The organism is Acinetobacter oleivorans DR1 (genome assembly GCF_000196795.1).
GTDB lineage: Bacteria > Pseudomonadota > Gammaproteobacteria > Pseudomonadales > Moraxellaceae > Acinetobacter > Acinetobacter oleivorans.
This window is the reverse complement of record NC_014259.1, coordinates 3400766-3458436: the sequence shown is the minus strand read 5'-3', so window position 1 is coordinate 3458436 and position 57671 is coordinate 3400766. Positions and strand designations below refer to the sequence as shown.

The 57671-nt window shown below is 38.9% G+C and carries 59 protein-coding genes and 4 tRNA genes (2 of these 63 running past the window's edge); 41 read left to right on the top strand and 22 right to left on the bottom strand.

The features are described from left to right. Positions 1 to 146 carry the start of an NUDIX hydrolase gene (locus tag AOLE_RS16270; RefSeq protein ID WP_013198899.1) on the bottom strand. Its footprint begins 403 nt before the window's first position, so 146 of the gene's 549 nt are visible here — the first part of the coding sequence; the start codon lies at positions 144 to 146; its stop codon lies beyond the left edge, outside the window. A 114-nt stretch (positions 147 to 260) separates the two neighbouring features. On the opposite strand from AOLE_RS16270, the gene AOLE_RS16265 reads away from it, so the two are divergent. The 6 genes from AOLE_RS16265 to fghA all read left to right on the top strand — a co-directional run bounded on the left by AOLE_RS16265 (position 261) and on the right by fghA (position 5440). Beyond that, on the top strand, positions 261 to 890 hold the full coding sequence (locus AOLE_RS16265) for a CoA pyrophosphatase (RefSeq protein WP_085942204.1): 630 nt from the start codon (positions 261 to 263) through the stop codon (positions 888 to 890). Between the two features lie 19 nt (positions 891 to 909). Next, on the top strand, positions 910 to 1437 hold the full coding sequence (locus AOLE_RS16260) for a gamma carbonic anhydrase family protein (RefSeq protein ID WP_080632626.1): 528 nt from the start codon (positions 910 to 912) through the stop codon (positions 1435 to 1437). Positions 1438 to 1571: 134 nt separating this feature from the next. After that, entirely contained in the window at positions 1572 to 2237 is a 666-nt protein-coding gene (gene tsaB, locus AOLE_RS16255) for a tRNA (adenosine(37)-N6)-threonylcarbamoyltransferase complex dimerization subunit type 1 TsaB (protein WP_013198898.1), read from the top strand. 9 nt (positions 2238 to 2246) lie between these two features. Further along, a complete protein-coding gene (locus AOLE_RS16250) occupies positions 2247 to 3038 on the top strand; it encodes a class I SAM-dependent methyltransferase (RefSeq protein ID WP_013198897.1) in 792 nt (263 codons plus the stop codon). A 136-nt stretch (positions 3039 to 3174) separates the two neighbouring features. After that, complete coding sequence (locus AOLE_RS16245) at positions 3175 to 4626, top strand: C13 family peptidase (RefSeq protein ID WP_005302864.1); 1452 nt, start codon at positions 3175 to 3177, stop codon at positions 4624 to 4626. Beyond that, complete coding sequence (gene fghA / locus AOLE_RS16240; RefSeq protein ID WP_013198896.1) at positions 4595 to 5440, top strand: S-formylglutathione hydrolase; 846 nt, start codon at positions 4595 to 4597, stop codon at positions 5438 to 5440. The genes AOLE_RS16245 and fghA overlap by 32 nt, the downstream gene beginning before the upstream one ends. Here fghA and AOLE_RS16235 read toward each other — a convergent pair whose 3' ends face one another. Continuing rightward, on the bottom strand, positions 5441 to 5713 hold the full coding sequence (locus AOLE_RS16235; RefSeq protein WP_013198895.1) for a DUF2218 domain-containing protein: 273 nt from the start codon (positions 5711 to 5713) through the stop codon (positions 5441 to 5443). Positions 5714 to 5897: 184 nt separating this feature from the next. Here AOLE_RS16235 and rpe point away from each other — a divergent pair, with 184 nt between their 5' ends. The 14 genes from rpe (at position 5898) to AOLE_RS16165 (ending at position 16117) form a co-directional block, all read left to right on the top strand. Further along, complete coding sequence (gene rpe, locus AOLE_RS16230; RefSeq protein ID WP_013198894.1) at positions 5898 to 6584, top strand: ribulose-phosphate 3-epimerase; 687 nt, start codon at positions 5898 to 5900, stop codon at positions 6582 to 6584. Positions 6585 to 6941: 357 nt separating this feature from the next. After that, positions 6942 to 7763 (top strand): Cof-type HAD-IIB family hydrolase, encoded by an 822-nt coding sequence (locus tag AOLE_RS16225; RefSeq protein WP_013198893.1) that lies wholly within the window; start codon positions 6942 to 6944, stop codon positions 7761 to 7763. A 103-nt stretch (positions 7764 to 7866) separates the two neighbouring features. After that, positions 7867 to 8262: a hypothetical protein gene (locus AOLE_RS16220; RefSeq protein ID WP_013198892.1), complete on the top strand. Its 396-nt coding sequence runs from the start codon at positions 7867 to 7869 to the stop codon at positions 8260 to 8262. A 40-nt stretch (positions 8263 to 8302) separates the two neighbouring features. After that, positions 8303 to 10285: a multicopper oxidase domain-containing protein gene (locus AOLE_RS16215; protein WP_013198891.1), complete on the top strand. Its 1983-nt coding sequence runs from the start codon at positions 8303 to 8305 to the stop codon at positions 10283 to 10285. Next, positions 10272 to 11027: a copper resistance protein B gene (locus AOLE_RS16210; protein ID WP_013198890.1), complete on the top strand. Its 756-nt coding sequence runs from the start codon at positions 10272 to 10274 to the stop codon at positions 11025 to 11027. The genes AOLE_RS16215 and AOLE_RS16210 overlap by 14 nt, the downstream gene beginning before the upstream one ends. A 28-nt stretch (positions 11028 to 11055) precedes the next feature. Continuing rightward, on the top strand, positions 11056 to 12051 hold the full coding sequence (locus AOLE_RS16205; RefSeq protein WP_013198889.1) for a cation transporter: 996 nt from the start codon (positions 11056 to 11058) through the stop codon (positions 12049 to 12051). A gap of 149 nt (positions 12052 to 12200) precedes the next feature. Beyond that, positions 12201 to 12521: a DMT family transporter gene (locus tag AOLE_RS16200; RefSeq protein ID WP_013198888.1), complete on the top strand. Its 321-nt coding sequence runs from the start codon at positions 12201 to 12203 to the stop codon at positions 12519 to 12521. 12 nt (positions 12522 to 12533) lie between these two features. Next, entirely contained in the window at positions 12534 to 13013 is a 480-nt protein-coding gene (locus tag AOLE_RS16195; protein ID WP_013198887.1) for a methylated-DNA--[protein]-cysteine S-methyltransferase, read from the top strand. 133 nt (positions 13014 to 13146) lie between these two features. Next, on the top strand, positions 13147 to 14367 hold the full coding sequence (gene argJ, locus AOLE_RS16190) for a bifunctional glutamate N-acetyltransferase/amino-acid acetyltransferase ArgJ (protein WP_013198886.1): 1221 nt from the start codon (positions 13147 to 13149) through the stop codon (positions 14365 to 14367). A 144-nt stretch (positions 14368 to 14511) separates the two neighbouring features. Further along, complete coding sequence (nadA, locus tag AOLE_RS16185; RefSeq protein WP_013198885.1) at positions 14512 to 15576, top strand: quinolinate synthase NadA; 1065 nt, start codon at positions 14512 to 14514, stop codon at positions 15574 to 15576. A 142-nt stretch (positions 15577 to 15718) separates the two neighbouring features. Further along, positions 15719 to 15795: transfer RNA gene (locus AOLE_RS16180), tRNA-Pro, on the top strand. Between the two features lie 56 nt (positions 15796 to 15851). Continuing rightward, a tRNA-Arg gene (locus tag AOLE_RS16175) sits at positions 15852 to 15928 on the top strand. 32 nt (positions 15929 to 15960) lie between these two features. After that, positions 15961 to 16036: transfer RNA gene (locus tag AOLE_RS16170), tRNA-His, on the top strand. Between the two features lie 4 nt (positions 16037 to 16040). Continuing rightward, positions 16041 to 16117, top strand: a tRNA-Pro gene (locus AOLE_RS16165). Between the two features lie 315 nt (positions 16118 to 16432). Here the strand turns inward: AOLE_RS16165 and add are convergent. Continuing rightward, positions 16433 to 17428, bottom strand: a complete 996-nt coding sequence (add, locus tag AOLE_RS16160; RefSeq protein WP_013198884.1) for an adenosine deaminase — start codon at positions 17426 to 17428, stop codon at positions 16433 to 16435. Between the two features lie 401 nt (positions 17429 to 17829). On the opposite strand from add, the gene AOLE_RS16155 reads away from it, so the two are divergent. After that, a complete protein-coding gene (locus AOLE_RS16155; RefSeq protein ID WP_013198883.1) occupies positions 17830 to 19005 on the top strand; it encodes a zinc-binding dehydrogenase in 1176 nt (391 codons plus the stop codon). A gap of 103 nt (positions 19006 to 19108) precedes the next feature. Here AOLE_RS16155 and AOLE_RS16150 read toward each other — a convergent pair whose 3' ends face one another. After that, complete coding sequence (locus tag AOLE_RS16150) at positions 19109 to 20056, bottom strand: LysR substrate-binding domain-containing protein (protein WP_013198882.1); 948 nt, start codon at positions 20054 to 20056, stop codon at positions 19109 to 19111. Between the two features lie 246 nt (positions 20057 to 20302). Between AOLE_RS16150 and AOLE_RS16145 the strand changes: the two genes are divergently transcribed. The 3 genes from AOLE_RS16145 (at position 20303) to AOLE_RS16135 (ending at position 24355) form a co-directional block, all read left to right on the top strand. Beyond that, the gene (locus tag AOLE_RS16145) at positions 20303 to 21523 is read left to right on the top strand and encodes an acyl-CoA dehydrogenase (RefSeq protein WP_023274314.1); all 1221 of its coding nucleotides are present in this window, start codon (positions 20303 to 20305) and stop codon (positions 21521 to 21523) included. A gap of 227 nt (positions 21524 to 21750) precedes the next feature. After that, the gene (locus AOLE_RS16140) at positions 21751 to 23073 is read left to right on the top strand and encodes an MFS transporter (RefSeq protein ID WP_013198880.1); all 1323 of its coding nucleotides are present in this window, start codon (positions 21751 to 21753) and stop codon (positions 23071 to 23073) included. A gap of 52 nt (positions 23074 to 23125) precedes the next feature. Further along, positions 23126 to 24355, top strand: coding sequence for a CaiB/BaiF CoA transferase family protein (locus AOLE_RS16135; protein ID WP_013198879.1), 1230 nt, complete (start codon positions 23126 to 23128; stop codon positions 24353 to 24355). A gap of 87 nt (positions 24356 to 24442) precedes the next feature. Here the strand turns inward: AOLE_RS16135 and AOLE_RS16130 are convergent, their stop codons facing one another. Both AOLE_RS16130 and AOLE_RS16125 read right to left on the bottom strand, forming a co-directional pair. Continuing rightward, positions 24443 to 25102, bottom strand: coding sequence for a VOC family protein (locus AOLE_RS16130; RefSeq protein WP_013198878.1), 660 nt, complete (start codon positions 25100 to 25102; stop codon positions 24443 to 24445). Between the two features lie 14 nt (positions 25103 to 25116). After that, positions 25117 to 25665 (bottom strand): TetR/AcrR family transcriptional regulator, encoded by a 549-nt coding sequence (locus AOLE_RS16125; RefSeq protein ID WP_013198877.1) that lies wholly within the window; start codon positions 25663 to 25665, stop codon positions 25117 to 25119. A 96-nt stretch (positions 25666 to 25761) separates the two neighbouring features. On the opposite strand from AOLE_RS16125, the gene AOLE_RS16120 reads away from it, so the two are divergent. Then, positions 25762 to 26295, top strand: a complete 534-nt coding sequence (locus AOLE_RS16120; RefSeq protein ID WP_013198876.1) for an HPP family protein — start codon at positions 25762 to 25764, stop codon at positions 26293 to 26295. 77 nt (positions 26296 to 26372) lie between these two features. On the opposite strand, the gene tcuB is transcribed toward AOLE_RS16120, so the two are convergent. The 6 genes from tcuB to AOLE_RS16090 form a co-directional block, all read right to left on the bottom strand. Continuing rightward, entirely contained in the window at positions 26373 to 27506 is a 1134-nt protein-coding gene (gene tcuB / locus AOLE_RS16115) for a tricarballylate utilization 4Fe-4S protein TcuB (RefSeq protein WP_013198875.1), read from the bottom strand. Beyond that, on the bottom strand, positions 27496 to 28902 hold the full coding sequence (gene tcuA, locus AOLE_RS16110) for an FAD-dependent tricarballylate dehydrogenase TcuA (protein WP_013198874.1): 1407 nt from the start codon (positions 28900 to 28902) through the stop codon (positions 27496 to 27498). Before tcuA ends, tcuB begins: the two co-directional genes overlap by 11 nt. 103 nt (positions 28903 to 29005) lie before the next feature. Continuing rightward, the gene (locus AOLE_RS16105) at positions 29006 to 29935 is read right to left on the bottom strand and encodes a LysR family transcriptional regulator (protein ID WP_013198873.1); all 930 of its coding nucleotides are present in this window, start codon (positions 29933 to 29935) and stop codon (positions 29006 to 29008) included. Positions 29936 to 30066: 131 nt separating this feature from the next. Next, positions 30067 to 30861, bottom strand: coding sequence for a substrate-binding domain-containing protein (locus AOLE_RS16100; RefSeq protein WP_013198872.1), 795 nt, complete (start codon positions 30859 to 30861; stop codon positions 30067 to 30069). Positions 30862 to 30950: 89 nt separating this feature from the next. Further along, on the bottom strand, positions 30951 to 32261 hold the full coding sequence (gene tcuC, locus AOLE_RS16095; RefSeq protein ID WP_009390595.1) for an MFS transporter: 1311 nt from the start codon (positions 32259 to 32261) through the stop codon (positions 30951 to 30953). A gap of 279 nt (positions 32262 to 32540) precedes the next feature. After that, on the bottom strand, positions 32541 to 33470 hold the full coding sequence (locus AOLE_RS16090) for a LysR family transcriptional regulator (RefSeq protein WP_005302915.1): 930 nt from the start codon (positions 33468 to 33470) through the stop codon (positions 32541 to 32543). A gap of 297 nt (positions 33471 to 33767) precedes the next feature. On the opposite strand from AOLE_RS16090, the gene AOLE_RS16085 reads away from it, so the two are divergent. Together AOLE_RS16085 and AOLE_RS16080 are read left to right on the top strand one after the other, a co-directional pair. Then, a complete protein-coding gene (locus tag AOLE_RS16085; RefSeq protein WP_013198871.1) occupies positions 33768 to 35153 on the top strand; it encodes a long-chain fatty acid transporter in 1386 nt (461 codons plus the stop codon). A gap of 33 nt (positions 35154 to 35186) precedes the next feature. Further along, positions 35187 to 36554, top strand: coding sequence for an amidohydrolase (locus tag AOLE_RS16080; protein WP_013198870.1), 1368 nt, complete (start codon positions 35187 to 35189; stop codon positions 36552 to 36554). Positions 36555 to 36614: 60 nt separating this feature from the next. On the opposite strand, the gene AOLE_RS16075 is transcribed toward AOLE_RS16080, so the two are convergent. Further along, the gene (locus AOLE_RS16075) at positions 36615 to 37622 is read right to left on the bottom strand and encodes an AraC family transcriptional regulator (RefSeq protein WP_013198869.1); all 1008 of its coding nucleotides are present in this window, start codon (positions 37620 to 37622) and stop codon (positions 36615 to 36617) included. A gap of 216 nt (positions 37623 to 37838) precedes the next feature. Here AOLE_RS16075 and AOLE_RS16070 point away from each other — a divergent pair, with 216 nt between their 5' ends. Beyond that, positions 37839 to 38864, top strand: coding sequence for a fatty acid desaturase (locus AOLE_RS16070; protein WP_081399370.1), 1026 nt, complete (start codon positions 37839 to 37841; stop codon positions 38862 to 38864). 87 nt (positions 38865 to 38951) lie between these two features. Here the strand turns inward: AOLE_RS16070 and AOLE_RS16065 are convergent, their stop codons facing one another. Then, positions 38952 to 39560, bottom strand: a complete 609-nt coding sequence (locus AOLE_RS16065; RefSeq protein ID WP_013198867.1) for a LysE family translocator — start codon at positions 39558 to 39560, stop codon at positions 38952 to 38954. 255 nt (positions 39561 to 39815) lie between these two features. Here AOLE_RS16065 and AOLE_RS16060 point away from each other — a divergent pair, with 255 nt between their 5' ends. The 6 genes from AOLE_RS16060 (at position 39816) to AOLE_RS16035 (ending at position 45707) form a co-directional block, all read left to right on the top strand. Then, positions 39816 to 40688 (top strand): LysR family transcriptional regulator, encoded by an 873-nt coding sequence (locus tag AOLE_RS16060; protein WP_013198866.1) that lies wholly within the window; start codon positions 39816 to 39818, stop codon positions 40686 to 40688. A 366-nt stretch (positions 40689 to 41054) separates the two neighbouring features. Then, positions 41055 to 42041, top strand: a complete 987-nt coding sequence (locus AOLE_RS16055; protein ID WP_005302940.1) for a DUF1852 domain-containing protein — start codon at positions 41055 to 41057, stop codon at positions 42039 to 42041. Positions 42042 to 42062: 21 nt separating this feature from the next. Further along, the gene (locus tag AOLE_RS16050) at positions 42063 to 43106 is read left to right on the top strand and encodes a methionine synthase (protein ID WP_004703605.1); all 1044 of its coding nucleotides are present in this window, start codon (positions 42063 to 42065) and stop codon (positions 43104 to 43106) included. A gap of 187 nt (positions 43107 to 43293) precedes the next feature. Next, complete coding sequence (locus AOLE_RS16045; protein ID WP_004794389.1) at positions 43294 to 43785, top strand: flavin reductase; 492 nt, start codon at positions 43294 to 43296, stop codon at positions 43783 to 43785. Between the two features lie 685 nt (positions 43786 to 44470). After that, positions 44471 to 45028, top strand: a complete 558-nt coding sequence (locus AOLE_RS16040; RefSeq protein WP_013198865.1) for a TetR/AcrR family transcriptional regulator — start codon at positions 44471 to 44473, stop codon at positions 45026 to 45028. A 151-nt stretch (positions 45029 to 45179) separates the two neighbouring features. Continuing rightward, on the top strand, positions 45180 to 45707 hold the full coding sequence (locus AOLE_RS16035; protein ID WP_013198864.1) for a hypothetical protein: 528 nt from the start codon (positions 45180 to 45182) through the stop codon (positions 45705 to 45707). 11 nt (positions 45708 to 45718) lie between these two features. Here AOLE_RS16035 and AOLE_RS16030 read toward each other — a convergent pair whose 3' ends face one another. From AOLE_RS16030 to AOLE_RS16020, 3 genes are read right to left on the bottom strand one after another with little or no spacing between them, the layout of a single operon-like run. Continuing rightward, positions 45719 to 46498 carry a tetratricopeptide repeat protein gene (locus AOLE_RS16030; RefSeq protein WP_013198863.1) on the bottom strand — a complete coding sequence of 260 codons (780 nt, stop codon included), beginning with the start codon at positions 46496 to 46498 and terminating at the stop codon, positions 45719 to 45721. A 17-nt stretch (positions 46499 to 46515) separates the two neighbouring features. Next, the gene (locus AOLE_RS16025) at positions 46516 to 47295 is read right to left on the bottom strand and encodes a hypothetical protein (RefSeq protein WP_013198862.1); all 780 of its coding nucleotides are present in this window, start codon (positions 47293 to 47295) and stop codon (positions 46516 to 46518) included. A 33-nt stretch (positions 47296 to 47328) separates the two neighbouring features. Continuing rightward, the gene (locus AOLE_RS16020; protein WP_013198861.1) at positions 47329 to 48015 is read right to left on the bottom strand and encodes a type IV secretion protein Rhs; all 687 of its coding nucleotides are present in this window, start codon (positions 48013 to 48015) and stop codon (positions 47329 to 47331) included. A 97-nt stretch (positions 48016 to 48112) separates the two neighbouring features. Between AOLE_RS16020 and AOLE_RS16015 the strand changes: the two genes are divergently transcribed. Then, positions 48113 to 48814 (top strand): hypothetical protein, encoded by a 702-nt coding sequence (locus AOLE_RS16015; RefSeq protein WP_013198860.1) that lies wholly within the window; start codon positions 48113 to 48115, stop codon positions 48812 to 48814. Between the two features lie 124 nt (positions 48815 to 48938). Here AOLE_RS16015 and AOLE_RS16010 read toward each other — a convergent pair whose 3' ends face one another. After that, the gene (locus tag AOLE_RS16010) at positions 48939 to 49259 is read right to left on the bottom strand and encodes a darcynin family protein (protein WP_013198859.1); all 321 of its coding nucleotides are present in this window, start codon (positions 49257 to 49259) and stop codon (positions 48939 to 48941) included. Between the two features lie 122 nt (positions 49260 to 49381). Between AOLE_RS16010 and AOLE_RS16005 the strand changes: the two genes are divergently transcribed. The 3 genes from AOLE_RS16005 to AOLE_RS15995 all read left to right on the top strand — a co-directional run bounded on the left by AOLE_RS16005 (position 49382) and on the right by AOLE_RS15995 (position 50924). Next, the gene (locus AOLE_RS16005; protein ID WP_013198858.1) at positions 49382 to 49981 is read left to right on the top strand and encodes a TetR/AcrR family transcriptional regulator; all 600 of its coding nucleotides are present in this window, start codon (positions 49382 to 49384) and stop codon (positions 49979 to 49981) included. Positions 49982 to 50052: 71 nt separating this feature from the next. Then, a complete protein-coding gene (locus AOLE_RS16000) occupies positions 50053 to 50337 on the top strand; it encodes a hypothetical protein (RefSeq protein WP_013198857.1) in 285 nt (94 codons plus the stop codon). A gap of 11 nt (positions 50338 to 50348) precedes the next feature. Next, positions 50349 to 50924, top strand: a complete 576-nt coding sequence (locus AOLE_RS15995) for a hypothetical protein (RefSeq protein ID WP_013198856.1) — start codon at positions 50349 to 50351, stop codon at positions 50922 to 50924. A 6-nt stretch (positions 50925 to 50930) separates the two neighbouring features. Here the strand turns inward: AOLE_RS15995 and AOLE_RS15990 are convergent, their stop codons facing one another. Then, a complete protein-coding gene (locus tag AOLE_RS15990) occupies positions 50931 to 51794 on the bottom strand; it encodes a LysR family transcriptional regulator (RefSeq protein ID WP_013198855.1) in 864 nt (287 codons plus the stop codon). A 224-nt stretch (positions 51795 to 52018) separates the two neighbouring features. Here AOLE_RS15990 and AOLE_RS15985 point away from each other — a divergent pair, with 224 nt between their 5' ends. The 3 genes from AOLE_RS15985 (at position 52019) to zapE (ending at position 55205) form a co-directional block, all read left to right on the top strand. Beyond that, positions 52019 to 52912 carry a PhzF family isomerase gene (locus AOLE_RS15985; protein ID WP_013198854.1) on the top strand — a complete coding sequence of 298 codons (894 nt, stop codon included), beginning with the start codon at positions 52019 to 52021 and terminating at the stop codon, positions 52910 to 52912. 318 nt (positions 52913 to 53230) lie between these two features. Further along, a complete protein-coding gene (locus tag AOLE_RS15980) occupies positions 53231 to 54130 on the top strand; it encodes an ArgP/LysG family DNA-binding transcriptional regulator (protein ID WP_013198853.1) in 900 nt (299 codons plus the stop codon). Next, positions 54123 to 55205 (top strand): cell division protein ZapE, encoded by a 1083-nt coding sequence (gene zapE / locus AOLE_RS15975; protein ID WP_013198852.1) that lies wholly within the window; start codon positions 54123 to 54125, stop codon positions 55203 to 55205. The genes AOLE_RS15980 and zapE overlap by 8 nt, the downstream gene beginning before the upstream one ends. Before the next feature lie 39 nt (positions 55206 to 55244). On the opposite strand, the gene AOLE_RS15970 is transcribed toward zapE, so the two are convergent. The 3 genes in view from AOLE_RS15970 to AOLE_RS15960 are tightly spaced (at most 49 nt apart) and all read right to left on the bottom strand, a layout consistent with a single transcriptional unit that may run on beyond the window. Further along, positions 55245 to 55772, bottom strand: a complete 528-nt coding sequence (locus tag AOLE_RS15970) for a cupin domain-containing protein (RefSeq protein WP_013198851.1) — start codon at positions 55770 to 55772, stop codon at positions 55245 to 55247. Positions 55773 to 55791: 19 nt separating this feature from the next. After that, the gene (locus AOLE_RS15965; RefSeq protein ID WP_013198850.1) at positions 55792 to 57504 is read right to left on the bottom strand and encodes an FAD/NAD(P)-binding protein; all 1713 of its coding nucleotides are present in this window, start codon (positions 57502 to 57504) and stop codon (positions 55792 to 55794) included. A gap of 49 nt (positions 57505 to 57553) precedes the next feature. Then, a protein-coding gene (locus AOLE_RS15960) for a pyridoxal phosphate-dependent aminotransferase (RefSeq protein WP_013198849.1) crosses the window boundary here: on the bottom strand, positions 57554 to 57671 show its end. Its footprint extends 1163 nt past the window's final position; 118 of the gene's 1281 nt are visible here — the last part of the coding sequence; its start codon lies beyond the right edge, outside the window; its stop codon occupies positions 57554 to 57556.

Genomic DNA, 57671 nt, shown 5'->3' with positions numbered 1-57671 from the left:
TCTTCCCATAACGCTAAGGCACCGCAGATTACTTTGGGGTTTTCATAGTGAATATTTCCACAATGAGTACAAACACGGCGTACTTTATGATCACCTAAAGGAATTTTTTGTTCGGTTTTATGCCCACACGCTACACAGAAACTCATAATTATCATCGAGTATAGAGATGACTCAGCATAACTGAATTTTTAGACTTACGCATCAACTCTATTCCCTAAGTTTGATTTTCAGATATGATGCAAAGAGAGATAGAATAATAGGTGAATGGTATGGAAGAGCACTTGCTAACACAAAAGTTACAGCAAAGATTGCGCTTTTCCACCCGCATACAAGAAGCACAAGCAGCAGTACTGATTGCAATTACTAATGAAAATGATCCAAAGGTACTGCTTACACGCCGTTCAATACATATGAACAACCATGCGGGGGAAGTTTCTTTTCCGGGTGGAAAGCGTGATCCTAGTGATACCAGCAATATTGTTGTAGCGTTAAGAGAAGCTCAGGAAGAGACAGCTTTAAACCCTTTTGATGTGCAGCTGTTAGGTGATTTGCCGATGCAGCGTGCAAGAAGTGGTTTGTCTGTAAAACCGATCGTTGGACTTATTCCTCCAGAGGTGACTTTAATCCCTCAACCTACCGAAATTGACCGAATTTTCTTTGTCCCGTTACAACAACTGATCGAGACGCGCCCGACACCCTATGAAGTTCGATATGCCCATCAGTCTTTATATTTTCCAAGCTTACAGATTGATAATGAAATTATTTGGGGGTTAACTGCTCGTATGTTAGTTGCTCTGTTTAAATATGGATTGGGTTATCAAAAAGATTGGCCATTTTTACTCAACTCGCCAACCTTTGGAATGCCAAAGTTTTCTCATAAGAATAAATGATCAGGATTGATAAATTATGATGTATAGCTATCAAGGACAGCACCCAAAAGCCTTACATGAACCATGGGATGGTTGGGTTGCTCCAACAGCAACACTCATTGGACAAGTAGAGTTAGGGCGTCAAGTCAGCATTTGGTTTGGAGCTGTAGTACGTGCCGATAACTGTGTAGTTCGAATTGGTGATTTCTCTAATATTCAAGAAAATTCTGTACTACATACCGATGCTGGACTTGAATTAAATATTGGTGAGTATGTCACAGTCGGGCATAAAGTCATGCTGCATGGTTGTACGATTGGTGATAATAGTTTGATTGGTATGAACGCCGTAATTTTAAATCGGGCTGTGATTGGTAAAAACTGTATTATTGGTGCGAATGCCTTAATTCCTGAAGGGAAGGTGATTCCAGATAATTCAGTGGTGATGGGGTCACCTGGCAAAATTGTCAAAACTTTAGATGAAGATGGCGCTGCAAAAATACGTTTGAGTGCATTACATTATGCTGAGCATTTTAAGAACTATGCAGATTTAAAGGAATTCCACTTTTAAAATTTTTAATAAGTTATTTTATATGCCAAGCACAAGCTTGGCATTTTTATTTAGAAAGAGAACAACTCGCCTATCAGAGCCGAGTGGGGTATCATAACCCTCGTTTTTAATCTGATTTAATACTAAGGTTGTGCATGAAATTGCTGGCGTTGGAAACTGCAAATGAGCAGTGTTCTATTTCATTAGTCGATGAAACCCAAGAACTGTTTTTTCAACTCGATACGCGGGCGAAAGCACAAACCCAGACCATTTTGCCCATGATTGAGCAGGGGCTACAGCAAACAGGTCTTGAGGTTGCTGGTCTAGATGCGATTGCCTTTAGCCGTGGGCCGGGTTCTTTTAGTGGTGTTCGCATTAATGCAGCTGTGACTCAGGCGTTGGCATGGTCACAAGATTTACCTGTTATTCCTGTTTCGAGTTTGCAAGCTTTAGCTCAAGCGGCATACCGACTTGAAGGTTTGAAACAAGTCACAGCGGTTCTCGATGCGCGTATGAACGAAGTTTACATTGCAAGTTATGTTCTAGATGAGCATAGAATTATGCAGTGTATTGATGAAGAAAAATTAATGGGCTACGAGCTAGCAGCTGCTTACGCAAAATATTGCTTAATTGGTTCGGGCGCAAAGTTACTTCAAGCTGATGCAGATCATCAAACAATCACGGCAACTGCGCAAGACATTGCTTCTATTGCACGTGTTTATGCGGCGCAAAAGCAGTGGGTTGATGCTGAACATGCTTTACCAGTTTATTTACGTGATGATGCATGGAAAAAAATAGCAGATCAGGGTAAAGCAAAATAAAGGCGAATCATGCACATATATTTTGAAGTAGATTTTCAACAACAAGCACAGCACTACCAAGCTGTGCTTTGTTCTAGAGGTGTGACTGTAGATTTGCAGTTAGTTGAAAAACTGAATGCACGTTTTCTGCGTTTAAATCCTGAGTTGGCACTTTGTGTGGATGAAAATGGGCTATGGTTATCTGCAAATGGCATGAAAATGCAGCCCGACTGGAAAGCCGAAATTTCCCGTTTAAAACGTGCAAGTCTTAAATCAGAAATGATTGCTCGGGCTTGTCAGTTAGGTGAAAAACCAATACTGGTTGATGCTACAGCAGGCTTAGGCCACGATAGTTTACTCATGGCTTATTTAGGCGCACAAATACAATTGGTTGAGCGCCATCCAATTTTATTTACCTTACTTGAAGATGCAAAAGCACAAGCTGAACAAGACAGCTTTTTAAGCCAGTTTATGGATCGGATTCAACTGATCTTTGCTGACTCTGCAAGTTATTTACAACAGTTACAGCAAACAGCTCAACTAGTTGATGTGGTTTATCTAGATCCGATGTTTCCACAGCGTGACCAGAATCATCAAGCCATCAAAAAACAAGCTCAAGTTAAAAAACAGATGCAGCTTTTACACCTACTTTTACCCGAAGATGGTGAGATGGATTTGGGGGATAATTTGCTGGTTTTGGCACAGAAAGTTGCTAAACGTGTAATCGTTAAACGACCGCGCCATGCTATTTTCTTGGCGAATCAAGAGCCAGCTCATCAATGGCAAGGAGATGCTTGTCGTTTTGATGCGTATTTTCAGTAGGCTTATGTAAGGTTAGGTTTTATTGCTTGAATAATGCACAAATATATGTGATATAGTTCAAAAGCATGATTGCTAAAATTCTTAGCAGGCATACACTTAAGATGCCTGACAAAAACGAAATTTTTGAAAACCTTTTATGATTGATCTTAAACCCTCCATTAACTTTTGGCATGATTTTAAAAGCAACCAAATTGCCGGAATGTGGCTGTTTTTGGGATCAAGACGTTCTCTACAAATTGTACATCCATCTATTCTTCAGCTTATTGTTTGGGGAATTTTAGGGGGATGTACTAACTCTCTGTATAGTTGGCTTGTCGCTGGTCAAATCGGTGATTTCAATTCTCAAGGTTTAATTGGTTATGCACTTTGGCCATTTATTGCCTTAATTGTCGGTATTTTCTTATCTCAGCGCACCAACCAACCTCGTTTAATGCTAGTACCTGCTTTACTGTGGTTGGTTCTAGATACAAATATCTTATTAATTCAATGTTTAATTCAGTATTTGGGTTCTAATGGTTATCTCAACTTTATTCCCGATGCTATTTATAACGGAATTTTACCGAGCTTATTTGTAGCTTTGTTTGTGTGGCAAAGTTTAGCGGTGATTTGGGTTTTCTCACGCGAACTTAAGTGGCCTTGGTGGGAACGTGCACTCGTCATGGTTGCGACTATTGCGACAATGGTAGTGTGGCAACTTTCTGTAAAAGATCAACCGATTTGGAAGGTAGAAGATTCGGCTCCAACATTTGCTGAAGATGCTTTTTACGCACAAAGTAAATTGCTGAGTGATTCTTTAGAGCAAGTCCAATATGGCGAGCAGGCAAAAAGTCATTGGTATTTTTTAGGTGTTGCTGGCGATAGTTACCAAGATGTTTTTAAATCGGAAGTGGTCCGTATTAAAGAACAGTTTGATACACGTTTTGGAACGATTGGTCGTTCGATGATGTTGGTCAATAATCCAGACACCCGTACAGAAATTCCGATTGCCTCTAAAACCAGTATCGAGTTAGCTCTACGCCGTATGGGACAGCAAATGAACCGTGATAGCGATGTCCTATTTCTATATATGACTTCACACGGTGAACAGAATCACTTCGAAATTGAAAATGCACCATTAGATTTAGGGCAAGTAGACCCGAAATGGTTGCGTGAAACACTTGATAAATCTGGTATTCGCTGGCGCGTGATTGTTATCTCAGCCTGTTATTCAGGAAGCTTTATTCCTGCTTTACAGTCTCCTGATACTTTAATTATTACCGCATCTGCCGCTGATAAAACTTCTTTTGGATGTAATAACGAAGCTGACTATACCTATTTTGGACGAGCTTTCTTTGATTTGGCTATGCGAGAGCAATCGTCGATGAAAGACTCATTTAACACAGCTAAGCAAACAGTAACCAAATGGGAAGTGGCTCAAGGTGTTGAACCTTCAGAGCCTCAGTGGATGATTGGTAAAAATATGGAACTTATGCTACCTCAATTGGAAAAGTATCTATTTCCTCAGCAAAATACAGGTAGTGTAGATATTGCTCAAACAAAAACAGAGGCTAAAAACGATGCAACTCCTGCAAAAAAACCGCTGCTTTGAGGGCGAGCAGCGTATATACCAATTTGAATCTTCTTATTTAAAAGGACCAGCGAAGTTTGGTGTTTATTTACCACCAGTAGCTCTAGAAGGTAAAGCTTGCTCAACTTTGTTTTACTTAGCTGGGTTAACGTGTACTGAAGAAACCTTTGCCATTAAAGCACATGCACAGCATATGGCCGCACAGCTGAGCCTAATATTGATTACCCCAGACACTTCTCCTCGTGGAGAACAAGTCGCAGTAGGGGATCATTGGGATATTGGACAAGGCGCGGGCTTTTATATTAATGCTACACAAGCACCATGGTCTGAGCATTATCAAATGGAAAGCTATTTAATTGATGAGTTATATCCACTCATTTTAAAAAGCTTTCCTGTAAACGCTCAACAAGTTGGTATCTTTGGGCACTCAATGGGTGGACACGGGGCATTAACTTTAGCTTTTAAATATCCAGAGAAATTTAAGTCGGTATCTGCTTTTGCTCCAATCTGTGCACCAACAGAGTGTGCATGGGGAGACAAAGCCTTTAGTCATTATTTAGGTGCAGATCGCGATAGCTGGTTGGCTCATGATGCCACAGCTTTAGTATCAAAAAATGGTGCAGTATTTGACGAAATTCTGGTTGATCAGGGATTAGATGACCAATTTTATGAACAACTTCACCCTGAAAAGTTTAAGCAAGCATGTTTAAAAGCAGGACAGCCTTTAACTTTAAGACAACATCCTGGCTATGATCATGGTTATTACTTTATTCAAACCTTTATGGATGAGCATTTACAGTTCCATGCAATTCAATTAGAAAAGGTCGCTGGCTAATTAGTGTTGCCACTCAACCTGAAATTCTTGTTGAGCCATACGGTTTAGATGATCAAGGACAACTTTTTCTAAGTGGTTGTGGTCATCTAACTGGCTATCAATTACAACGTTTAACTGCTCTGTTTCTGGTGCAAGTGTAATCGTTGCTGTAGGCATTAAGATTTTAAAATCTTGTTCAGTTTCTTGTACTTCAAACTTGTGCTTCCAATGATTAACTAGACGTTTTGCAATGCGTTTTCCATCGTTTGTTAATAGATGAGTTGTGCTTTTCATTATCAATCCTCACATTGGTTTAATGTACCTTAACAAATTCGTTTCGCCGTTAGCATTCTATTGTTGCAACGTTACGTTGCAAGTTTGAAATGTTGTCATTTAAGCAAGGAAGAGCAGGCCAATTAGGTTCTTTTTTGTTATAATTTTCAGCCTCTCCTTAAATTTTTAGCCAGGTCATCCACCTATGTCCAAGCCTTACTTGATTGCTCCTTCTATTTTATCTGCCGATTTTGCTCGTTTAGGTGAAGATGTAGACAAAGTGTTAGCCGCAGGTGCCGATGTAGTACATTTTGATGTGATGGATAATCACTATGTTCCAAATTTAACTTTTGGTGCTGGTGTATGTAAGGCTTTAAAAAATTATGGGATTACAGCTCCTGTTGACGTGCATCTAATGGTATCTCCAGTTGATCGAATTATTGGAGACTTTTTGGAAGCTGGTGCAGATATTATCACTTTCCATCCAGAAGCATCGCACCACATTGATCGTTCATTACAGTTGATTAAGTCAGGTGGTGCAAAAGCAGGTTTAGTCTTTAACCCTGCAACGCCGTTGCACTATTTAGATTACGTGCTTGATAAAGTTGATCAAATTTTAATAATGAGCGTAAACCCAGGTTTTGGTGGACAAAAGTTCATTCCAATGACTTTAGAAAAATTGCGTGAAGCTCGTAAAATTATTGATGCAAGTGGCCGCGATATTCGTTTAGAAGTTGATGGTGGTGTTGGCCCTGCAAATATTCGTGAAATTGCAGAAGCAGGTGCAGATATGTTTGTTGCTGGTTCAGCTATTTTTGGTCAACCAGATTATAAAGTTGTGATTGATCAAATGCGTGCAGAGCTTGCGAAAGTGGGCAGTGTAGAAGCTTAAAAAAGTATATTGAACTGAGAATAAGCTTGTGGATAACTTTGTTTATAACTATATGGATAACTGTGTTGATAACCGTATGGATAAGATGTTGGTAAAATAAACAAAATTAGATCAACCGTTTATTCTCTAAGCGAAATGTATGAAAAAAGAACGTTTTGGCGTTCTTTTTTTATGCGTGTTGAATATTTTATTATCTGATTTTTTATTAAGCTTTGCTAAAAAATAACCTGTGCAAAAAACGATACGGCTCTGTGTGAAATTTTTTTAGAGATAGATAAGTATAAAACTGTAAAAGTGTCATGAAAAATAAAGCTAAATTTGCTTTAATAAGATTTTAGTAAGAGATTTAGATAATTAATGACGATAAAAATTTTAGCGGTAGATATGGATGGGACTTTTCTTAATTCTAAGAAGCAGTACAACAAAGCACGTTTTTTAAAACAGTACGAACAACTTAAACAAAATAATATTCATTTCGTGGTTGCCAGTGGTAACCAACTCGCAAAGCTGATTACCTATTTTCCAGAAATTAGTCATGAAATTGCTTTTATTGCAGAAAATGGCGCGCATGTTGTAGATGCAGGGCAAGAAATAGCTTTTGCTCATTTAAGTCAGCAACAATATATTGAGATTCTGAAAGCGATTGACCCTACATACACCTCAACCATGGTGATCTGCGGAAAACAGAGTGCTTATGTGCATAACAGCATGAACGCAGAGGACTATGCCAAAGTCGCTCGATACTTTGAAAAGCTAACAGTTATTGATGATTTTTATGCACTAGATGACTTGGTATGTAAAATTACTTTTACTGCTCAGGAAAACGAAAGCTTTGCGATTTTTGAACATTTTCAGAATAAAAGTTTTGTTGCAGATAAAGTATTAGTTCCTGTTTCAAGTGGTTTTGGTTTTATCGATTTGATTCTTCCAGACCAGCATAAAGCACATGGTTTGAAGCTATTGCTACAAAAATGGCAGGTTGAATCTGATCAAGTGGTTGCGATTGGTGATAACAATAATGATATCCAGATGATCAAAGCTGTCGGTTATGGATTTGCGGTTGAAAATGCAGTTGAAGCTTTGAAAGCAGTAGCCCCTTATACAACTGTAAGTAATGAACAAGAGGGTGCACTAGATGTGATTGATTTAGTCCTTCAGCATCAACCACCATTTGCTTAATTACTTTAAAACAAACAGTTAAGATTGAAAATTGTATCTGTTTGAAAACTTGGTTATGCTAATGGAATTAAGATTACTCATCGGTTCTAGGTGATAAACCACAATGGCTCTACGACACTTACGCAAGTATGCTTGGTTTGTGTTCCTAATGACTTTGGTCATTGGGTGGAGTGGTGTGTCTGTTGCTCAGACGCCTATGCAGCATGATCTTCATACGATGCCGTGTCATAGTGAAAAAACTTCGCATAAGAATATGCATGTTCAAACAGATGATCAGACAGTATGTCATCAAAATATGACACAGGCTGTTCACTCGCATGGTGAGCATTGTCAGGACTGTAACCCAGTTCATTGTCAAATTGTGAATTTGGCATTACAGCAAGCTGTACCAGATATTGACTCGCAATTCATTCCAATTTCGTCTCAATTTAGCAGTATTTATCAGGCTCAGCATTTAGCCGGATACTGGCAAGAAATTTTACGTCCTCCAAAAGCTTAATCCTTTCTTACTTATTTTTTTAGTTCAAAGGATTACAGCAATGTCTCATAAAACAATTAGCAGCCTCGTCGCTGTATTTGGTCTATTGGTTTCACCATGGACCCTCGCGGCAATTAAGGAATATCACCTTAATATTAATGAACAACAGGTCAATGTTACGGGTCAGCCGCTCAAACGAATTACCGTAAATGGAAAATTTACAGCCCCACTTCTTGAGTTTGAAGAAGGAGATGAGGCTGTTATTCATGTTCATAACCAATTAAAGAATCAAGACACGTCTTTGCACTGGCATGGGTTATTACTGCCAGGGTTAATGGATGGTGTACCGGGTTTCAATGGTTTTAAAGGAATCGCGCCAAACGGAGATTTTGTTTACCGCTTTAAGGTGAAACAAAACGGCACTTATTGGTATCACGCCCATAGCAAAGGCCAAGAGCAAGATGGTTTATATGGGCCACTTGTGATTTACCCGAAAGGGAAAATACCCGTAGCTGCACATGAAAAAACGGATCGTGATTATGTGGTGATGCTTTCAGATTTTCATCATTCTTCTAGCGATAGCATTATGAAGAATTTGAAGAAATCTGCTGAGTATTATCAAAACCGCCGTGAAACCGTATCTGATGTTTTGAAGCAAGTTAAAACACAAGGCTTAAAAGCAACTTGGCAAGATCGTTCGATGTGGAATCAGATGCGGATGTTAAAAACCGATATGTCTGATGTGACGGGTTATACCTTCTTGGTTAATGGCAAGACACCTCAGCAAAACTGGACAGGTAATTTTAAAGCTGGCGATAAGGTTCGATTACGATTTATTAACGCATCGGCAATGTCATTTTTTGATGTCAGAATTCCAAATTTGAAAATGACAGTTGTAAGTGCAGATGGGCAGCCAGTTAAACCAGTTGCAATTGACGAGTTTCGTATTGGTACAGCTGAAACCTACGATGTTATTGTAGAGCCTAAACAAGCAAATTATCAGATTGAAGCAGAGTCTATTGACCGCAGTGGTTTTGCCATCGGGACTTTGCACAATGAAAATACGCAAGCTGTAGAGCCAGTTCAAATGCCGCAACCACGTCCACGTTCTTTGCTAACTATGGACGATATGGGCATGAGTCATGGCAATGGAGCGAGTGATGAACATGCTGGCCATCAAATGAACATGCAACACGACATGTCTGCTATGTCTGAAATCAAAAAAGAAGAGAGCCAGACTAATCATGATCATACGATGATGAACATGGATCATGACATGAAAAATATGTCATCTGAAGAACATGGTCATTCTATGATGCAAATGAAGCATGACATGTCAGCGATGCCTGAAATGAAAAAAGAAGAGAGCCAGACTAATCATGATCATACGATGATGAACATGGATCATGACATGAAAAGTATGTCATCTGAAAAACATGATCATTCTATGATGAATATGAAACATGAGATGCCTGCGCAATCTGAGAATAAAACTAAAAAGGATAAGCCCGTTTATGGCTGGGCAAATGCTTCGACACCAGCGGGTATGAAAGCACTGCAATATAGTGATTTGCAATCTTTAACACCTCAGCCAGACACGCGTGCGCCAGAACGAGAGCTTGTTATTCGTTTAGGTGGCAACATGGAGCGTTATATCTGGACCATTAATGGCAAGAAATTTAGCGAAGCTGAGCCATTGCAAGTTAAGTATGGCGAACGTATTCGCTTGAAGTTCGTGAATGACAGCATGATGGCTCATCCAATGCATTTACATGGCATGTTCATGCAATTGGAAAATGGTCAGCAAGCTGAAAACTTGCCAAATAAACATACCGTTATTGTTCCACCAGGAAAGACAGTTACTGCGTTATTAACAGCCGATGCTTTAGGAGAATGGGCGATTCATTGCCATCTGCTTTATCACATGAGTGCAGGGATGATGAATAAGTTGATTGTAGCTCAAGTGAATGATGGGGCAAAACCAGCATCTCAAGCACCTGTTCAATCTGAAAATGAGAAAGGAGCTAGTCATGCGCATCACTAAGTTATTTTCTCAAATGATATGTTGCGGTGCTTTCTCGGGTATATCTATATTTGCTTTTGCTCAAGAACCTTTAACTCATGATCATTTACGTGAACATGGTGGACAGATCTATCAAGCAACAAAAATTGATTCTGGTTGGACTCAAAATGAAGAAGGAGAAGGACGTTTTTCTTCTGAATTGGAAAGCTGGGTGGGAACTGATGAAAACAAACTATTCATCAAAACCCATGTTGAAAAAGCCGAGTCAGAAGATGCTAATTACGGCGGTTCAGTACTTTACAGTCGAAATGTAGCTGACTATTGGGATGTACAGGCTGGGGTAAACTACGAGCGTTTACAACGGGAAGATGAAAAGCAAGATCGCTGGGCAGGTGTAGTCGGTTTGCATGGCATGGCACCTTACTTTTTTGAAACCGATGCATATCTTTATGCAGGTGAAGACCAGCTATGGAAGCTAAGTTTAGAAACGGAAAGAGACTTACTCTTTACCCAAAAGTTAATTGGTAAACCTTATTTAAAAGCAGATGTTGTTTTGCAAGATGAATCTCACTATGCAAGTAAATCAGGGTTATCTAGTTTACAAGCTGGTTTTCAAACCCGTTATGAAATCAACAAAAAGGTCATGCCATTTGTTGATGTGGGTTACGGCTATGAAAAAGGTTTAAAACAAACCGCTTGGCAAACTGGAACTGACTCTGAACATGGTTGGTATTATGGAGCAGGGTTAACACTTAAGTTCTAATTGCCGAACAAAAATTAAGCTTAATGACATGCCATTGGTTTATACTGATGGCATTGTTTTTTGTGTCAGTTATGGTGCACAGATGGCTTTAGAAAAACAAGAGAATCAAATACATTTAAATAAAACCAGCTCTAGCTGCGGGTGCTCAAGCATGCCGTCTCAGGAGTATTCTACACCTAGTGAAGCTATGCCTAGAAAGAGCCAATGGGTGAGTTATTATCATATTCCTCACATGGATTGTGTAGCTGAAGAGCAAATGGTGAGGATGGCTTTGGCCTCTTACGCTGACGATATTCAAGAGCTTCATTTTGATTTACCAGCACGGCATTTGGCGATTTATCACAGTGTTCAAGCTGAAAAGATCACCCAAAGCCTGCAACGTTTAGGACTAGGAGCAGAATTACAACAAACGCAGCCACATTATGAACCTGTTGAAAAACCTAAAAAGGTTCGAGCTAGCTCTTCAACCAATGCCTCACAAAAGCAAGTTTTACAATGGCTGTTACTCATTAATGGCATCATGTTTGTCATTGAGTTTATGGCAGGCATCATTGCTTCATCGACAGGATTAATCGCTGATTCGCTTGATATGTTTGCTGATGCTGCAATTTATGGCATTGCTTTATTTGTGGTAGGTAAAAATCTAAATGCACAATTAAAGGCTGCGCATCTTTCAGGATGGTTTCAGTTTGGCTTAGCCATGATTGTGTTAATTGATGTGTTGCGTCGTTTTATTTACGGCAGTGAACCTGTTTCAATTCTCATGATTTTAATTGGTGGATTGGCTCTTGCAGCCAATATTAGTTGCCTTTATTTAATGAGAGACCATAAAGAGAGTGGGGCACATATGAAGGCGAGTTATATCTTTTCTGCAAATGATGTCATCGTAAACTTGGGTGTCATTGTCGCAGGAATATTGGTTGCCATTACAGGTTCTCCTTATCCTGATTTAATGATTGGATTAATTATTGTCTTGTTTGTTTTAAATGGCGCACGAAAAATTTTACAGTTAAAAAACGAATAGTATTTTCTAAGACAGGCAAGCTTTAGATAAGGTTTGCCTTCATTTTTTATTTTAAAGTAAACTGAGTCCTCTCATAAAGGAGGAACGACCTCCCCCATATTGGGTAATCATGTCGGGACGACCTGACACTATAAAAATTAGTGAATGTTATGGCTTGGGCTATTTTAATTTTAGCAGGTGTATTTGAAATCATTTGGGCATATTCTATGAAAATGTCCGAAGGTTTTACACGTTTAACCCCTAGTGTTATTACCGTAGTTTTTATGATTTTGAGTGTAATTCTGCTTTCAATGTCAATGAAAACGTTACCCCTTGGTACTGCCTATACGGTTTGGACAGGAATTGGCGCAATCGGGTCATTTCTAGTCGGTATTTTCTTTCTTCATGAGCCTGTTGGCGCTATGCGAATGATTGCCGCTGTATTGATTGTGTCAGGTTTGGTTTTAATGAAAATTTCATCGCCGTCCTAAGAGAACAAAACTATGTTGCTGTCTTATAAGTATATCAATTCGCCTGTTGGGCAATTAAAGCTGGTTGCGAATGAAAATGCTTTGGTGGCAATACTCTGGGACAATGAAAATCCAAAACGTGTTCGACTGGCCGAGCTAGTCGAACAACTTGAGCATCCAGTTTTACTAAAGACCGAACAACAATTAAAAGAATATTTTGAAGGTAAACGCCGTGAGTTTATATTGCCACTCGATTTCGAAGGAACCGTATTTCAAAAGCAGGTCTGGTCTGCTTTACTGACCATCCCTTATGGTGAAACAAGAAGTTATAAAGATATTGCTGTTCAGATTGGCAATGAAAAAGCGGTGCGAGCAGTGGGCGCTGCAAATGGCAAAAACCCGATTTCAATTATTGCACCTTGTCACCGAGTCATTGGTGCGGGCGGTGCTTTAGTTGGTTTTGCTGGTGGGCTTGATAAGAAAGATATTTTATTAAAACTAGAGCAACAATGAGCCGTTTTTGCGCTCGATTTTTTTAGACTTTTCTACTAAGCTGTCCACTATGATATTTCATGAAGAAAGTGCTTCATGGCATCGCTTTTTTTGAAATATTGATCTTATTCAACAAACTTTGGATGTTCTAAAAATGGCTGTCGGTGACGTAACAATGCCACAAATGCATGTGGTAAAAGGTGTAAAAATTGGCTCAACAGAAGCATATGTACGTTACCAAAACCGACGAGATTTAGTCATTTTTGAGTTTGCAGAAGGTTCAAATGTTGCTGGTGTATTTACTCAAAATGCATTTTGTGCAGCACCTGTTCATGTCTCTAAAGCTCATCTTGCCGAAGGTAATCCTCGTTATTTAGTGATTAATACAGGTAATGCCAATGCAGGAACTGGACCTACAGGTTTGAAAAATGCTCAGGATACTTGTGCAAAATTGGCGGAGATTGCTGGGGTAAACAGTTTTGAAGTTCTTCCGTTTTCTACGGGGGTGATTGGTGAGCAACTTCCGATGGAACGTTTACTTGCTGGTCTTCAACCTGCATTAAATAGCGTACAAGAAGCAGCTTGGAATGATGCTGCATCTGGCATTATGACCACAGACACAGTACCTAAAGGTGCATCTGAACAATTTGAGCTAGATGGCATTACTTATACCATGACAGGTATTAGTAAAGGCGCCGGAATGATTCGCCCGAACATGGCAACCATGTTGAGCTTTGTGGCAACAGATGCACCTATTAGCCGCGATTTAGTACAAAAGCTACTAAAAACGACAGTTGAGCATTCATTTAACCGTATTACGATTGATGGCGATACCTCAACAAATGACTCTTGTATTTTTGTAGCAACAGGTCAGGCTGGTGGCGCTGAAATTACATCGGACAGTGATGCACGCTACACTAAAGTGTTAGAAGTACTTGCGCGTGTAATGAATCGTTTAGCACAGTTAATTGTTCGTGATGGTGAAGGCGCGACGAAGTTTATTACTGTGGCTGTAGAGGGTGGCGGTAACATTCAGGAGTGTTGTGACATTGCTTATAGCATTGCGCATTCACCACTTGTCAAAACTGCGCTTTTTGCATCGGACCCGAACTGGGGACGTATTTTAGCTGCAATTGGCTATGCAGGAGTCAAAGACTTAGACGTGTCTAAAATTCAAGTGTGGTTAGACGACGTACAAATCTGTAAAGATGGCGGCGCAGCTGAAGACTATACCGAAGAAGCAGGCGCGCGTGTTATGGCTCAAACCGAAATTACCATTCGTGTTGATTTAGGACGTGGTCAGGCCAAAGACACGGTATATACCTGTGACTTATCTTACGACTATGTCAAAATTAATGCTGATTACCGTTCTTAAATATCAGTTATAATCAAGCCTCGACAAAGAGGCTTTTTTATTAGCCCCAACTTTTGATATTAAATGATTCAATCCGTAAATCATTTAAGCAGTAACGTTATATGCGAGCAGGTATGCCAGCATGAAGGATAGAGAAGACGTTTTATGAGTGATGCGACTTTAATTGCCAACGATGCAAAAAACATTGTACAAGCGCATTTAGACCGTTTAGGTGAGCCAAAAGACAATCGCTTAAGTGAAGAAGCAAAACAACAAAAGTTTGCACAGATCGAAGCAGAGCTCAAAAAACGTGATGCTGTCCTTGTTGCTCATTACTATTGCGACCCTGAAGTACAGGAGCTTGCCGAAAAAACAGGTGGATGCGTTTCTGACTCTTTAGAAATGGCCCGTTTCGGACGAGATCATGCTGCCTCAACACTCGTTGTGGCTGGTGTCAAATTTATGGGAGAAACAGCAAAAATTCTGTCTCCTGAAAAAACAATTTTAATGCCGACACTTGAGGCAACCTGTTCACTCGACTTGGGCTGTCCTGTCGATGAGTTCACAGCATTTTGTGATCAGCACCCTGACCACACCGTAGTTGTTTATGCCAACACATCGGCTGCTGTTAAAGCACGTGCAGATTGGGTGGTGACTTCAAGCTGTGCTGTAGAAATTATTGAACACCTAGATAGCTTGGGCGAAAAAATTATTTGGGCACCAGATCAGCACTTAGGTCGCTATATTCAAAAGAAAACTGGTGCAGATATGTTGCTTTGGGATGGCGCATGTATTGTGCATGAAGAATTCCGTGCACGTGGCATTGCCAACATGAAAGCACTGTACCCAGATGCGGCTGTATTGGTACATCCAGAATCGCCTGAATCAGTTGTAGACATTGCCGATGCGGTAGGTAGTACCTCTCAACTGATTAAAGCTGCGCAGACTTTGCCAAATGAAAGACTCATTGTGGCAACTGACCGCGGTATTTTCTACAAAATGCAGCAAGCGGTACCCAATAAGATTTTAGTTGAAGCACCAACAGCAGGTGAGGGTGCAACTTGTCGTTCATGTGCTCACTGTCCGTGGATGGCAATGAATGAACTCGATGGGATTTTAGAAGTTTTACAAAAAGGTGATCAGGAAATACACGTCGAACCAGCACTTGCTGAACGTGCCAAAATGCCTTTAGATCGAATGTTAGCCTTTAGTGCATCGTTAAAGCGTTAAAAAAACTCAAAATGCTTGTTAAATATACATTTGATAAGGATTTTTAACTTTTTTTGACAATAGGTGTTGACGTCTGAGGGCGTCGCGCCTAGAATGCACACCGTACCGCACGATGTGCGATACAGCAAAAGCTGAGATAGATCGGAGCATAGCACAGCCTGGTAGTGCACCTGGTTTGGGACCAGGGGGTCGTAGGTTCGAATCCTACTGCTCCGACCACTTAAAATAATATTTTAAGATCGGCGAAGTATCGCATGATAAGCATCATCGGTTAAGCGCCTGTAGCTCAGTTGGATAGAGCATCCGCCTTCTAAGCGGATGGTCACAGGTTCGAATCCTGTCAGGCGCGCCACTCGGTAGCTTGGTACATAGAACTATTTGATGGTGGATGTAGCTCAGTTGGTAGAGCCCTGGATTGTGATTCCAGTTGTCGCGGGTTCGAATCCCGTCATTCACCCCAATTTCGGAGCATAGCACAGCCTGGTAGTGCACCTGGTTTGGGACCAGGGGGTCGTAGGTTCGAATCCTACTGCTCCGACCATATTTAAAAGCGTTAAAGCTTTAAAATATCCCAAAGATTAAAAAGAATTTCTTCTTGTCTTAACGATGGAAGGAATTTTTTTGTTTTCTACTTTGAAATTTTAATTCAATCGCACTCCAATATTTGAACGTGTTTATATAAGCTCTGTTCTCTGTTCTCTGTTCTCTGTTCTCTGTTCTCTGTTCTCTGTTCTCTGTTCTCTGTTCTCTGTTCTCTGTTCTCTGTTCTCTGTTCTCTGTTCTCTGTTCTCTGTTCTCTGTTCTCTGTTCTCTGTTCTCTGTTCTCTGTTCTCTGTTCTCTGTTCTCTGTTCTCTGTTATTGATATTTCTGTCTTAACTCATCTTTTTCTTGATCTGATAAAAATGCGATTTTAAGTCCATTTTCTTGAGCTGTATAAATTTGCTCAGGGCTTAAACCTGCTAATGGGGCAGCAGTTAAATATTCATGTTGTATCTCAATACCTTCTACTGCTGGGTCATCTGTATTAATGGTGGCAAGTACACCATGTTCTAAAAAAGTCTTTAATGGGTGTTCTGCTAAAGACGGTACTGTGTTGGTTTGAATGTTTGAAGTGAGGCAAGATTCAATACCAATCTCATGTTTAGCTAAATAATCTAAAAGTTTTAAATCTTGAACTGCTTTAACACCATGTCCAATTCGTTCGGCACCTAATTCTTCAATGGCTTGCCAAATACTTTCTGGGCCGGCAGCTTCACCTGCGTGTACCGTAATGTGCCAACCTGCATCACGCGCTTTTTTAAAGTGATCAATAAATAAATTGCCCGGAAAACCAAGCTCATCTCCAGCAAGATCCAACGCTTTAATATCATTTTTATGGGCAAGTAGGGCATTTAATTCTTTTTCGCAAGCTTCCTGACCAAAAGTACGGCTCATAATGCCGATTAAATTCGCTTTTACCCCGTAAGCTTGACTACCTTCTTTTACACCCGCAATAACTGCTTCAACAACGCCTTCAAGTGGGAGTTGATGGGTCATGCCCATATAACCCGGTGAAAAACGCAGCTCTACATAATCTAGGCCTTGTTGGGCAGCATCCTGCATGTTTTCAAAAGCAATGCGTTTGCAGGCATCTAGGCTTGCTAATACTTTTACGCCCCAATCGAGCTTAGATAAAAAACTTAATAAGTCAGGTTGGTTATCCATAACTTGTACGTGTGGGCGTAAAGATTCAATGTCGTAGGCAGGTAAATCCAAATTGTATTGTTGGCCCAATTCTAAAATGGTTTGAATGCGGATGTTGCCATCAAGATGACGGTGTATATCTGTAAGCGGAAGCGTTTTTGTAATCATAGATTTCTTCTTATCTGTTCGCCTTAATTCATCATGCCTGTTTAGAGCTGCTGATAAAAGTTTGGATTTGCTATGTTTTTGTGAAAAGTGTTGAGTTGAGTTTTTTGAACTTACTATATTTGTATTAGTTTTAATTTTGATGACATTGTTCTGGCCTAAGAAGATAACGCAGTCTGTGTAAGATACAAGCACCAAGATTTTTATTGTTTTTAATTTCGCTGAGCCTGTTTTTGTTGACTCTTCAATAGTGGATTGGCTGAAGAATGGTCATTGGTATTTTGCTTTTTAGTTGTAAAGATGAATAAAGGCTTGCTAAAGACCAAACTGATAAAGCGATTAATTTATCTGTAGAAATCTATTTCTAGCAAGTAAATGAAAAAGAAGAAATAGGAAGCGCTCAAATGAAGTCGGTACTTTGTCATCAAGCAAAACTACAAGTGGTGGACCAACCGAAATTAACGCCTGCTAAAGGACAGGTGTTATTAGAAGTGGTGCGATGTGGGATCTGTGGCTCTGATTTACATATGCAGCACCACTGTGATCACATGCATGATTTGGCTGCACGTGTCGGGTTTCATGGTTTAGCCAAGTCTACAGATCCGTTTGTACTAGGACATGAATTTTGTGGCAAAGTTTTGGATTATGGCCCAAAAACACGTCACAAATTTAAAGCCGATACACTCGTTTGCGCAATGCCGCTTTTAAATGTAGATCAGCATGGGTATTTGTCGACAGGGCTTTCTCCAAATGCTTCGGGCGGTTATGCTGAGCAAGTATTGGCTCAATCGAGCTTGATGTTTGAAGTACCCAACGGTCTAGATGCCGATAGTGCTGCCATGACTGAACCTATGGCGGTTGCATTGCATGCTGTTCGCCGTAGCCGTGTGAAAACTGGTGAACCTGCAATTGTGATTGGTTGTGGTCCTGTTGGGCTAGGTGTCATATTAATGCTTAAAGCAGCTGGGGTTAAAACCGTGGTTGCCAGCGACTTTTCACCAAACCGCCGTAAGCTTGCCGAGCAATGCGGTGCCGATATTGTGGTAGATCCTAAAGAGACATCGCCATTTGCCAACTGGAAAGAGTTTGGTTTGCTTGGCAATGTTTCTGACGCGATTAATATGGGCATGGGGCTGTTTGATAAGTTGCAAGCGACACGCTTACCATGGTGGCATGGATGGCGCATGATTGATAAATTGGGCGCTCTACCAAAACGTCCTGTTATTTTTGAGTGTGTGGGTGTGCCGGGTGTTTTACAACAAATTATTGAAGGTGCACCTTTATTTTCCCGAATTGTCGGGGTGGGCGTGTGCATGCAAAGTGACAAAATCGAACCCGCACTTGCGATTAATAAAGAGTTAGAAATTCAGTTTGTGTTGGGCTATACACCACTTGAGTTTAGAGATGCGCTACATATGATTGCAGAAGGGGAAGTGAATTGTTCACCGCTCATTACGGGTGTTGTTGGCTTAGAAGGTGTTACGAGTGCATTTGAAGCATTACGTGATCCTGAACAGCATGCCAAAATCTTGATTGACCCTAAACGTAGCGGTTCAGATATTCAATTAATGAGTCATTAATTCAAAGACATTTATACTTAACTAAAAGGTTGTGATCTCATCAATCACAATCTTTTTTTATGTGCATAGATTGCAATATTGAGCATAAATCAGAGCTGCTGAGCTAATTTGTATTGCTTTTTAGTTGTTCTAGTTCTTGGTAAATCCACTCAACAAATTTCTGAATGGTTGGTGATACATCTTGGCTTGAGTGAATGAGGTAGTACTTTCGGCTGCCTTTTAATTTTTTATTGGAAACAATCACCAGTTCTTTTTTTTGTAGTTCAGACTCAATCAACATTTGTGGAATTAAAGCCATTCCCATGTCATGACTGGCAGCAACGGCAAGCATTGAAAATAACTCATGGCGTTGTCCATCAAAGGGCTTCGGATGCTGGATGTGATGGGTCAGAAACCATTCTTGCCAAATGCTAGGTCGGGTGGTTTGTTGTAGCAGGGGAATTTTCAGCAAATCTTCAGAGCTTAGATCATAGATATTTTCATTAATCATCACCGCATCTGGAAAATACTTTTCGATTAGTCTTGGTGAGCACACAGGTACAATTTCTTCATCCATTAAATAATGCGCTTGTATGCCGGGCCAGTGGTCAATTTGCTGCTGAGTACCTGCAAAAATCGCAGCGTCAAAAATATTATCATTAAATAAAAAAGGTTTGGTGCTGGTCTCTAAGTGAACCGTAATTTCAGGGTGTTTTTGATTTAAAAGATGGAGCTTGGGTAACAGCCAACGCGTTGCAAAGGTAGGAACGACACCTAATTTTAATGTTCCACCTAAACCTTTATGAGAAATCACATCGGCTGTACATTTCTCTAAACCCAATAAATAAGGCTTAATACTTTTAAAATACTGCTGACCTGCAATGGTGAGTTCAACACCATGCCGAGTACGTATAAAGAGTTCAACACCCAAGAAATCTTCTAACTGCTGAATTTGGCGCGAGACTGCACTTTGGGTAATGCATAACTCTTGCGCAGCATAGGTATAACTTAGATGTTTTGCTGCACTTTCAAAGCAAATCAGGCCCTGAATGGACGGGATGCTTCTTCGCATAAATAAAATCCTTTTATTTGTGGTCATATTTCAAAACAGCATATGATCTAAATGCAGATATCCGAGTTTAGTATAAAAATAAGCCATTTTTAATGAAATACAACCAATTAAATATCTAAATTTAATATGTCTTATTTTAAATATGCGTAAGTCGCATATCTGCATGAACATTTATCGTTTGATTACTGCATTTTTCACGCATAACATCGAGTTAAATAAAGAAGATCAAATCAAGCAGAGGATGCGATGAATCACATGGTGACAACAAAAAAAGCAAAAGTTCAATTTAACTGGCAAGACCCATTTTTAATTGAACAACAGCTTACCGAAGATGAGCGCATGATTCGTGATGCGGCTCATGCCTATTGCCAAGAACGCTTGCAACCCCGTGTACTTGAACAATTCCGTCATGAAACAACAGATCCATCTATTTTTCGTGAAATGGGAGAGCTCGGTTTACTGGGCCCAACCATCCCTGAGCAATATGGCGGTGCGGGTTTGAACTATGTGAGTTATGGTTTGGTTGCACGTGAAATTGAATATGTCGACTCGGGCTACCGCTCTATGGCGAGCGTGCAAAGCTCATTGGTGATGGTTCCAATTCATGAATTTGGTACCGAAGAGCAAAAGCAGAAGTACTTACCTAAACTAGCTACTGGCGAATACATTGGCTGTTTTGGTTTGACTGAACCTGACCATGGTTCAGACCCAGGTAGTATGATTACACGTGCTAAAAAAGTTGACGGTGGTTACCGTTTAAGTGGCGCAAAAATGTGGATTACCAATAGCCCAATTGCAGATGTATTTGTGGTTTGGGCAAAAGAAGTTTCTGCTGAAGGTAATGTGGGTGATATTCGCGGCTTCATTTTAGAAAAGGGCTGGGAAGGTCTATCTGCACCTGCAATTCATGGCAAGGTGGGTTTACGTGCCTCGATTACAGGTGAAATTGTAATGGACAACGTTTTTGTACCCGAAGAGAATGCGTTCCCTGAAATTCGAGGCTTAAAAGGCCCATTTACCTGTCTAAACAGTGCTCGTTATGGCATTGCATGGGGCGCAATGGGTGCTGCCGAGTTCTGCTGGCATACTGCACATCAATACACCATGGACCGTAAACAATTTGGTCGTCCGTTGGCTGCAAATCAATTAATCCAAAAGAAACTGGCAGATATGCAAACTGAAATTGCTTTGGGTTTGCAAGTGGCTTTACGTTTTGGCCGTATGAAAGATGAAGGTATTGCTGCAGTCGAAGGCACGTCTCTCATTAAGCGTAATAACTGTGGGAAAGCACTTGATATTGCCCGCATGGCGCGTGACATGATGGGTGGAAACGGTATTAGTGACGAGTTTGGCGTAGCACGTCATTTAGTCAATCTTGAAGTCGTAAATACCTATGAAGGTACACATGACGTTCATGCTTTGATTTTAGGTCGTGCACAAACAGGTATCGCGGCATTTAGTAACTAACTCATTAATTTTTTAAAAGATAAAGGTGTTCTTTCGAGAACGCCTTTAGGGATTTTTACGCAAAAATTTATGGATAATGACAAGATTCATCGTAAGGATACTCATGTAAAGATACGCCTCTATGTACTTAAAACTAAATATAAGATGATGAAAATATAGAAGATTAAGTCATACAGAAAACATAAGTAGGCTACCGATGACTCATTTGGGAAAATGAGGAACTAAAGATGAACAATGACGTTCAAGTAATATCGAAAGAATTAAGAAATACATTTCCAAGTAACCTTGGAACATATGAAAAGATTGGACCAAATACATGGAAATGGGCGTTGTTATTTGCCTATTTTGCGATGGTAGTCGATGGCATTGATATTATGCTGCTGTCTTATAGCTTGACCAGCTTAAAGGCAGAGTTTGGTTTAAGTACCTTTCAGGCAGGCGCATTAGGTAGTGCTTCTTTGGCAGGTATGGGTATTGGCGGTATTTTGGGTGGCTGGGCATGTGACAAGTTTGGTCGCGTAAGAACTATTGCCAACTCGGTGACTTTCTTTTCTGTAGCGACTTGCTTATTGGGCTTTACGCAAAGCTTCGAGCAATTTATGGCCTTACGTTTTATTGGTGCTTTGGGTATTGGAGCACTCTATATGGCTTGTAATACCTTAATGGCTGAATATGTACCAACCACGTACCGTACAACGGTATTGGGTACGTTACAGACGGGTCAGACCGTAGGTTATATTGCAGCGACCCTATTAGCTGGCGCAATTATTCCAGATCATGGCTGGCGCGTTTTATTCTTCCTAACCGTGGTGCCTGCTTTTGTAAATATTTTCCTACAACGATTTGTACCAGAGCCAAAATCTTGGCAGCTCACCAAAATTGAAAGCTTACAAGGCAACAGACAACCTAAAGAAAGAGTGGTGGCTGAAAAGCCGAAAAGTGGCAGTATCTATAAGCAAATTTTTAATAATTTTAAGCACCGCAAGATGTTTTTGTTGTGGATGACGACAGCATTCTTCTTACAGTTTGGTTATTACGGCATTAACAACTGGATGCCAAGTTATTTAGAAACAGAAGTGCATATGAACTTTAAAAACTTAACCAGTTATATGGTGGGTTCATATACCGCAATGATTTTAGGCAAAATTTTAGCGGGTTATCTTGCTGACAAATTTAACCGCCGTGCTGTTTTTGTGTTTGGAACAATTGCCAGCGCCGTGTTCTTGCCAATCATTATTTTCTTTAATACCCCTGACAATATTTTGTATTTATTAATCACTTTTGGCTTTTTATATGGCATTCCATACGGTGTGAACGCGACTTATATGGCTGAAAGTTTTTCAACTGATGTGCGCGGAACAGCCATTGGTGGTGCCTATAACATTGGTCGTGTTGGGGCTGCGATTGCACCAGCCACGATTGGTTTCTTGGCATCGGGCGGTACGTTTACCATGGCCTTTATTGTGATGGGCGCTGCGTATTTTGTGGCGGGTGTATTGCCGGGATTATTTATTAAAGATCGTCAGTACGATCCGCAAAAACAATCATAAACAATGACAGGAAGGTACGTTGAGTACCTTCTAAAAAGATAAGGGTATCGATATGGGTGCATTACAAGGAATTCGGGTTTTAGATTTAAGTCGTGTGCTTGCAGGGCCTTGGTGCGGACAGATCTTGGCAGACCTTGGCGCGGAAGTCATTAAAATTGAACGCCCTCGGGTCGGTGATGACACCCGCATGTGGGGGCCACCATGGATGCCCGATCAAGATGGAAACATGACCCGTGAATCTGGCTACTTTCAGTGTACTAACCGTAATAAATATTCGGTTGCGGTAGACATAACTACACCCGAAGGTCAGGCTTTAATTTATGAAATTGCCAAGACTGCCGACGTGGTAATTGAAAATTATAAGACAGGGTCTTTAGCTAAATATGGCTTGGACTACGCTTCATTAAGTGAGCTAAACCCAAATATTGTGTATTGCTCGATTACTGGTTTTGGGCAAGATGGCCCACGTGCAGAAGAACCCGGCTATGATTTTATTATTCAGGGTATGTCCGGCTTAATGAGCATTACTGGTGAGCCTGATGATGTGGCAGGCGGCGGTGCGCAAAAGGTTGGTGTGGCTGTTGTAGATATTCAAACGGGATTGTATTCAACCATCGCGATTCAGGCAGCTTTGATTGCACGGTCACACACAGGACGTGGACAATATATTGATATGTCACTCCTTGATGTGCAGGTCGCGGCACTGGCAAATCAGGGAATGAACTATTTAGCTTCTGGTAAGGCACCACAGCGCATGGGTAATCAACACCCAAGTATTGTGCCGTATCAAACTTTTAAGGCCAAAGATAAAGAATTTATTATTGCTTGTGGTAACGACAAACAATTTAAAGATTTATGTATTGCGATTGGTTATCCAGAGCTACTCGAAAATGAAAAGTTTATGCGCAACCAAGACCGCGTAAAATATCGAGATGAACTGATTCCTTTATTGTCGGAGCACTTTTTGCAGAAAACTGCCAAAGAGTGGGTTGATATGATTCATGCACTTAAAGTACCCGTAGGTGTTATCAACTCTATTGAAGATGCCTTGGTTGAACCACAAATTGTACATCGCAACTTGGTGGTGAATATTCCTCATCGTTTAAATGAAAACTTCCAAACCATTGGTTCACCAATAAAGTTGTCTGATACTCCGGTTGAATACCATCATGCACCGCCAGAGTTAGGTGAACATACTGCTCAAATCTTATCGAGATTTAAAACAGCAGAAGAGCTGGCTACGTTAAAAGAAAAAGGCATTATTGATGGGAAAATTGCTTAAGCTATTGCCGCTTTTAATGTTATTCAATTTTAATGAAAACTGTGATTTGAAATAAATCACAGTTTTTTTTATTAGAAAATAAGAGTCTTAATATTTAAAAATAAGCGGTAGCTCTGGTCTAAAATCATGAATCATTCCTTGAGGTTCATGATCAAAACTAATTTCCATTAAATGCTCTGATCCATCAGTCACTTCAAAATGATCGAGCATGTTGAACAGTAACGAAGTAGGGTGCTGTTCGAGGTTTGGAATAGAAACTTTGATAGAAGTTATTTCTGATAAATCTTTGCTATGAACAAGTGGTTGTTGTTTTTCTTTCGCAGCAAGGTCTGGTCGTGAAGCAAATGAAAGGAAGAACCACATCGGCTCTGATACAACAGAATCTTTGGCAACATTTACTTCTAAGCTAGTTGGCAAATAGCTTGGCTTGTAAACCCAATTAGGAAATTTTGCACCGTTATCATCTTTATTTTTAGGACGAAAACAAATACCAAAAGGGGACGCGATATTATTTTGAGTACTTAGTCGCTCAAAAAGCAGAGTCGGTTTGGTGAGATCACTTGAGGCTTCTTCGGGGTTATTTAAAAAGATTAATTCGATAAAGCTATTTTTAAAGAAAAAGCGTCTGTTTTCTGTACCTTGACCCGGGTGCTTATTGGATGAACCTTCTGTTAGACCGAATTTTTTTAAAGTTTCAGCTTCGGGAGCGCCTGATTGTACACAAATAAAAATATGGTCCACTTCCATTTTAAGTTCTCATACTAATGTTGATGAATATTAAATAATTGATTAATAGAATTTTTCATGTTTGTCGCAAGTGTTTCATCGAAACCATCGACTAAAAAGCGGCTAATTAAGCCTTCAATCACCGTATAGATCAGCTCAGATAAAGCTTCACCATTCGGTACATTGCAGTTTTGCGCAATCAGTACTTTAATCCATTGTTTATGGGCTTTAGAAATAGAAATAATGTCTTGATCATCTTGGTTAGATTCAGCGACTGCTCTTACAAATAAACAGCCTTTAAAAAAATCTTGTCTAAACCAATTGGTGTGCCAATCCAGAATTTTATTGATGGCTTCCAACCCTGTTGCATCTCCAACATAACCCAAAAGGCTTTGCTTAAACCGTTCATCACGTGCAACGAGCACAGACTTAACCAGTTGATTTTTATTTTTATAGTACGTGTACATCGTGGTTTTTGAGCAGCCAGATTCATCGCGAATCAGATCGACACCCACCCCGACAAAACTATTTTCGTTAAATAACTTTTCGGCTGTATCTAATATTTTTAAGGCAGATTTTGACATAAAACTTTTCCAAAAAATAAAATAGTACAGATCTGTACTATTTGAAATTTTATCTATATGCTTTTTAAAAAGCAATGTCTGTTTGAGGAAAAAACCATGTTCTCGATTTTTTATGGCAAAGAAAAACTGGCTCCATCGCCCAATAAAGTTGATGTTTTAAGAAGCCTTATTGGGGGGACGCTCAGTATTTTTATACTTCTGTGGTTGAGTAAGCTCACACACAATATCTTTATCATGGCGCCGTTTGGTGCGACCTGTGTATTGCTCTATACCGTGTCACAGTCACCTTTGGCACAGCCGAGAAATATTATATTTGGACATCTTATTTCGGCTTTTGTGGGTTTATTTTTTCTAAAATTTGTCGGTGTTTCTATTTTTACAATTGCGTTATCAGTGGGCTGCGCAATTGCACTCATGCAGATTTTTAAATGCGTTCATCCACCTGCTGGAGCTAATCCTTTGGTTATTTTGCTCACCGCAAGCAGCATACATTACCAGTGGAGCTTTTTAATTTTCCCTGTTTTGGTGGGCGCAGTGTCTTTAGTTTTGGTAGCGATGCTGATTAATAACATTAAAGCGAGTACCAAGTGGCCGATGTATGGCTTGGGAATTTTAAATAGTAAAAAGTAGGCAAGGTATGAAGTATTTTGAGCTTAAAATAATGAAAGTATTCACTACGCCAAGATAGTGAATACTTTTGAATGAAATTATGATTTCTTGGAAATACGTTCTTCGATGGCAAATTTGAGTAAAGAAGCGCTGCGGTAAAAACCATGTGCGAACTTACCAAATGGCATGGTAATAAAGAATGTCATGACCGTAGCTAAATGGAAAATCAGTAAAAGTGCCATGTAAGGTGTATTGCGAAATGCCATAAGAGCTAAGCCTGAAGCACTGACTAAAATTAAAAGGAAAATAAAGCCTCGATCTACAGGTTTTTGCTCGCGGTCACCATGTAATGGATGGCGTTTAAGGTTTAAATAGAGCAAACCAGATGGCCCAATCACTAAGCCAAACCCACCCAACGTACCTAAAATAACAGGCAAGCTAAAGATAGGGTAAGGTGCATGCAGGTTAAGGAAATAGTGATATAAAGTCGCTACGCCTGTGGCTGCAAAGCAAAGCATAAAGCCATAAAACGTCAGGTGATGGAACACGCGGCGGATTTGTGTGTAACGGTCATCTTGCTCATTACAGCCCTTGCCATGTCCACCGTCTAAATATTTAAGTGTTAATACATTTTGGGTAGCTTGAACTAGATCTGGTTTCTCAACTTTGCCATGAATAACTTTAGACGTCTGTCTCCAAAATTTACTAATCCCAATGCCGAGCAGAACAATCGCAACTGTAAAGGTCGCTCCAAACAGTAGCGCTAAAAAGTTATGCGGGAAAATTGCATAAAAATTACCTTGGTAGCCTGCAAACAGGTCGGTGCCTTTGTACCACACCACAGCTAACATGCATAAAAAGAAAATAACTGATAACGCCGAAACGAATGGAATCCCGACAGACTTATAAAGTCGGCCTAAAGGCTGAGGGGTCGCAAACTCTTGGTAAGTTTCCAAACGTACTTGTGCCATCGCTTTTGGAATGTTTACACCAAACTCATGCGGCGGGGCATATTGGCAAGCGTGTAAACAAGCACCACAGTTATGGCACAGGTTTGCGAGGTAATGAATATCGGCTTGATTAAACTCAAGACGCTTGGTCATCGCCGCAAATACAGCACAAAATGACTCACAGTAACGACAAGCATTACAAATCTGTAGCGCTCTTTGAACTTCCTGCTCATGGTCAGAGAGCTGAACAACTGGAATCAGGGCTTTAGTACTAGCATTCATGTTCAACTCCTTGTGAAAGTGCGTAGTGGGCTGCATTTTTTCCGGCAATGCGTCCAAACGTTGTGCCAATCGACATGCCGACCCCTGCGGTATAACCCTGACCGAGTACGTTACCTGCCATCATTTCACCTGCGACAAACAGGTTGCGGCTTGCTTTATCGTTAAAACGCACCGCAGCATCGTCTTCGACTTTTAAGCCTAAATAGGTAAAGGTAATGCCAGGTTTAAGCGCATAGGCATAGAAGGGTGGGCGATCGAGAGGAACGGCCCAGTGGGTCTTGTTGGGAACAATATTTTGGGTAGTGCAATCATCTAAAACCGTATGGTTAAAGGTGCCTTGTACACAGGCTTGATTAAATTCTTCTACCGTGTGACAGAAGGTTTTTGCATCTAGCCCGATTTTTTCGGCCAATTCTTGAATGCTATTTGCTTTTACCCCTGCAAACACAGGTGGCATAAAGCGACCAATCGCTTTTGAGTCGATAATCGAATAGGCGATTTGCTGAGGCTGTTTGGCAACAAGACGGCCCCAAATCGCATAACGTTTTGGCCAGAAGTCTTCGCCTTCATCGTAAAAACGTTCGGCTTTGTTATTAACCACAATTCCCAGTGAAACGCAGTCAATACGGGTGCAGATGCCGCCGTCATATAACGGTGCGCGTGCATCTACGGCCACACAGTGCGATTGTGATGGGTCACCAATAATATCGGCGCCTTGATCTATCATAAATTTGAGCAAGTTGCCTTGATTAAAGCGGGTTCCGCGAATAATGAAATTATCGGCAGGCCATTCACCGTTTTCATTTTGTCCCCATGCTTCTCTTAACCATTCCAGATTTGACTCAAAACCACCTGCGGCCAATACACAGCTTTTTGCTTTAAACACACGACCATCTTCAGCAATTGCGGCTTCAAAATGTCCTTGGTTTAACTTTAGATCTTTAATTTTTGTGTTGTATAAAATCTCAATACCAAGTTCTTGGGCACTTCGGTAATACGCATTAATGAGGGCTTTACCGCCACCCATAAAAAAGGCATTGGTACGTGCAACATGCAAAGCACCCGATAGCGGCGGCTGAAAATTCACACCATGTTTACGCATCCAGTCGCGGCAGGTTGCTGTACTACGAATGACCAGACGAGCTAAGTGTTCATTGGTTTTTCCAGCAGTGACTTTAAGTAGGTCTTGCCAATATTCTTCTTCTGGGTAAGCATCGACTAATACATCTTGAGGAGCATCATGCATGCAGCGAAGGTTACGAGTGTGTTGTGAGTTACCACCACGCCATTCTTTAGGTGCTGCTTCTATTACTAGCACAGACGCGCCACTTTCTTTTGCCGTGAGCGCGGCACACAGTGCGGCATTCCCACCACCAATTACAATCACATCATGCATGGATTTCTCCCTTTCTCAGCTAGGGCTAATGTAGCTTTAAAAGAGAAGGTGGAGTGAGAGGCTGGGTTTGAATGGGTGTTTAGTAAAAATAAACACTAATGGCTTAAGTGTTTATGAGCTCCGCACCTGGCCAGCGTTTTTCATTAATCAAGTTGGTCACACAAGCACGAATCACTACTTTGGTGGCTAAAGTAGCAGGCGAGAGTTCTTCTTCAGACAGACTAATTAAATAGTTAATACGCTCAATAGCAGGTTCTACAATGCGCAGTAAACATAAGTCCTGCCGCGAGTTTAACGATGCACCCGCAGGTTGAATGGTTGCCATTTCGAGTTGGCTAATGCTTTCCATTAACAAATGCAGCCCATCAATTTCATAGGCCACTTTAAGCTGATGAATTTTCTGTTCGAGCAACAAGCGCAGCCCATGTCGTTGGCTCGGTAAAATCAGCGGAAGTTCTTTAAGCTGTGAATGAGTAATGGTTTGAGTGTCTATGCAGCTTTCAATATGGTACTGACTCAGCACTTCTTTAGGCGAGATTAAAAACATTTGCTCTTTGACTAAAGGCTGGATGGCCCACTGTGGGTCGACGTCGTCACTAAAGATGATGGCAACATCGAGCTGCCTTGCATTAACTAATGCCTTGAGGTCACCCGATAAACCTTCAATTAGACGGACTTTAATGTCGGGGTAGCGGTTTCTCATGAGTTTTAAAAAGTGTGTGCCAATAACCGACGCGACACTTGGCGAAAAACCGACAGTGACGTGACCACTTAAACGTGAAGAATGTGCAGAGTCTACAGCATGGTCTAAGTGTCTAAGCGCCAGTTGAACCTGTTGAAAAAAAGCTAAACCCGCAGGGGTGGGAACTGTACCCAAAGCAGTACGTTGTAAAAGGCGAATAGAAAGCTCGCTTTCTAATTTTGAGATTTGCTGACTTAATGCAGAAGTTCCAATATCGAGATTTTTTGCAGCTTTACCCAAGCTTCCTGACTCGATCACCGCAATAAAATACTTGAGTTGTTTGAGTTCCACGGCAAATACTACATTGTCCTTTATTGGTTATTCTACACTGGTTTATCGCTATACATTTTGTTCTATTACGCTGAGTAAACCACCAACAGAGTAAAGGCAACATCACCTCAAGATGTTGCCTTTTAGAGCTTTTATTGTTTAACCTGCTCAAGACCCTGTTCTTCAATAATTTGTGTTGCTTGTGGTGACTTCACAAATTTGATGAGTTCTTTTGCGACTTTTTCATGTTCAGAGTTTTTACCAATGCCTGCTGCAAATACAGTGACTTTCTGGTAAGGCGCAGGAATTGGACCGACTAAATCAACTTGACCATATTGGCCTGTAAAAGGTTTGATTTCACTAATTTGCTGGAAACCAATATCAAACTGACCTTCAGCAATACGTTTTGCAACGCGGTCACCGACCACTTTTTCTGCTTTACCAGAAATCACTTTGTACTCGACAGGTGGGAAGCTTGGGAAAACATCTTTTTCAAGATGCGTGCCGCTCGCACTTGCTGAATAGCCTATGTGCTTAGCATTTAATAAAACTTTTTCGAATTTTGCCGCAGAGGTAATATCTGGTTTTGGTGCACCTTTAGGCACAGCCATGCCAATGCTTGAATTGACTAAAGCACTTTGTGAACTTGGGTCTACATAACCTTTCTCTGCAAGCTTGTTCAGTTCAGGAGCAGCCAATACCACCACATCAAAATGTTCACCACGATCGAGTCGATTTGGAATTGCAGTTGGTGATGCACCCATTGATGAACCAGACGAAAGGTGAACCGTGTGACCAGTTTGCTTTTCAAATATTGGAATGAGTTTTTCCATAGATGAATAGAAACCGCCTGAGCTAATCACTTCGAGTGTATCTGCGTTAGCAAGCGTTGAGCCTAAACCTGCACCAGCTAAGCAAATGGTCATGAAGATAGGGGACTTTTTCATAGTATCTCGCTTTAATGATAGGAGAGCACAGTACGGCTGCAACATCCGCCGTACTGTTCATTAAAATTTCAGGTTAAGTAGTTATTGTTTTAAGCGCTAACCTTCGCAGGTTCAGCAATTGGGTCTGCATTCTTCTGCTTAGAACCACGGCATAAATACAAGCTTGAGATTAAGCTACATACAGCTGCTAACATCAGCCAGAATGCTGGTGTGCTTGCATTGCCTGTGTTTTCGACAAGGTACGTACAAGCCATTGGAGTCATACCACCAAAAATAGCGGCTGCAAGGCTGAACGCTAAAGAGAAGCCAACGGTACGTACACGTTTTGGCATTACTTCGGCAAGCGTTGCGACCATGGTGCCGTTGTACATACCAAAGAAGAACGAGAAGTAAGCAAGCGTAATAATTAGATTGGTAAAGCTAATGTCACTCACTAACCAGCTTAAAACTGGATAAGTTGTAAAGATGGCAAGGGTTGTAATGCCGACTAAAACTGGACGACGACCAATTTTGTCTGAAAGTAAGCCACCCATTGGTAACCAGAAGAAATTGGATAAACCCACAAATACGGTTGCTAAAAGGCTATCTGTTACCGACATTTCTAGAGTACGTTTTGCATACACAGTGGTGTAAACCGTAATGAAATAGAACGTGGTTGTGGTCATGGCACTCATCATCATGCCCGCAAGTACGATGCGCCAGTTGCTCGCAAGCGTGCTGAAAATTTCTTTGGTCGATGGATGAGTTTTTTGCGCTTTAAAGTCTTCAGTTTCTTCTAACGTACGGCGGAACAAGAAGATTAAAGGAATAATCAAACAACCAATTAAGAACGGAATGCGCCAGCCCCATTCACCCACTTGAGCAGTAGTTAAAATGGTGTTGAGCCAGTAGCCAAGTAATGCTGCAAATACAACCGCAATTTGTTGGCTGCCAGATTGCCAGCTTGTGATAAATCCACGGTTTTTATCTGTTGCAATTTCAGCTAGATAAATCGATACACCACCAGATTCAACACCTGCCGAGAAGCCTTGTAATAGACGTCCAATCACCACCAAAATTGGCGCAATAATACCAATGGTTTCATAACCCGGTACAAAGGTAATTAAGATGGTTCCGATTGCCATAAGGCTTAAAGTCACAATAAGACCTTTACGTCGACCAACTCTGTCGACATAAGCGCCTAAGAAAATAGCGCCGAGAGGACGCATAAGAAAACCCGCAGCAAATACGGTAAATGTCATCATTAAAGAGACATATTCATTTTCAGAGTGGAAAAATTTTGCTGCGATATAAGTAGCATAGAAACCAAAAAGAAAAAAATCGTACTGTTCTAAAAAGTTGCCACTCGTTACATTTAATATTTTTTTAAAAGTAGCCCTACGGTTATTCACGACATCCATTGGAGACCTCCTTGGCCTGACAAAATGGAAACATTCACGATCTTCAATTGAGGGCTTTAAAATTGACTCATTCAATAAACCTAAATAGGAAATGGGTTAGAGATGAGATTTAAAGGTATCCTTGGTAGAAAATGTGATGCCTTGTTTCCAGTTCAAACTACACATCTATAAGTCGATAAACAGAAATTCACTTATCATTCAGATGAAAATGTAATCTCAAACGGCAGGAGGGAGTGAGAGGGCAAAATTAATTAGGTATTTAATAAAATTAATGACCCTTTATAAAATAATTTCAGAACACGGCCATATTTGGTTTTGAATCAACTCTTTTACACAGGCTTTAATTGCTGATTTTGCAGCCAGTGCAGCAGGTGATAATTCTTCTTCGGCAAGGCTCACCAAGTAATTGATTCGCTCAACTTCAGGATCAATCAATTTAAGTAGTTGAAGCTTGTGTTTGTACTCTTGCAGACAAGCACTTCCGGGGCGAACACTTGCAAGGTCAAGGTGAATCAGGCTGTCCATGAGTAAGTGTAGACCATCAATTTCATAGACAACATTAAGCTGCCCAATCTTATGCTCAAGCAATTTTCTTAAGCTATGACGCTGCCTTGGTAATACTAAAGGAATATCACCAATTTGCTGAGACTGAATAATTCCGCTTTTGATACAGTCTGCAAGACCGTATTTTTCGAGCACTTCTTTACGTGCCATTAAATACATTTGTTCACGTACCAAAGGTTGTATCGACCACTGTTTATCAATTTCATTGGTAAAAATAATGGCAATATCAAGCTGACGCGAATTAATCGACTGAATCAGGTTGCCTGAAAGCGTCTCGACAATTTCTAGACGAATGTCTGGATAGCGTTCAGACATAAGTTTCATTAAAGGGATGCCAATTAAAGCGGTAATGGTGGGCGGAAAACCAAGGCTGACATGGCCTGAAAGCCGAGCTGAATGTGCAGCGTCTATTGCGAAGTTAACTTGACGCAAAATAAGTTGAGAGTGTTTTAAAAAGGCCAGACCCGCGGGTGTAGGCGTGACGCCAAAAGCATTACGCTGTAATAAGCGAATGCTTAGCTCTTGTTCTAGCTTACTAATTTGCTGACTAATGGCCGAAGCGCCGACATCGAGTTTTTGGGCAGCTTTACCAATACTGCCTGCTTCAACCACCGTCAAAAAATATTTTATTTGCTTGATTTCCATAATAAATGTATTCGCTCATCATCCTTGATTTATAGAAATATGAAGGATTGGAAAATCTATCATGCGTTTTAATATTAACAGCAATAAATACAAAAGTTTCTTAAAAAATTATCTGAAAGTTTTAAATCTTTTTCGTCTTTAATCTTGAGTCCAAATGAACTTATCTCATTTCAGAGAGACAATCTTATAATTTTTAATATGGCATCCACAGTCAACGATTTGGCGTTTGGGGCTAAGCACACCACTCAAAATCTAAATAAAGTGAACAATCAAAATAAAAAAATCCAGGATGGATCGATGATTTTTGTCGTAAGAAGTAGAACATTAGTATTGGGAATAGCTTCAATTTGTACAAGTGCATTACATGCTGCGGCATTTGATAAAACAGGCCAATCCGTATCAGCATTTTTACAACCGGGAAATTACTTTGAAGCAAGTCTTGGTGTGACAGATACTGATTTAAAAGGAGTGGAATCTGGTACTAACCCTTCCCATCAGTCAATTTCCGACATTGCCAATACAGATTATCGGCCGACTGCGGCTTTAAAATTTCAGCTTGCACCGCAGTATTCATTTGGGTTGCTTTACGATCAGCCTTTTGGTGCTGACACAGAATATTCTGGTGTAAATGGCTTTATCGCAACGCCGAAAGACACAGTTATGCTTCCCGGTATTACGACTACAAGCCTTGCAAATGCTACTTCTGGTCAAGTTCCCACAGGAAATGCAAAATCGGAATTTGATATTCAAAGTTTCAGCTTCATTGCCGGATATCAGCCTAATAAAAACTGGAATATTTTTGCAGGGCCGGTTTATCAAACTTTCAAAAGTCAGGTCAATTTAAGAGGCAATGTATTTAGTCTTTATAATGGCTATGACTTTCAAACTAAAACTGTGGGTGATTGGGGCTGGTTAGCTGGACTGGCTTATCAAATTCCTGAAAAGGCCGTTAAAGTTTCACTTACCTATCGTTCTGCCATTACCCACAAAGTAAACGCAACTGAAAATGCGCCGTTAATTGATATGTTAACGACTCAGCAAGGACGCGATTTAGTTAGCCAACATCTCGACTATATGATTTCTATCGGGCAGATGACCGAGCAAAAGAAAAACTATTTAAATCATATTATTTCAGAGTTACCCAATAGCGAAGGCTCTGGCCCAACCAAATTTAAATCTCCAAACTCAGTGAATTTAGAATTTCAAACAGGTTTACGCCAAGGAACTTTATTGTTTGGGAGCTTGCGCTGGGTAAATTGGAGTGATTTGGCGCTACAACCTTACCGTTTTGGTGAAATTTCAAAAGTTATTGGGGGATTATCAACACCAAGCCGTCCAGAAGGGTTTAATTTGGTTCGTTATGATGATGACCAGTGGGCTTTAAATTTAGGACTAGGGCAACGTTTTTCACCTAAATGGCTAGGTTCTGTGTCAGTGGGCTGGGACTCGGGAGCTGGCGATAAAGTTTCAACGGGTGGCCCAACCAAGGGATATTACAACTTAGGAGTGGGAGCCCAATACAGTCCAACATCGCAATACTTTATTTCTGGTGGTGTGAAATATTACTGGTTAGGCGATGCAAAAGCTCAGCTTGGCGCACAGGCAGGCAGTGACTATTATGTGGGTGAGTTTAAGGATAATCACTCTATAAGCTATGGCTTAAAAATAGGATATAAATTTTAAAATTAAATCATTCATTTATAAGGTTTTAATTACATGAATAAAATCATCAAAAATGGCATATTTTTAGGGTTATCGACTTTGATGGCAGGTTATGGAACTGTCCTCCATGCCGAAGTAAACCCATCTAATTTACCTACTGTCTCACAAAAAGCGTTAACGATTATTGATGGACAAACAGAATGGTTAAGTAAGGTTTATAAAGATATTCATGAACACCCTGAACTTGGGTTTATGGAAACGCGTACCTCTGCCATTGTTGCCAAAGAGCTTAAGTCATTAGGGTTTGATGTTAAAACTGGCATAGCCAAGACAGGTGTGGTCGGCATTTTGAAAAATGGTAATGGGCCAACGGTCATGTACCGTGCCGACATGGATGCCAATACTGTTCAAGAAGCGACTGGCTTACCTTATGCAAGTAAAGTGCGGGTAAAACTTGACGATGGAACCGAAACGCCTGTTGCACACATGTGTGGCCATGATGCACATGTGACATGGATGCTCAGTATGGCAAAAACCTTAGTCGCTTTAAAAAAGGAATGGAGCGGAACTATTATTTTAGTCGCACAACCTGCTGAAGAGCCTATAACGGGTGCTAAAGCTATGGTGACTGACGGTTTGTGGACAAAATACAACTTACCAAAACCTGATTATTTCTTTGCAGTACATACCACACCTGCACCTGTTGGAGTCGTAATCAATGCACCGGGACCACGCATGGCGGGAACCGATCAGCTCGATGTTTTATTTAAAGGCGTGGGTGGGCATGGGTCATTACCAATGCTAACCAAAAATCCAATTAGTATGGCGGCAAATGCAGTAACTCAATATCAAACTATTATGAGTAACGCAGTCGACCCTCAACAAGCAGCAGTTTTATCGATTGGCTCGATCCAAGCCGGAAATTCGAATAATGTGATTCCTTCTACTGCACTGGTCAAAATGAACTTGCGTTGGTTTGATCCAAAAATACGCGAAACCATGTTAAATAACATTAAGTTCATGAGTGAAGGTGCTGCCGAAATGCAGGGCATGGGTAAAGATCAATTGCCTACTTTTACCTTTAAGGGTTCAAGTACGCCTGTAGTCAATAATAAAGAATTCTCTGCGCGTTTAAATGGACCACTAAAAGCTTTGCTAGGCGACAAACATGTTCTAACTGAATATCCCGCCGTTATGGGTTCTGAAGATGTTCACCATTTGTTAGGTGATCAAAAAGACATTCCGTTTAACTTTATGTTCATTGGCGTGGCAGATCCGGTTGTGTTTGCCAATGCAGTAAAGCAAGGCAAACCTGTGCCTTATATTCCGCATAGTCCGAACTATGTTGTAGATTTAAAAGCCTTGCCTGTCGGGGCTAAAGTCACCACGGTGTCTATGCTTGAACTGTTAAATAAAAAATAAGATATTCATAAAAAAAGATGCACATCGAGGCATCTTTTTTTATCTAAAATTTTTAAAAATTTAAGAACAAGAGAGATGTTTTTCCCGATAGTGTAGCGGTGATAAATCTGTCCAGCGTCGAAAAGCACGGGTAAAACTACTCACATCGGTAAAACCAAGAATATAGGCAATTTCGGTAATATTGTGGCTTGAATTTTTGATATAAGACAAAGCGAGTTCGTGCCGTGTATTGTCGAGTAGCTCGCTATAAGACGTATTTTCTGACGATAGCTTACGTTGCAGACTGCGTATACTTAAGCCTAAACTTTTTGCAACGTCTTGCTGTTGAAAGTCACCTGTAGATAATTTTTCAATGAGTTTTACTTTCACACGAGCCAATATATTTTCTTTATCAAACCGAGCGAGATAACGATTAATAATCTCATCATATTCTTGGGTGAGGGACGGATTCCCACCATCTAAAGGCTGCTCTATGGTTGCTGTGTCAAACACAATCATGTCTTTGGGTGCATTAAACGCAATCGGGGCTTTTAAAATACTCTGAAAAGTTTCTAAATCTTCTGGCTCTGAGCGTCTTAGTTCAATGCGTAAGGGCGAAAAAACAGAACCTTGTAACGCACGACTTGAACGAATAAAAACAGAGATAAAAGCATCGATAGATTCAGGTTGAACTTCGTCGGGAACATGAATAACGAAATAATGATTTTTTCCCTCGCCATAAAACTCGAGTTCAGGAATGTCGGTCACTATGCGGAAGTAACGAATAATTCTTAAAAACATTTCTTTTAGTGTGGTGCTGGTAATGAGTGAATGGCCCAACACATGAAATGTATTTTGGTTGACTTGGCTGGCAACTTTAAGGCCAAAGCACGAGTCTCGAGTCGCTTGAACGGCTAATTTCCATAAAGTTGCTGTGTTTTTTAATGAATAGCGTGCATCTGGATCATTTAGGGCCTGAACATCTAAACCTGCTTGTTTTAATAAAGGTTGGCTATCCACGCCTGCTTTCTCAAGCGCTTTTTGAATCGCTTTAACCCAGCTAGCCAGTGCCGTTGCTGTCTGTGGCATGTTATGTCCTATAACTTGTGACTCATATTCCTGTGAGCAGTATAAAAGATTCAAAACTAAAAAATCTTTTGTTTGTTTTGAATCTTACTATTTTGGCATCCATAGCCAATAGATTGGCGTTTCGAGCTAAGCGTACAAAGATAGATATAAATAAAGTAGGAACATGAGAAAACTGAGGAATAACGGATGACCTACATATATAAAAATCCTGCTGGAATGAGTGATAGCGAAAAAACGGAACACATTAAAAAAGTGGTCACAGCGGAAGGCGTGGCTTTACGCAAGCGCTATCCCATTTTGAACCATCAAAACGCAATAGGGGCGATGATTCTATTTGTTTCCCTCGTTGGAATGATTGCTACAGCCGTACTCTATATCAATCATCAGCTTTCAGCGTGGTTTGCAATTCCAATTATTGCTTTTTTTGCATCTCTTACCCATGAGTTAGAACACGACCTCATTCACTGGATGTATTTTAGAAAAAAACCATGGGCACATCATTTAATGATGGGCTTAGTGTGGTTAGCTCGCCCAAGTACCATTAACCCGTGGAAACGCCGTGAGCTTCATTTTAATCACCATAAAAATTCAGGCACTGAAGTTGATTTAGAAGAAAGAGCGCTCACCAATGGAGAGCAGTGGAGCATACGCCGACTCGTCGCCATCGGTGACAATGGTTTTGCAGTTTTGCTACGCATTATTGCTGCAAGCAATTGGACTGTTAGAAAAGTTATTTTTAAACGTGCGTTCTTAGCCTATTTTCCACTTGGAATTATTCATTGGTCTCTTTGGTATATCTTCTTAGGCTTCCATGCAGTTGATATGGTTGCAAGCTTGGCAAATGCACCGATTGCGTGGTCAGCTACAACCCTAAATGTTATGCATGTGATTAATGTTTTGACTGTGGTATGGATTGCGCCAAATGTGCTGCGTACCTTCTGCCTGCACTTTGTGACAAGCAATATGCATTACTACGGTGATGTTGAATTGGGCAATGTGATTCAACAAACGCAAGTGTTAACACCGTGGTGGATGATGCCGTTCCAACTCTTTTGCTTTAACTTTGGTTCGACACATGCCATCCATCATTTTGTGGTGAAAGAACCATTCTACATTCGACAAATGACTGCGCCTATTGCCCATAAAGTCATGCGTGATATGGGTGTTCGATTTAACGATGTCGGAACATTTAAAAGAGCGAATCGTTGGAATGTAAATAATTTATCTGAATCGAATACTTAAAAAATAGATTCTTAACTCGCTTGAATGGACTGAGTTCTGTACACAGGGCTCAGTCCACACTCTACAGTTTCTTAAAATTCATTGGTTCTATTGAAACTGAGTAAAAAGTAGAATCACGCCTAATACACATAAAATTGAGCCAATGACCTTATTAATTTGCACTTGCTTGGCTAACATTTTTTGTCTCAACAGCATGGAAGAGAAAAGCACAGCCACCAGTGAAAACCATAAGAAATGAGCAAAAGACATAAAAAAGCCATAAGCCAAAAGAATGGTTTTAGGCGTAGTTAAACTCACAATTTGCGTATAGGTACTAATTACAAATAGTGTGGTTTTAGGGTTCAGGGCGTTGGTAAAAAAACCGTATTTTATCGCTTGAAAAGTACCTATAGAAGTTAAGCTGGCAGTGTCTAAAACTGGTTTTTGAGTAAAAGTTTTATAACCAATATAGATCAAATAAAGCGCACCAATGTACTTAACAATATTTAAAATTTGCGGGGTATAAGTCATCACAAAGGCAACGGCTACAAGTGTATAGGTTACATGTACCAATACGCCAAGCGATATTCCGATTGAAGTGAAAACACCTATTTTTCTACCGTACAGATAACTATTTTTGGTGACAATCGCGAAGTCAGCACCGGGGCTTACCACTGCCAAAATCGTAATTAAAATAACCGCAATGAACTCTGCCATTATTTTGCGCCCTCGTTAAAAACGAGAGAATTTATCTGTACTTTTTGGAATGTATGTAAGAGGGCGAAAACACTACTTAAAATTGCTATTCTTTTTGCAAGAAATGCGGGGGCTTTAGGTTTGCGAAGATAGATATCGATATTCAATATGTTTTTCATCATCTAAAATGGGTTTTAATAAAGATGATTTTTATTTTGAACAGAAACCTAGAAATAAAAATCGATAAAAACGACTACATATCTATGAGTTTTTGGAATGATCGAAAGAATATCGCTGAATTCACTAAAATTTTTCTATTTTGTGGCGAAGTATGGCAGTGTGACTTTAGCTGCAAAGAAATTATTTGTGACGCAAAGTGCGGTTAGTAAGCAGATTTATAATTTAGAAGAAGCTTTAAATACGGCTTTGTTCGAGCGAAAAAATAAAACACTTGTGATGACTGAGCAGGGCGAAATTTTATTGAGTTGTTGCCATCAGGTTTTTGGTCAACTCGATGAATGTTTAATACAACTCAGCCAGCCTAAAACTCACAATAAACAACTGGTCTTGTCGTGTGAACCGACTCTTTCCATGAAGTGGCTTATTCCACGGTTATCGAAGTTTAAAAAGCTCGGTCATGATTTTGAGGTTGTGCTACTCACAGCAGGCGGGGTGGTCGATTTTGAAAAAGATAATATTGATATCGCAATTCGTAGAAATGATTTTGATTGGGGAGAGCATATCTATAGTGAAAAGATTGCCGATGAATATATCGCTCTAGTTCAAGCAACCAAGCCATCGGAAACAACCGACTTACTCATTTCGACCTCTAGACCCAATTTTTTCACAAGCATTAGTCGCATTGTTGAATTAAAGCAGAGTTTAAAAGGTTACACCAAAGTTGAACTCGAACATTTTTATCTATGTTTAGAAGGTTGTGTGGCGGGACTCGGAGCTACAGTCATCTCAATTTATATGATTGAAAAAGAGCTTGAGTGGAACTTACTGAAAAAAATTTCACCTGTTGTGCAAGATAATTCAGCCTATTTTTTACTTTCTCATAGTGCTTTTGAGGAAGATTCACGTAAAACCATATTTTTAGAATGGCTAAAAGCAGAGATGAATGAGAGTCAGCATAAATTACTTTAGGTCTAGCCATTCTCCCTAAATTTTTATGGATTAACATATTGAAAATAATAATAAATATTTGAATTTTTAAAGGTGATTTGTGAGCGCCGTATAATGAATTTCTGCTGTCTAAAATTCCCAAAGATGAAAAATATTTAGCTTCATACTTCTTTATTAAACCCTAAACATGAATTTAACTCAGTTTGTAATGAGACTAAATCATTTTTATTCATGTTCTGATTGCGGTATAAATCTATTCACGCTCTGAAGCGTTCCAGTAATTCACTTTTGATAAGACCATAAGGCACAAATCTGACAAGGCTGGAAAGTTTAAAAAGAGCTCGAAATATTTTTAGGTTTATCTCAGAAATTAGGGTACTGATCAAAATGAGTAAAGAATTTACATTTACGATTAAGAGTATTTGTTTCGATGAAAACTATCGTCCAGCAGACAATACGCGTATTACAACCAACTTTGCTAACTTAGCGAGAGGGATGAGCCGTGAAGAGAATCTGCGCAACACTTTACAGATGATCGACAATCGTTTTAATGCCTTAGCTCATTGGGACAACCCTAAAGGTGACCGCTACGGCGTTGAACTTGAAATCATTTCAGTTGAAATGAATATTGATGCCGAAAACCGTGCAAGCGGGCTTCCTTTAATCGAAATATTGAAAACCAATATTGTTGATAAAAAGACCAATGAACGCATCGAAGGTATTGTAGGCAATAATTTCTCGTCTTATGTACGTGACTATGACTTTAGTGTGTTGTTGTTAGATCACAACAAAAACAAGTCTACTTTTAGCACGCCAGAGAAGTTTGGTGAATTGCACGGTAACTTGTTTAAGAGCTTTATTAACTCTGAAACTTATAAAGCCAACTTTAAAAAAGCACCTGTGATTTGCTTAAGCGTTTCAACCACTAAAGAGTATCACCGTACTGAAAACGAACATCCTGTTTTAGGTGTTGAATACAAGCAAGAAGACTATTCACTCACTGATGAATATTTCCAAAAAATGGGCTTAAAAGTTCGCTATTTCATGCCTAAAAACAGTGCTGCACCTTTGGCGTTCTATTTTACTGGTGATTTGCTGAGTGATTACACCAACCTTGAGTTGATCAGCACCATCAGCACCATGGAATCGTTCCAAAAGATTTACCGCCCTGAAATTTACAACGCAAATTCAGTGGCTGGACAGTCTTATCAGCCAAGCTTAAAGAACCAAGATTACTCACTTACTCGAATTGTGTATGACCGTGAAGAACGTAGCCGCCTCGCTATTGAGCAAGGGAAGTTTGTTGAAGAGCAATTTATCAAACCATACCAAGCGATTCTTGAGCAGTGGTCTGCTAATTACGCTCTTAACTAATCAACATATAGGTCATTGATCATGAAGAAATTATTACCAACTTCAACTGCTGGCAGCTTACCTAAACCGTCTTGGCTTGCAGAACCTGAAAAGCTTTGGTCGCCTTGGAAACTCGAAAACGAAGGTCTGCTTGAAGGTAAAAAAGACGCGCTACGTTTGGCGTTGCACGAACAGCGCCTTGCTGGCATCGACATTGTGAGCGATGGTGAACAAACTCGCCAACACTTTGTGACCACGTTTATTGAACACTTAAATGGTGTAGATTTTGAGAAGCGCGAAACTGTTCGAATTCGTGACCGTTACGATGCAAGCGTGCCATCTGTTGTAGGTGCGGTGTCTCGTCAAAAGCCTGTGTTTGTTGAAGATGCTAAGTTTTTACGTCAACAAACTGATCAACCAATTAAGTGGGCATTACCTGGCCCAATGACCATGATTGATACGCTTTACGATGGTCACTACAAGAGCCGTGAAAAACTTGCTTGGGAATTTGCAAAAATTTTGAACCAAGAAGCGCGTGAGTTAGAAGCTGCTGGTGTAGATATTATTCAGTTTGACGAACCTGCATTTAACGTATTCTTTGATGAAGTAAATGATTGGGGCGTTGCGACTTTAGAGCGTGCAATTGAAGGTCTTAAGTGTGAAACTGCGGTCCACATTTGCTATGGTTACGGCATTAAAGCTAACACTGACTGGAAAAAGACATTAGGTTCAGAATGGCGCCAGTACGAAGAAGCTTTCCCGAAACTGCAAAAATCTAACATCGATATCATCTCGTTAGAATGTCACAACTCACATGTGCCTATCGATTTACTCGAACTCATTCGTGGTAAAAAAGTGATGGTTGGTGCAATTGATGTTGCATCTAACCAAATTGAAACACCAGAAGAAGTGGCGAACACACTTCGTAAAGCGCTTCAGTTTGTAGATGCTGACAAGCTTTACCCTTGCACAAACTGCGGTATGGCGCCTCTTTCACGTGAAGTGGCACGTGGCAAGTTAAATGCTTTAACGGCAGGTGCAGAAATCGTTCGCAGAGAACTTACTGGTTTTGATCTTACTGCTTAATATTTACCAATAAGTGGTATAAAGGGTTACTTTTTTGATGGCAGTTGATAATCAAACAAGTAACCCTCATTTTACTTACTACATGTCGTTCTACTCAGAACGCATGTTGATAAAGTACCTTCCTGATGGAGTTGGGCGGTATAGCAAACACTCAGGACAAGGTACGATTCAATTTAGGAATAATGTCATGGTTCAAGCAACAGACTTTAGAAATGCAATGTCTTTACTCACAAGCGCGGTTAGTGTTGTGACTACGGCAGGCATGTCTGGCCGTTTTGGATTTACTGCCTCTGCTGTTTGTAGTGTGACTGACACACCTCCGACATTATTGGTGTGTATGAACCAATCTGCGAGTTCACATGCACATTTCCTAGATAACAAAATCTTAACTGTGAACGTTTTAGGCGCACACCACGAACATATTTCAAAAGCATTTTCATCTAAGCTCACGCCAGAAGAACGCTTTAAACATGGCGAATGGATTGAGTTAGAAACAGGTTCACCTGTGTTAGACGATGCTTTGGTCAGTTTCGATTGTGAGATTGAACAAATTCAACAAGTCGGTACACACACCATTCTTATTTGTCCGATTGTGGCGATTAAACAAAGCCAGCATGACCAAAGTTTGGTTTATTTTAACCGTGCTTATCACCAAGTGGGGCAGACGGAAATTGTCTAAACCGACTTTCCGCTGTGCACTCACACATTAAAAGTTAAAAGATAGAAATGAATAAGCATGGATCGCTTCACTCAACTTAAAAATATAATTAAATATAATATCTAAAATAATAATTAAGTTAATCTAATGAAAAATAATAAGAAATTTAAATGCTTGTCATAAAAGCTACATTGACACCTATCAACTCTCGAATTATGCTTTGCGTGCTGGCCTACATTGCCAGCCGGCTTTGACAGGCCGCGCTCAAGAACATTGAAAAAATTCATTTTTTTGATGTAGACTCACTCGTCCCCCTTTTTGTAGCGGTAGGACGGAAGGGGGACACCTTCGGGTGTGCTGGGTCTTGAGCCAGTCTGTCAACCCTCTTTCGTTCTGCCACCATAATTCCAAATGAATGCTTTGGCAGAACTCCCAATAAAAAGGAGTTGGCTATGCACATCCATCATTTTTTGGCACTCATTGCCAAAAGCTATAACGACACCACTTAATTCATCTTTAAACAGTTTGAAGGCTTAACCGCTTTTCAGACTTTAAGTCATTACGACTAAAAACTTATATCAACAATAAAACTTGAGATGTGCCAAGCACCGTCTTACGGCTTTGCTGTGCCTTTTTTTCTCCCAAAAAGGGCACAGGCTTTTTATCTCAGCCAGACATAACAACCTATTTTTATAATGGTAAAACTATGCCAACTTTAGAAACGGCTTCAAAAAAATTAAAAGTTATTCATAGCGCAATAGATCTATTTAATCTCTATGGATTTCACAACACGGGCGTAGACCTGATTGCCAAAGAAACTAAAATTCCCAAAGCCACGCTTTATAACTACTTTCACTCGAAAGAAAAGCTGGTTGAAACATGCATAAGCTTTCAAAAAAGTAGACTGAAAGAAGAAGTTCTAGCAATTGTCTATTCACACCGCTACCCAAAACCAAGCGATAAACTTAAAGAAATTGTGCATTTACATGTTGATGTGAATAGCCTTTACCACCTTTTGTTTAAAGCCATATTTGAAATAAAACAGCTTTACCCAAGCGCTTACGGCATGGCAGTTGAATATCGAAAATGGCTACTTCGAGAGCTTTTTGATTTGGTCTTTAGTCTAGAAACCAATGCATTTAATCCAGATGCCAACATGGTTTTAAACCTAATTGATGGCTTGATGCTACAGGTTTTGAGTTCAAATCGTTTGGATGAACGGGATGTGGTGTTGGAGAGGTTTTGGGGGAGGGGGTATAAATAATAAAATAGTATACGGTAACTATACTTAAGGTTATTCAATAAAAATTTTTTTTCATGCTAATATTTACCCGCTAAGAGTATATGAAACATATTTATATATTATTTTTAGTTGAGTTGAAATTCTTTTATTTTGATCGGGATATATATTAATAATGAAATTATTTATAAAAATTATTTTATCCTTACTAGCTGTTTTTCTTATTTTATTAGTTGTAACTTCATCTTTTAACCTACAATCAAAAGTTTTTAAATTATTTCATCCTGACTGGATTGAGATAAAAGATTATGAAATTTTAGATTATAACGTTTATTGTAAAAGAAAATATTGGCGACGAGGAATGGATAGAAGTGCTCGTGGAGATATAAGGTATCAATATACATATCAAAATAAAGTTTATAAATCAGAAGAAAAAGATTTTTTGGTTGTATATAGATTGTTTATTTCTGAGAATTGTGATGAGATGAAAGACCAAAATGTATCTATATTTAATGAGATAAAGAAAAAGAATGAAATAAAAGTTTTTATTTCACCAGATACAAAAAAATCGAAAATATTAATAACAAAAAAAGGTTTATCATTTAGAAACTCATGGATGATAAACCTTTTTTTAGAGATTCAGTTAATATTCTTGGTCTTAATTGGATTAATTGTATATTTGATGGTGACTTCTAAGAAGTAAATTACTTAGAACTATTGGAACTGTTCTAAAGCTTCTTTTGCTGGCTCATATCCATTGTCGGCAGATTTTTGGAACCAAAATTTTGCTTTTTCATAATCTGAGTAAACATTAGCATACATATAGGCGAGGTTATTTTGAGCCTCAGGTACGCCTTTTTCTGCTACCTTTGTATATAACTCTAGAGCTTTTTCATTATCTTGTTTAACTAGACTGCCATCAGAATAAATATTTGCTAAATTATATTGAGCTTCAGAAAGATTTTGATCCGCAGCTTTCTTATATAATTCTAGAGCTAAATTAATATCTTTATTTATTCCATTCCCTGAAAGATAAGCATTTGCTAAATTATATTGAGCTTTAGCATATCCTTGATCAGAAGATAATTTATAAAATTCTAAAGCTTTTGATCTATCTTTATTTACATAATAGCCATTATCGTACATCAAACCCAAATTATATTGAGCTTCCGGAAAGTTGTTTTTAGCAGCTTTCTCATACCAATAGTAAGCTTTTTCTTCATTTTTCGGGGTACCTATTCCTTTGGAATACATTCCTGCTAAATCATTTTGTGCAATAGGTAAGCCTTTTTCAGCTGCCATTTGGAAATAAGAAAAAGCTTTTTGATAATCTTTAGGAGCATCTTTACCTAAAAAATATTTACCGCCTTGTTCATATAATTGGCTTGCTTCACTTTGAGTCTTATTTTGTGGGGGAATAGGTTCTGAGCAGCCTGCACTACCTAATAAAAATATACTTATGAGGCTAGAAATCATTAAATACTTTAAATTCATAATATATCTCTTTTAAATTAATCTGCTCCAACTATATGCCATTCTACCATTGGATCTTTTTTTATAGCCTCTTGTCTCTCTCTCTCAGCCGCTTTTGTCTCAACTTGATCCAATATGTCTACTGCATCGAGAACGCCTTGAGCTGCCTCTATAGCAGTCTTTGTTTTTCCAACCGTATTTCCTAACTCATCTCCTTTGTCTTTTAACCAGTATTTCACACCTATGGCTGCACCAGCACAGGTGAGACCAACAACTGTAGCTTTTCTAGGATCTAACCGTTTTATTGCTACTTTTGCACATTTTCCAGCAGCAGCAAGTCCAGCAACTTCACCCGTTTTTTCTCCAGCTTTAGATAGCACTAATGTAGAAGATTTTGTTGCAAGGGCTTCAGGGTTTCTATCGACAATAGCTAATGCTAACTCTACTCCATCTCCAAAATTACCTGCTTTTGACCCTAATTTATCAATCTTGGTTCCGAATTTTTTAGTATCGAATACTTTTGTATGCTGATTACCTTTAAAAATTCGTCCTGTCTGAGGATTTTCTTTATAAAATCGGAATTCCCTAGCTTTTTCTAACCTTTCTTTACTAAACAAAGGCGTATTTTTTGAGTGGATAAGACCCCATCTAAAATTGTAATTATCTACAACAGAAGTTCCATCTTTTAAATAACCTAATATATCTGAAGATTCTGAGGCTACATTAGCAGCTGTTTCGAGATGTTCTCTAGTAAACACTGAAACAGGCCTACCATTTTGGTTTACTTTCTGTTGTAAATCTTTCTGTTCATTTGCCATCTTTATCACTCACAATACTTTTTGAATATTCAATTATTTATGATAGTTACTTCTTAAATAATCGCCTTTCTCATCTGTTTCTTGTAATAAATCGATTTCTTTTAAGATCTTAGGACTTACTAAAATTATTTCTCTTACTAAGTTATTTTCTATTCTTAGTATTGGCTTAAATTCATTGGTAATTAAACTTTTAACGGATAGGATTGGAAAGTCATCTTTAGGACATACAAATACTGCTTCACCATCATTATTTGTCCTGCATTCCATAAGAGTTTTATTATTATCATCACTTAAGTTAAATTCTAAATTTGGTATAGGATCTCCTACAAAATCTAGGAATTTAATATAAGTATTATCCTCAATAGTTCCACCGAAACGGCTAATATAATAGTGCCATTCATCGCCACCAATCAGAACTTTAACTTTTTCCTGTTCCTGTGATCTGATACGTCCAGTCCTACCATACTGGTCAAGGAAGCCAGTTTTTACTTGTCCATTTGAATGTAAAACAGAATATTTAATATTAGATGTTTCCTTAAATAGATTATAAACATCTAATTTATTACTAAAAGGAGATTGAACATTAGGGATTTCTGGCAAAGAAAAATTAGCCTTTTCACCGCCTTTAAAAAGGTGTTGTCCAGCTTTCGGCTCAAATTTTCCTGGTGTAATCAGGGTAATACCATCTTTATTAATAATAATTTGAGAACCACCAGCCATCAATAACCTCAATTTTTATAAAAAAAATATTCAGAACTTTGCATAGATATAGCCTAAAATAAATGTATATCAAATGTCTCGTTATTTTACGTAAAATATGACTTTCATCTTAGCTATTCAATTAAACGATAGCATTATTGTTGCAGTTGACAATAAAAGAGTAACTGTAAATGAAACCTTAGATGTTGAACTTTCTACTACACATTACTCGAAGTTATATGCTTGGGAGCAAGGTATTATTACTGGTACGGGTGAATCAAGAGTGGTTCAGCAATCAGTTGATATATTTAAAAATATAGCAAAATCTAAATTAATAACTTTACCTGAATGTCTAGATATTTCTAAGAGAATACGTACCTTAGAATTAGGTCAAGACCTTGATCAAGTTCATAATGGAAAACTACTTTGTACTAGTTATAGTCAATCTGGTGCGCAATTATATAAAATTGAAAGATTTGATAAAACATCTCAGCATACGCTGAAAAAAGTTTCTCCTATGGAGATTATTATTTGGTTGTTTCATCCAAATGTAGAATTGATTGCGGATAACTTGAATAGCCTATATTTTGACCTTAAAGATTATTCTTATTTTTCAAATCAAGTTGATTGGATCAATTATTATATCAATAGGCTTACACCAATTTACCAAAAACAAAGTGAAGTCGATCCATTTATGAGTCAAAGCTTTGATATTTTTTTCCAAACAAAAGATGAGCATTTCTTTGGGCATATTCCTAATACACAAAATATTCCTTTAAGTTTTCAACAAGTTTTTAAAAAGAATAGCTATATTAAATAGATATAAAAAATTTGAAATAAAGCTACTAAATTTTACGATGGCTATTACTTTAGGCATAGCCATAAAATTACTGGCTTAAAGCATCACTGGTTTGATAAAAAGTTATACCCGCTTACAGGAAACTTTATTCATACTCCACATATCCATCTTCAATGGCAGGAATAATCTCTACAAATTCAAAGTAGGGAACTGTACAAAATTCAGAATCTCGAATCGCATCAATCACAAAATAATAATCTTGCAGAGATGTCGTCTCAAACACAGCAATATCACTGGCTTTAGTGCTAAATGCCTCAACGTCATACCATCGAACTTTTACAGTCGAGTACTTCTCAAAAATAGGCTCAAGCTTTTGTATACTAAACTCCGCCCGCTTTTCACGCGCTAAAGCCAACCAAGCGGGTAGTGCTCTTAAATGAATAAAAAAAGTATAGGTTCTAGACATAACCACTCCATGACTGGGCCGAGTTGAAGCTCAACTGAAAAAGACAGCATTTGCTTGTCATATCAATATGACTCAGTCAGTATATGAGTGATTGCTCATATTAAATACTCGCATTTCGGCCCATGTCAGAAACACTTCCAGACCCACGCAAACGCCCGCGTCAAGCACGCTCAGTGGCTACCTTTGAAGCTATTTTAGAGGCGGCTGCTCGCATTTTAGAGTCTTTAGGCTTTGCTGGATTTAACACAAATGCCGTGGCTGAACTTGCTGGCGTAAGCATTGGTAGCCTATATCAGTACTTTCCTTCTAAAGATGCTTTAATCGTCGAGTTAATTCGACGTGAGCGCGCTAAGCTTTCAAATCATATTGTTGAGGCCATACAGCAACATGAAGCCGCAGACTTAAAAGAAAAATTAAAATTAATCATACGTGCTGCTGTGCAACATCAATTGAGCCGTCCACAGTTAGCACGAACACTAGAATTTGCTTCTGAACTGATTGGCAAAGACATTGAAGAAAGTGAACTTCAACATGAGCTTGAAACCATAATTTCTGACTTGTTTATACGTTCTGGCATTTCACATGCACAAACAGCCGCGCAAGATGTAATTGCTTTAAGTAAAGGAATGATTAACGCAGCAGGCATAGCAGGGGAAAGTGATTTAAATAATTTACAGCAGCGAGTTGAGAAAGCTGTATTTGGCTATTTAGAGCTATATTAAAGATTATTAATTTTGCTATAAAATAGCTTTTTTTATTTTATTAAATAATTATATTTTTTATTGGGGAATTTATGAAAGATGAAATTATGAGTAAAGCAGAGGTAAGCGCATTTACCTCAATTTTCTTAGGTTTGGCGGGTTACTCTATTTTTATGTTTTATCTACTTGCTAAACGAAGTAAAGGAATAAATTACTTTGATGATTTATCTTCTTTTAATTATAACGTGTCATATTTAATTTGTTTTCTCATTTTTATATTTAGCAAGGTTTTTAAGGAAAATAAGTATATAGCTAATTTTATGCCACTTTTAATAGGTATCCTTTTATCTGTGATGTTCTTTATTGTTGTTTTATAGAGGGGATAGTTGTGATTTATAAACTTAAAATGTGGATCTCTGCTGAGGTGGTTGATCCATTTTTTTCATTATATTCGTATGTTTATAAAAATTTTGTTCTTGTCCTTACCTTAAGTTTTTGTCTGATCGTACTACTTTGTGCTCTTAACCCAAGTATAGTTTTCACTCCTAAAAAAGAGGGTTTTGTTGTTTATGAACCTGAATTTCAAATTAAACATGGGCGTATGACATCACTGATAATAAAAAGGACAAATAAAAAATTTTTAATTAATTGTGCATATTTTAAAAATGAGAATGGTTCATTCTGTGAATTATATAGACCTAGAAAATTGCTTAAATTAGAAGGAAGTTTTTTCCCTTATCCTTCAATATTTCTTGATGGTAACAAAATTGTAGCTAGTAGTGTTCGCTTTGAAGATGAAAAAGGGAGTGTAATTAATTTTTCAACAAGTGAAGAAAAAATTGCTTCTTGGTGGAATTGGGTTATGTTCCCCACCTTATTGATGAGATATTTAATTTTAATCTGGCTAGTGGTGATTGTTTTAATATTACTTTTAAAGGCTTTTAAATATCAGAATAAAAGCTAATGTTTATTACAACAGATATTCTTGTAGTTCTTTTTCAATCGTTTCACTAATCAACGTTGAATAGTCACTATCCTTAGTATCTAAATGACGCATTAACCACACATCTTGTTTTAAAGTTTGCTCAGGTAGTATGAGTACTAAACCAGAAGCCTTTGCAACAAAACAAGGCAGGGCTGTAACTCCTTGTCCTTCAATGACTGCTCGTAGTTGCGAGTGCATGTTATCAAAAGACAAAGCAGGAACTGCATCTTGGGTGAGTTCACGTATCCATTGTGCTAAGAACGTATATTGAAGGCTTCTGTCCCAACCGATTATACGATGATTCAGTAAATCATTAGACGTTTCAGCATGCTCTGTGAAACTGGCGAGATAATCTTTACTACAATAAAGCCCATACTCCAGTTGGCCAAGTCGGCGAATAATGTAACGCCCGCTTTCTGGACGAACAAGTCGAAGAATAATGTCAGCTTCCCGTCGGGAAAAATCAACAGGAACGACACTCGTTGATATCTCTAATTGTAAATTTGGATGCTTCAGTTGCAATGCTGTTAGCTTTGATTGAAGCAACTGCTGCCCAATTAACTCAGGTAAAGCAATGCGGAACAATGATTGTTGCCCTTGACCGTTGTAACGTTCCATCGCTATTAAATGCTCTTCTGCTTTTTCAGCCAAAGCAAAAAAATGTTTTCCAACATGGGTGAGTGTATAGCCATCACTGTCTCGGGAAAAAAGAATCACATTGAGACTTTTCTCTAGTTCAACAGCTCTGCGATGTACGGTAGAAACACTAATACCAAGCAATTTTGCACTGCGGCTCAACCCGCCAGTTCGCCCAATAGCTAACAAAATTTTAGTATCGTCCCAGTTCATACCTTTCCATATTTAAAAAATGCGTTTGCAATAAAAACTATAGTATCCCCAGTGTTTAGATTTATACAATTCAAACAATCACTATAAGGCCTCAAAACTCATTATATGAGGCGACTATAAAGCTTTTAGGGCTACGACATGTGGCGCAGCAATTAAATAAGATTTTCTGGTTATGGCGAGAGCTATTTCTGAGATCACAATGTTAACAACAGAGGAGCTCTGCCATGACGACCATTTATGTGGTTGATGCATTTACCACCCAACCAAATACAGGAAATCGAGCAGGAGTTGTTCTAGATGCTGACCATCTTTCAACTCAAGAAATGCAAGATATTGCTGCATTCGCAGGGTATTCAGAAACTGCCTTTGTTTTGTCACCTAAAGATCAAAGCCATGACATACATGTTCGATATTTTACCCCTACAAATGAAGTCCCGATCTGTGGACATGCGACGATCGCTACTCATTTTTTACGTGCAACTACAGGCCACCAATCAGACTATCCATTAATTGCAAAAACAGGGGCAGGTCATTTACCCGTTTCAATATTTGGAAGTCCAGAAGCGTTATTGGTGAAAATGACCCAAGGTCGCGTAGAATTTTTACCACCTTTTAATGCAAGTCAACGGAGTGAACTTGCAAGCGCACTGGGTATGAGTGAAAGTGATTTTGCTGACTTGCCAATACAAGTTGTCACGACGGGGCATTCCAAGGTGATGGTGCCCATGCTGAGCAGAAGTACACTTGATGGATTAACTCCGAACAATGAAAAATTGAAAGCTATGAGTGCTGAAATAGGTTGCAATGGTTTTTTCCCCTTTGTCTTGGAAGGTAGTAAGCAAGAACCTATTACTTATGGTCGAATGTTCGCACCCGCGATCGGTATTAATGAAGATCCTGTAACTGGTAATGCAAATGGTCCAGCGGGAGCGTACCTTGTTCATCACGATTTAATCGAATGTGACCAGAAAATAACTTATTGGGGATATCAAGGTCTAGCCATACAAAGACCGGGGCGAGTTTTAGTAACAGTTGAGAAAACAGATTCAATATTACACGTTAGCATTGCAGGCCAAGCCGTTTTAGTTGGCTCAGTTTTGTACTCGAGAAAAGATTGATTATATTCAAGAAATTATGCCTTCTTGCAAGTAATGAAGAGGTCATTTTTTATGGCTTTGAGTTACTTTAAAAAGTAATACTTAAACCTACCAGCTTAACGCACCACCAGTTTAGTAGTCTGTTGCTGCATTTTAATTAATATTGAATTTAATTATGGTTTTATTAGTTTTTCTAATTAATTGCATGTGTGATACTCATTTAACTAAAATAAATAATGATTATTTAGCAGAAGTAATACAATTGTAGTATTTCGTATTGCCATACCCATTACTATGATTAAGAAATATAATTTTAATTAATATAGATAACATTTAAAAATGCTAGATAAAATTAAATGCGACGCCTTTTCGGCCGTTGTTGAAACAGGAAGTTTCGAAAAAGCTGGTAAAAAATTATGTGTATCTCAATCAGCAATTTCTCAAAGAGTTCGATTATTAGAGGAGCGATTAGGGAATGTATTATTAGTTAGAGAAAGACCATGTAAACCAACACCATTTGGAGCTGAGTTATTTGCTTATCTTCAGCGAGCATCTTTATTAGAGAATGTTTTTTTAAAATCAGTCATCAACAATAAATTTAAACCATTACCCATTGCTGCGAGTATAGGTACATTTGAGTCATTGCTTTTCCCTATATTAGCCAAGTACTGTCTTTCTGAGGCTATTACAATAGATGTAAAGATTGATACGCTTTGTAATACCTTCGAACTCTTAAAAAGAGGAGAAGTTCAGGCCTGCATTACTTCCGAGTCTGAGATAATTAGAGGGTGTACAAGTGTACATTTAGGTAATATGGTTTATTGTCTGGTTGCCTCAGAGAATTTTATTAATAAATGGTTTAAAAATGGAATTAATAGAGAGAGTCTTCGTTTAGCTCCTTTAGTTTTATTTAATGAAAATGAAAGAATATATTTCGATTTTTTAGAATCTAACTTCGGACTCAAAAAATCAATGATTCCTTTTCATATTATTCCTTCGACTGATTCTTATATTTCTGGACTTGCCTGTGATATGGGCTACGGAATAATGCCTATATGCAAGATAAATCAGGATTTATCGAATCTAGGCATAAAGGAAATTTCAAAGGAATATAGGATTAAGATTCCATTATACTGGCATCAGCTTTCTTATCTTTCTCCAGCAGTTTTAATAATGAATGATATTATTATTAAGCACTCAACAACAATCTTGGCTACCGTAGGGAATGAAGATGCTTAAGCATGAGGGTCAAAGTCCAATCGAGATATACAACTCCATGATTGATACTGGCGTTGTTCTTGCAGATCCGTCTCAGCGACAAGCTATTGAAACATTAAATGAGATTTGGAATAAAATTGAAAACCAGTCTAATCATTTCTTTAGTCCCCAGATTAAAGGCCTATACATGTGGGGAAGTGTAGGAACAGGCAAGACATGGATTATGGATTTATTTTATAACTCTCTTAATTTTAAAAAGAAAATGAGAGTGCATTTTCATCATTTCCTAAAAGATGTTCACAAGCAGCTTATTGGCTATCGTGGAAATAAAGATCCTTTAAAGCTGATCGCTAATGACATAGCAAGCAACTATAAACTGATTTGCTTCGATGAGTTTTTTGTATCAAATGTTGCCGATGCAATGATACTTTCAAATCTATTTAATCTGCTATTTTCAAAGAAAGTGATATTGGTTGCTACCTCGAATATCGATCCGAAAGATCTTTATAAAGATGGTTTAAATCGCGATAGATTTTTAGAGACCATAGATCATATCAATAAGAATTGCACGGTCTTGAAGATCGGTAATCAACTTGATTATAGAACTATAAAAGAAAGCAACTCCAATGATGAGTTCTATAGATTTCCATTAAATGAAGAATCAGAACAATGGCTTCATTCGGTTTACCAGCAACTTACCAATAACCAGAAAGAACTCAAGACGAGCATCATAATCAACCACAGATCAGTCGAGGTTAAATCTTGCTATAAGAATGTGATTTGGTTCGACTTTGAAAACCTTTGCCGAGAAGCCAGAAGCCCAGCTGATTATATTGAGATAGCAACGCAATATGACTATGTGCTTATCAGTGGAATTGGTGATTTAACAGATAGAATTTATGATACCGTGAGACGTTTTATTTATTTGATTGATGAGCTTTATGATCAAAAAATCAAACTCTACTTTGTTGCCTCACAGCCATTAAATCAGTTATATAAAGGTGAGAGACTTAAATTTGAATTTCAAAGAACTTATTCACGATTACAGGAAATGCAAAGCATAAGTTATAACAAGGAACTTCAAGAGCTTGCTTGAATATATGACTATGCTTTGCATGACTAACACGCAGTGGGATTAAGCAAAAAAGTACGATTTTTCTGGAAATTTTGACTTATACCCATTCTGCAAAAATACTTCTAATGCTTGAATAATGTCTGCTTGTTCCTCGGTACTAATTTCCTTTTTTCTATTGTTTTGAAAGTCTTCAATAATATATTGAATGTCAGCGTTATAGTCTTTAATAAAAATATCTGAACTCAGTCGAGTTTTAGGTTCGATATTGGCAAGTAGGGGTTCTATTTCTTCAATATTTTTAAAAAATTCAATACTAAATTCTCCAATTTGAAGAATGATATAGCGGCTTTCAACCTCAATATCTTTATTTGCAAATCTGTGTCTAACATTTGGTGGAATTTGAAAAAAGTCACCCTGATTAACAATATATTTCTGCTTCAAATCTGGTAACTCAACCTGAATAGCACCTTTTGAGCAGTACACAAGATCGGGGATATGAGTATGCCTATGAAATGGAAACAGGCTATCTTTTAAATTGCATAGCACTATCCTAATATCACGGTCATAACAAAACTGATGCATTTCCATTGATCATTTCCTAGTCTGATTAACTAATTTTATAAAGTTGTTCTGGAGTAAATATTGGTTCACTGAGATGCTTTTGAAGCAATTCAACCCAATCAGTCGAGACAGAATCAGCTGCATCAACAATCGCTTTGGAAAAGTTGCGTTCATTTTGCCAGTATCGGGTAAGCACACCAAAAGAGTAAAAATACTCCGAGGGCTTTATGGATCCTCTACGGTTTTCCATGAGTTTGTAGGTCTCGAAACCATCCAGCATTAATCCCCCAGTGTTATATTCATCCTCCATATTCGGGACAATATTCTTTTGCTCTAACAATGATTTAACCAATACTGAAGGATGCTTATAGATATCAAAGTCTTGACTGATCGTATTCACTACAAGATCAAAATCAAATGAATACCCCAGATGATCAGTGAGCTGTACACGGCTATCCATTATCTTTAGAGGTTTGCTGTTATAGCCAAGCTTAATTGATTGGAGTAGATCAGCTTCAAAGAGGCATTTCAGCTTTTGTGCATTTTCCAGTGGGATTGGTACGGCAAGACGAATGAATAAATGATCAAACTCTTGGTCGTAGCGTTTTTTATCATGACTACTTAAATAACGGTAAAACTTCATTCTTCGTACTTTAAGAATGATCATATTAATTAAGTCATTAAGCTCTTGGTGCTCCAGATCATATTTCAACTTTTCATAAGCATTGGCAAATTTCAAGTTGCACAAATCATTGAATGACACTTCACCGTTAGTTGCATTTTTAAGCTCAAGATCAAGCAGATGAAGAAGATCATCTAGTGATAAAACTTTATTTAAGTGTTGCTGCAACTCAGGAAAAGATTCATGAGTGAAATACTTAAAGTCATAGTTAGGCTTATTGCCTCGTACCGCTGGAAAGTACCCTGAACGACTGACAACATAGGCTTTGAAGTTTTCATCTGTCACGGCCTTCTGATAGTTCGAGAAGCCCCCATTTTCAGTTGCAAACGATCCTTCACTAAATAGAGTGATGACTGTATCAACACCACTAGGGCCCATACCACGTACAAGAACATTTGGCTTATGATCTTGTCTTATAATGTCATTAAGTCTCATTAAGACTTTTTGAAAAGGATATGGTTTTACGAATAAACTTTGTTCGGAATCTAAACTACTTGCAGTCCAGTGCCCGATAGTCAGCAACAGCTTAGAAAACCCTTTTAATTCAATGGTTCGGTTTGAGTTTTGATTCTTAATAACGAGATTATAACCACCTTTAGCTTCATAGCCATCGATAGCTTCATAACCATTGTAAACTTCAACTTTAATGTAATTTGATTTAGCTAACTCTAAGTATTTTTTGAATCTATCATTGAGATAGACACCAAATAAAGCTCTAGGGTAAAAGGCATTAGGATTGGGGAAGACTTGTGGTTCACCAGTCAAAGATTTCTTATAAATTAGATGTGGATAATGATTAATCAGGTGATCTTTATTTTCTTCCATCCAATCCACAAAGTCGTTATCCCAAAGCGACATTGAATGGGCAGGGTTATTACACAGATGACCAGCCAATAATTCATCTTTGTCGTATGGATTCCCATGTCCAATAGATTCACGCATTTCGACAAGAGTGATAGAACATGACTTATGATCAATATCTTGATTCAGTATTTTTTTTACAAAGCTAATGAAGGTACACGTACCTGAGAATCCCATTCCAATGATACAGAACTTTTTCAAAGTAATATCGTCCATAAAAATGTAAATTCAGGAAGTTAAAAATTAACTTCCTGAATAATATGAGTTAGTTCAATTTCTGAAGGGCGTCTTTAATACGTGCTGCGGCTGCTTTTAGAGTCACTGGATCACGTCCACAATTCATACGAATGTAATGTCGGAGGCTATCGATGTTTTCACCAAAA

Coding starts and splice junctions, on each gene's coding strand:
- AOLE_RS16260 (WP_080632626.1), top strand. CDS start 910: ATGTATAGCTATCAAGGACAGCACCCAAAAGCCTTACATGAACCATGG.
- tsaB (WP_013198898.1), top strand. CDS start 1,572: ATGAAATTGCTGGCGTTGGAAACTGCAAATGAGCAGTGTTCTATTTCA.
- AOLE_RS16250 (WP_013198897.1), top strand. CDS start 2,247: ATGCACATATATTTTGAAGTAGATTTTCAACAACAAGCACAGCACTAC.
- AOLE_RS16245 (WP_005302864.1), top strand. CDS start 3,175: ATGATTGATCTTAAACCCTCCATTAACTTTTGGCATGATTTTAAAAGC.
- fghA (WP_013198896.1), top strand. CDS start 4,595: ATGCAACTCCTGCAAAAAAACCGCTGCTTTGAGGGCGAGCAGCGTATA.
- AOLE_RS16235 (WP_013198895.1), bottom strand. CDS start 5,713: ATGAAAAGCACAACTCATCTATTAACAAACGATGGAAAACGCATTGCA.
- rpe (WP_013198894.1), top strand. CDS start 5,898: ATGTCCAAGCCTTACTTGATTGCTCCTTCTATTTTATCTGCCGATTTT.
- AOLE_RS16225 (WP_013198893.1), top strand. CDS start 6,942: ATGACGATAAAAATTTTAGCGGTAGATATGGATGGGACTTTTCTTAAT.
- AOLE_RS16220 (WP_013198892.1), top strand. CDS start 7,867: ATGGCTCTACGACACTTACGCAAGTATGCTTGGTTTGTGTTCCTAATG.
- AOLE_RS16215 (WP_013198891.1), top strand. CDS start 8,303: ATGTCTCATAAAACAATTAGCAGCCTCGTCGCTGTATTTGGTCTATTG.
- AOLE_RS16210 (WP_013198890.1), top strand. CDS start 10,272: ATGCGCATCACTAAGTTATTTTCTCAAATGATATGTTGCGGTGCTTTC.
- AOLE_RS16205 (WP_013198889.1), top strand. CDS start 11,056: ATGCCATTGGTTTATACTGATGGCATTGTTTTTTGTGTCAGTTATGGT.
- AOLE_RS16200 (WP_013198888.1), top strand. CDS start 12,201: ATGGCTTGGGCTATTTTAATTTTAGCAGGTGTATTTGAAATCATTTGG.
- AOLE_RS16195 (WP_013198887.1), top strand. CDS start 12,534: ATGTTGCTGTCTTATAAGTATATCAATTCGCCTGTTGGGCAATTAAAG.
- argJ (WP_013198886.1), top strand. CDS start 13,147: ATGGCTGTCGGTGACGTAACAATGCCACAAATGCATGTGGTAAAAGGT.
- nadA (WP_013198885.1), top strand. CDS start 14,512: ATGAGTGATGCGACTTTAATTGCCAACGATGCAAAAAACATTGTACAA.
- add (WP_013198884.1), bottom strand. CDS start 17,428: ATGATTACAAAAACGCTTCCGCTTACAGATATACACCGTCATCTTGAT.
- AOLE_RS16155 (WP_013198883.1), top strand. CDS start 17,830: ATGAAGTCGGTACTTTGTCATCAAGCAAAACTACAAGTGGTGGACCAA.
- AOLE_RS16150 (WP_013198882.1), bottom strand. CDS start 20,056: ATGCGAAGAAGCATCCCGTCCATTCAGGGCCTGATTTGCTTTGAAAGT.
- AOLE_RS16145 (WP_023274314.1), top strand. CDS start 20,303: ATGAATCACATGGTGACAACAAAAAAAGCAAAAGTTCAATTTAACTGG.
- AOLE_RS16140 (WP_013198880.1), top strand. CDS start 21,751: ATGAACAATGACGTTCAAGTAATATCGAAAGAATTAAGAAATACATTT.
- AOLE_RS16135 (WP_013198879.1), top strand. CDS start 23,126: ATGGGTGCATTACAAGGAATTCGGGTTTTAGATTTAAGTCGTGTGCTT.
- AOLE_RS16130 (WP_013198878.1), bottom strand. CDS start 25,102: ATGGAAGTGGACCATATTTTTATTTGTGTACAATCAGGCGCTCCCGAA.
- AOLE_RS16125 (WP_013198877.1), bottom strand. CDS start 25,665: ATGTCAAAATCTGCCTTAAAAATATTAGATACAGCCGAAAAGTTATTT.
- AOLE_RS16120 (WP_013198876.1), top strand. CDS start 25,762: ATGTTCTCGATTTTTTATGGCAAAGAAAAACTGGCTCCATCGCCCAAT.
- tcuB (WP_013198875.1), bottom strand. CDS start 27,506: ATGAATGCTAGTACTAAAGCCCTGATTCCAGTTGTTCAGCTCTCTGAC.
- tcuA (WP_013198874.1), bottom strand. CDS start 28,902: ATGCATGATGTGATTGTAATTGGTGGTGGGAATGCCGCACTGTGTGCC.
- AOLE_RS16100 (WP_013198872.1), bottom strand. CDS start 30,861: ATGAAAAAGTCCCCTATCTTCATGACCATTTGCTTAGCTGGTGCAGGT.
- tcuC (WP_009390595.1), bottom strand. CDS start 32,261: ATGGATGTCGTGAATAACCGTAGGGCTACTTTTAAAAAAATATTAAAT.
- AOLE_RS16090 (WP_005302915.1), bottom strand. CDS start 33,470: ATGGAAATCAAGCAAATAAAATATTTTTTGACGGTGGTTGAAGCAGGC.
- AOLE_RS16085 (WP_013198871.1), top strand. CDS start 33,768: ATGATTTTTGTCGTAAGAAGTAGAACATTAGTATTGGGAATAGCTTCA.
- AOLE_RS16080 (WP_013198870.1), top strand. CDS start 35,187: ATGAATAAAATCATCAAAAATGGCATATTTTTAGGGTTATCGACTTTG.
- AOLE_RS16075 (WP_013198869.1), bottom strand. CDS start 37,622: ATGCCACAGACAGCAACGGCACTGGCTAGCTGGGTTAAAGCGATTCAA.
- AOLE_RS16070 (WP_081399370.1), top strand. CDS start 37,839: ATGAGTGATAGCGAAAAAACGGAACACATTAAAAAAGTGGTCACAGCG.
- AOLE_RS16065 (WP_013198867.1), bottom strand. CDS start 39,560: ATGGCAGAGTTCATTGCGGTTATTTTAATTACGATTTTGGCAGTGGTA.
- AOLE_RS16060 (WP_013198866.1), top strand. CDS start 39,816: ATGATCGAAAGAATATCGCTGAATTCACTAAAATTTTTCTATTTTGTG.
- AOLE_RS16055 (WP_005302940.1), top strand. CDS start 41,055: ATGAGTAAAGAATTTACATTTACGATTAAGAGTATTTGTTTCGATGAA.
- AOLE_RS16050 (WP_004703605.1), top strand. CDS start 42,063: ATGAAGAAATTATTACCAACTTCAACTGCTGGCAGCTTACCTAAACCG.
- AOLE_RS16045 (WP_004794389.1), top strand. CDS start 43,294: ATGGTTCAAGCAACAGACTTTAGAAATGCAATGTCTTTACTCACAAGC.
- AOLE_RS16040 (WP_013198865.1), top strand. CDS start 44,471: ATGCCAACTTTAGAAACGGCTTCAAAAAAATTAAAAGTTATTCATAGC.
- AOLE_RS16035 (WP_013198864.1), top strand. CDS start 45,180: ATGAAATTATTTATAAAAATTATTTTATCCTTACTAGCTGTTTTTCTT.
- AOLE_RS16030 (WP_013198863.1), bottom strand. CDS start 46,498: ATGAATTTAAAGTATTTAATGATTTCTAGCCTCATAAGTATATTTTTA.
- AOLE_RS16025 (WP_013198862.1), bottom strand. CDS start 47,295: ATGGCAAATGAACAGAAAGATTTACAACAGAAAGTAAACCAAAATGGT.
- AOLE_RS16020 (WP_013198861.1), bottom strand. CDS start 48,015: ATGGCTGGTGGTTCTCAAATTATTATTAATAAAGATGGTATTACCCTG.
- AOLE_RS16015 (WP_013198860.1), top strand. CDS start 48,113: ATGACTTTCATCTTAGCTATTCAATTAAACGATAGCATTATTGTTGCA.
- AOLE_RS16010 (WP_013198859.1), bottom strand. CDS start 49,259: ATGTCTAGAACCTATACTTTTTTTATTCATTTAAGAGCACTACCCGCT.
- AOLE_RS16005 (WP_013198858.1), top strand. CDS start 49,382: ATGTCAGAAACACTTCCAGACCCACGCAAACGCCCGCGTCAAGCACGC.
- AOLE_RS16000 (WP_013198857.1), top strand. CDS start 50,053: ATGAAAGATGAAATTATGAGTAAAGCAGAGGTAAGCGCATTTACCTCA.
- AOLE_RS15990 (WP_013198855.1), bottom strand. CDS start 51,794: ATGAACTGGGACGATACTAAAATTTTGTTAGCTATTGGGCGAACTGGC.
- AOLE_RS15985 (WP_013198854.1), top strand. CDS start 52,019: ATGACGACCATTTATGTGGTTGATGCATTTACCACCCAACCAAATACA.
- AOLE_RS15980 (WP_013198853.1), top strand. CDS start 53,231: ATGCTAGATAAAATTAAATGCGACGCCTTTTCGGCCGTTGTTGAAACA.
- zapE (WP_013198852.1), top strand. CDS start 54,123: ATGCTTAAGCATGAGGGTCAAAGTCCAATCGAGATATACAACTCCATG.
- AOLE_RS15970 (WP_013198851.1), bottom strand. CDS start 55,772: ATGGAAATGCATCAGTTTTGTTATGACCGTGATATTAGGATAGTGCTA.
- AOLE_RS15965 (WP_013198850.1), bottom strand. CDS start 57,504: ATGGACGATATTACTTTGAAAAAGTTCTGTATCATTGGAATGGGATTC.